General features: G+C 65.4%; 38 protein-coding genes and 2 pseudogenes (1 of these 40 cut by a window edge). 17 read left to right on the top strand and 23 right to left on the bottom strand.

Annotation, left to right across the window (positions count from 1 at the left end; genetic code table 11):
• Positions 1–496 precede the first annotated feature (496 nt).
• Positions 497–1,285 carry an FkbM family methyltransferase gene (locus GFY24_RS33760; protein ID WP_153809174.1) on the bottom strand — a complete coding sequence of 263 codons (789 nt, stop codon included), beginning with the start codon at positions 1,283–1,285 and terminating at the stop codon, positions 497–499.
• A 443-nt stretch (positions 1,286–1,728) separates the two neighbouring features.
• Between GFY24_RS33760 and GFY24_RS33755 the strand changes: the two genes are divergently transcribed.
• From GFY24_RS33755 to GFY24_RS33740, 4 genes are all read left to right on the top strand, one after another.
• A complete protein-coding gene (locus GFY24_RS33755) occupies positions 1,729–1,899 on the top strand; it encodes a hypothetical protein (protein WP_153809173.1) in 171 nt (56 codons plus the stop codon).
• A complete protein-coding gene (locus GFY24_RS33750; RefSeq protein ID WP_153809172.1) occupies positions 1,896–2,039 on the top strand; it encodes a hypothetical protein in 144 nt (47 codons plus the stop codon). Before GFY24_RS33755 ends, GFY24_RS33750 begins: the two co-directional genes overlap by 4 nt.
• Before the next feature lie 144 nt (positions 2,040–2,183).
• On the top strand, positions 2,184–4,742 hold the full coding sequence (locus GFY24_RS42470) for a M35 family metallopeptidase (protein WP_228566903.1): 2,559 nt from the start codon (positions 2,184–2,186) through the stop codon (positions 4,740–4,742).
• A complete protein-coding gene (locus tag GFY24_RS33740) occupies positions 4,726–5,490 on the top strand; it encodes a helix-turn-helix domain-containing protein (RefSeq protein ID WP_153809171.1) in 765 nt (254 codons plus the stop codon). The genes GFY24_RS42470 and GFY24_RS33740 overlap by 17 nt, the downstream gene beginning before the upstream one ends.
• Before the next feature lie 145 nt (positions 5,491–5,635).
• Here GFY24_RS33740 and GFY24_RS33735 read toward each other — a convergent pair whose 3' ends face one another.
• Together GFY24_RS33735 and GFY24_RS33730 are read right to left on the bottom strand one after the other, a co-directional pair.
• On the bottom strand, positions 5,636–6,631 hold the full coding sequence (locus tag GFY24_RS33735; protein WP_153809170.1) for a hypothetical protein: 996 nt from the start codon (positions 6,629–6,631) through the stop codon (positions 5,636–5,638).
• Between the two features lie 292 nt (positions 6,632–6,923).
• Positions 6,924–7,817, bottom strand: coding sequence for an NmrA/HSCARG family protein (locus GFY24_RS33730; protein WP_153809169.1), 894 nt, complete (start codon positions 7,815–7,817; stop codon positions 6,924–6,926).
• 112 nt (positions 7,818–7,929) lie between these two features.
• Between GFY24_RS33730 and GFY24_RS33725 the strand changes: the two genes are divergently transcribed.
• Positions 7,930–8,499, top strand: coding sequence for a TetR/AcrR family transcriptional regulator (locus GFY24_RS33725; protein ID WP_153809168.1), 570 nt, complete (start codon positions 7,930–7,932; stop codon positions 8,497–8,499).
• Positions 8,500–8,845: 346 nt separating this feature from the next.
• On the opposite strand, the gene GFY24_RS33715 is transcribed toward GFY24_RS33725, so the two are convergent.
• Entirely contained in the window at positions 8,846–10,174 is a 1,329-nt protein-coding gene (locus GFY24_RS33715; protein WP_375336136.1) for an IS701 family transposase, read from the bottom strand.
• Positions 10,175–11,531, bottom strand: a pseudogene (locus GFY24_RS33710) (IS701 family transposase). It abuts the gene before it with no gap.
• Between the two features lie 84 nt (positions 11,532–11,615).
• On the opposite strand from GFY24_RS33710, the gene GFY24_RS42465 reads away from it, so the two are divergent.
• The 4 genes from GFY24_RS42465 to GFY24_RS33695 all read left to right on the top strand — a co-directional run bounded on the left by GFY24_RS42465 (position 11,616) and on the right by GFY24_RS33695 (position 15,613).
• Positions 11,616–11,801, top strand: coding sequence for a hypothetical protein (locus GFY24_RS42465; protein ID WP_228566902.1), 186 nt, complete (start codon positions 11,616–11,618; stop codon positions 11,799–11,801).
• The gene (locus tag GFY24_RS33705) at positions 11,802–14,555 is read left to right on the top strand and encodes a Tn3 family transposase (protein WP_228566901.1); all 2,754 of its coding nucleotides are present in this window, start codon (positions 11,802–11,804) and stop codon (positions 14,553–14,555) included. It begins immediately after the preceding gene.
• 71 nt (positions 14,556–14,626) lie between these two features.
• A complete protein-coding gene (locus tag GFY24_RS33700) occupies positions 14,627–15,202 on the top strand; it encodes a MarR family winged helix-turn-helix transcriptional regulator (RefSeq protein ID WP_153809167.1) in 576 nt (191 codons plus the stop codon).
• A gap of 21 nt (positions 15,203–15,223) precedes the next feature.
• Positions 15,224–15,613, top strand: coding sequence for a hypothetical protein (locus GFY24_RS33695; RefSeq protein ID WP_153809166.1), 390 nt, complete (start codon positions 15,224–15,226; stop codon positions 15,611–15,613).
• Between the two features lie 62 nt (positions 15,614–15,675).
• Here the strand turns inward: GFY24_RS33695 and GFY24_RS42460 are convergent, their stop codons facing one another.
• The 4 genes and pseudogenes from GFY24_RS42460 to GFY24_RS33680 form a co-directional block, all read right to left on the bottom strand.
• Complete coding sequence (locus GFY24_RS42460) at positions 15,676–15,798, bottom strand: helix-turn-helix domain-containing protein (protein WP_255458798.1); 123 nt, start codon at positions 15,796–15,798, stop codon at positions 15,676–15,678.
• A 113-nt stretch (positions 15,799–15,911) separates the two neighbouring features.
• A pseudogene (locus tag GFY24_RS33690) lies at positions 15,912–16,304 on the bottom strand (recombinase family protein); the annotation flags it as partial.
• A gap of 352 nt (positions 16,305–16,656) precedes the next feature.
• Positions 16,657–17,502, bottom strand: a complete 846-nt coding sequence (locus tag GFY24_RS33685; protein WP_153809165.1) for an alpha/beta fold hydrolase — start codon at positions 17,500–17,502, stop codon at positions 16,657–16,659.
• Positions 17,503–17,903: 401 nt separating this feature from the next.
• Positions 17,904–18,770, bottom strand: a complete 867-nt coding sequence (locus GFY24_RS33680; RefSeq protein ID WP_153809164.1) for an acyl-CoA thioesterase domain-containing protein — start codon at positions 18,768–18,770, stop codon at positions 17,904–17,906.
• A 376-nt stretch (positions 18,771–19,146) separates the two neighbouring features.
• Here GFY24_RS33680 and GFY24_RS33675 point away from each other — a divergent pair, with 376 nt between their 5' ends.
• Complete coding sequence (locus tag GFY24_RS33675; RefSeq protein WP_309231651.1) at positions 19,147–20,124, top strand: thiolase family protein; 978 nt, start codon at positions 19,147–19,149, stop codon at positions 20,122–20,124.
• Between the two features lie 118 nt (positions 20,125–20,242).
• Here the strand turns inward: GFY24_RS33675 and GFY24_RS33670 are convergent, their stop codons facing one another.
• Positions 20,243–20,983 carry an SDR family oxidoreductase gene (locus tag GFY24_RS33670; protein WP_153809163.1) on the bottom strand — a complete coding sequence of 247 codons (741 nt, stop codon included), beginning with the start codon at positions 20,981–20,983 and terminating at the stop codon, positions 20,243–20,245.
• A gap of 60 nt (positions 20,984–21,043) precedes the next feature.
• Positions 21,044–22,063, bottom strand: a complete 1,020-nt coding sequence (locus GFY24_RS33665; RefSeq protein WP_153809162.1) for an alcohol dehydrogenase — start codon at positions 22,061–22,063, stop codon at positions 21,044–21,046.
• Positions 22,064–22,316: 253 nt separating this feature from the next.
• Between GFY24_RS33665 and GFY24_RS33660 the strand changes: the two genes are divergently transcribed.
• From GFY24_RS33660 to GFY24_RS33650, 3 genes are all read left to right on the top strand, one after another.
• The gene (locus GFY24_RS33660; protein ID WP_153809161.1) at positions 22,317–22,961 is read left to right on the top strand and encodes a VOC family protein; all 645 of its coding nucleotides are present in this window, start codon (positions 22,317–22,319) and stop codon (positions 22,959–22,961) included.
• 34 nt (positions 22,962–22,995) lie between these two features.
• Positions 22,996–23,448, top strand: coding sequence for a hypothetical protein (locus GFY24_RS33655; protein ID WP_153809160.1), 453 nt, complete (start codon positions 22,996–22,998; stop codon positions 23,446–23,448).
• Positions 23,449–23,652: 204 nt separating this feature from the next.
• Complete coding sequence (locus GFY24_RS33650; protein WP_153809159.1) at positions 23,653–23,880, top strand: transposase; 228 nt, start codon at positions 23,653–23,655, stop codon at positions 23,878–23,880.
• 54 nt (positions 23,881–23,934) lie between these two features.
• Here the strand turns inward: GFY24_RS33650 and GFY24_RS33645 are convergent, their stop codons facing one another.
• From GFY24_RS33645 to GFY24_RS33635, 3 genes are all read right to left on the bottom strand, one after another.
• A complete protein-coding gene (locus tag GFY24_RS33645; protein ID WP_153809158.1) occupies positions 23,935–24,306 on the bottom strand; it encodes a hypothetical protein in 372 nt (123 codons plus the stop codon).
• Positions 24,307–24,954: 648 nt separating this feature from the next.
• Positions 24,955–25,329 carry a hypothetical protein gene (locus GFY24_RS33640; RefSeq protein ID WP_153809157.1) on the bottom strand — a complete coding sequence of 125 codons (375 nt, stop codon included), beginning with the start codon at positions 25,327–25,329 and terminating at the stop codon, positions 24,955–24,957.
• A 54-nt stretch (positions 25,330–25,383) separates the two neighbouring features.
• Positions 25,384–26,094 (bottom strand): GIY-YIG nuclease family protein, encoded by a 711-nt coding sequence (locus GFY24_RS33635; RefSeq protein WP_153809156.1) that lies wholly within the window; start codon positions 26,092–26,094, stop codon positions 25,384–25,386.
• Positions 26,095–26,391: 297 nt separating this feature from the next.
• On the opposite strand from GFY24_RS33635, the gene GFY24_RS33630 reads away from it, so the two are divergent.
• A complete protein-coding gene (locus GFY24_RS33630; protein WP_153809155.1) occupies positions 26,392–26,529 on the top strand; it encodes a hypothetical protein in 138 nt (45 codons plus the stop codon).
• Positions 26,530–26,652: 123 nt separating this feature from the next.
• On the opposite strand, the gene GFY24_RS33625 is transcribed toward GFY24_RS33630, so the two are convergent.
• Both GFY24_RS33625 and GFY24_RS33620 read right to left on the bottom strand, forming a co-directional pair.
• Positions 26,653–27,537: a hypothetical protein gene (locus GFY24_RS33625; RefSeq protein ID WP_153809154.1), complete on the bottom strand. Its 885-nt coding sequence runs from the start codon at positions 27,535–27,537 to the stop codon at positions 26,653–26,655.
• Between the two features lie 152 nt (positions 27,538–27,689).
• Positions 27,690–27,926 carry a hypothetical protein gene (locus GFY24_RS33620; protein ID WP_153809153.1) on the bottom strand — a complete coding sequence of 79 codons (237 nt, stop codon included), beginning with the start codon at positions 27,924–27,926 and terminating at the stop codon, positions 27,690–27,692.
• Between the two features lie 30 nt (positions 27,927–27,956).
• Between GFY24_RS33620 and GFY24_RS33615 the strand changes: the two genes are divergently transcribed.
• Entirely contained in the window at positions 27,957–28,160 is a 204-nt protein-coding gene (locus tag GFY24_RS33615; RefSeq protein ID WP_153809152.1) for a hypothetical protein, read from the top strand.
• Between the two features lie 969 nt (positions 28,161–29,129).
• Here the strand turns inward: GFY24_RS33615 and GFY24_RS33610 are convergent.
• Positions 29,130–29,672, bottom strand: coding sequence for an ester cyclase (locus tag GFY24_RS33610; RefSeq protein WP_194853120.1), 543 nt, complete (start codon positions 29,670–29,672; stop codon positions 29,130–29,132).
• Between the two features lie 1,645 nt (positions 29,673–31,317).
• On the opposite strand from GFY24_RS33610, the gene GFY24_RS33605 reads away from it, so the two are divergent.
• A complete protein-coding gene (locus GFY24_RS33605; RefSeq protein WP_194853119.1) occupies positions 31,318–33,228 on the top strand; it encodes a BTAD domain-containing putative transcriptional regulator in 1,911 nt (636 codons plus the stop codon).
• A 34-nt stretch (positions 33,229–33,262) separates the two neighbouring features.
• Here the strand turns inward: GFY24_RS33605 and GFY24_RS33600 are convergent, their stop codons facing one another.
• On the bottom strand, positions 33,263–34,072 hold the full coding sequence (locus GFY24_RS33600; RefSeq protein ID WP_228566900.1) for a thioesterase II family protein: 810 nt from the start codon (positions 34,070–34,072) through the stop codon (positions 33,263–33,265).
• Between the two features lie 294 nt (positions 34,073–34,366).
• Here GFY24_RS33600 and GFY24_RS33595 point away from each other — a divergent pair, with 294 nt between their 5' ends.
• Positions 34,367–35,032 carry a class I SAM-dependent methyltransferase gene (locus GFY24_RS33595; RefSeq protein WP_309231650.1) on the top strand — a complete coding sequence of 222 codons (666 nt, stop codon included), beginning with the start codon at positions 34,367–34,369 and terminating at the stop codon, positions 35,030–35,032.
• Positions 35,033–35,195: 163 nt separating this feature from the next.
• Here GFY24_RS33595 and GFY24_RS33590 read toward each other — a convergent pair whose 3' ends face one another.
• The 5 genes in view from GFY24_RS33590 to GFY24_RS33570 are tightly spaced (at most 29 nt apart) and all read right to left on the bottom strand, a layout consistent with a single transcriptional unit that may run on beyond the window.
• Positions 35,196–36,320 carry an HAD family hydrolase gene (locus tag GFY24_RS33590; protein WP_153809148.1) on the bottom strand — a complete coding sequence of 375 codons (1,125 nt, stop codon included), beginning with the start codon at positions 36,318–36,320 and terminating at the stop codon, positions 35,196–35,198.
• A 14-nt stretch (positions 36,321–36,334) separates the two neighbouring features.
• Positions 36,335–37,444 carry an acyl-CoA dehydrogenase family protein gene (locus tag GFY24_RS33585; protein ID WP_309231649.1) on the bottom strand — a complete coding sequence of 370 codons (1,110 nt, stop codon included), beginning with the start codon at positions 37,442–37,444 and terminating at the stop codon, positions 36,335–36,337.
• On the bottom strand, positions 37,441–37,716 hold the full coding sequence (locus GFY24_RS33580; protein ID WP_309231648.1) for an acyl carrier protein: 276 nt from the start codon (positions 37,714–37,716) through the stop codon (positions 37,441–37,443). The genes GFY24_RS33585 and GFY24_RS33580 overlap by 4 nt, the downstream gene beginning before the upstream one ends.
• A 10-nt stretch (positions 37,717–37,726) precedes the next feature.
• Positions 37,727–38,599 carry a 3-hydroxyacyl-CoA dehydrogenase family protein gene (locus GFY24_RS33575; RefSeq protein WP_153809147.1) on the bottom strand — a complete coding sequence of 291 codons (873 nt, stop codon included), beginning with the start codon at positions 38,597–38,599 and terminating at the stop codon, positions 37,727–37,729.
• A 29-nt stretch (positions 38,600–38,628) separates the two neighbouring features.
• Positions 38,629–41,229, bottom strand: partial view of a type I polyketide synthase gene (locus GFY24_RS33570; RefSeq protein ID WP_153809146.1) — the final stretch only. 3,531 nt of this gene lie beyond the right edge of the window; 2,601 of the gene's 6,132 nt are visible here — the last part of the coding sequence; its start codon lies beyond the right edge, outside the window; the stop codon is at positions 38,629–38,631.

Below are 41,229 nucleotides of genomic sequence, written 5' to 3'. Positions count from 1 at the left end.
GGACAACACAATCGGCTACACGCCACCAATATCCGCCACCACCTGACCACCCCGGCCCACCAGCCCCGACCCGGAAACATACGTGGAAAAGCTGGGCAGACCAGCGGTTACCCCACACCCAAACCAGCTGGTTCGCGCGCCTACGGCGCGCGAACCAGCCCGAAAACCAGGTCGGTGGATTCAGGCTTAGCCACCAATGGTCGTCAAGTGGTCAGCAGGCTGCTGACCAGCATCGACCAGCGGTTGCGGCCCGTTTCTGATATTCCGGTCCCACCCCTACTCCACCCGGGACCGGAGTCAGACGCTACCGAGATGAGCCGGGGAAATACAGATCGCTCGAATACGAGCGGTTTCAGTAACTACCCGCGATGACTGCCCGGACCACCGACCAGTCGCGTGGCGGACCGGACGTGTATGCCGGTGTGCCAGGAACTACGTCCCCGGATGCCCAAGCGCGTACCTGAATGCCCCTGGCCCACCGCCCGATCAGATCGAGTCAATCGACCGATGGCCGGGCGGCGTAGACCTCGTGCAGTTCGGTCCCGACCAAGGAGGGGTCTTGCCTGTTGCGCGGGGACAGCCCGTGCCGGCTCAACAACTCGCAAAACTCGGCCAGGCGGCCGTCAGTGTCGTGTACCTCGGCTACCACGGCGTGAATACGGGGCCAGTCCGTTTCGGAAATGCCGCGCAATACGTCTAATTCCGCCCGCTCCACATCCACTTTGAGCAATCCGATCTCAGCGTCAGGGGCGTGTTCGGCCAGTAGCGCCGACACCGTGGTGACGTCTACGTCGATCTGCTCGCCGTCGTGCAGGCCAGCAGTGATGTGTCCGATTGATTCATCGTCCAGGCCGCTGTTGCGCAGAAAGATCTTGGTCGCTTCGTCGTCTCGTTCGCGGTCGGCGTACAGACCGGAATTGGCCGATGCCCGCGGGTACCAGGTGAACGGCACAGTCCCGGGCACGGTGCCGACCGCAACCCGCAGCGGCACCCCATAGGGCACATGAGCGGCCATGTTGCGCTGCAGACAGTGAAAAATCGTCGGTACGGGCTCGACGGCGATGACCCCAATTCCGGGGCACTTATCAGCGAACATCATCGCGGTGAGTCCGATGTTTGCGCCTATATCCAAGACGATCTTCTCGGGTCGCAGGCGGGCGACAGCGTGCTGGTAGAAACCGTCCGCCGCCATCGTCTCGCGCCACAGCATGCGCGCCTCAGCCGGACTCGTGCAGGTCACCATTCTGTTATCGTCGAGTCGTAACTGCTGGGGGGTGGTCAGCATACGTCAGTGAACCTTTCGCAATCGGGCCGACAACGGTCGACCTGCACGGCAACTTCGTCGACATTGAAGCAGCGCCCCCACGCCAACTACCAGGGGCGTGCTCCCCAGGCGACTTTCGATCTGAACAGTCGCAGCCCGTGAACATCACCGAGGGAATCCTTCCATCAGCTATTTTTCAGCAAGCCTCGATCAGCGTAGCCACACGCTCTCTCTCCGGCACGCATCCTGACGGTGTTTCAGCCTTGGGTATTTCAACGCCACCACGAGCGGCTTCACTTGCGACCGACACAACCAAGCCGGGCTCTATCGCCAGATAGCCTGTGCCAGCGCTCGGTGAGGTTGGTGGTCATCGCATGGGCGAGGGCGGACATCCTGGCGGCGTCCTCGCCGTCGTCGCTCCCTGTCGGGGCCGGTGCCTCGGGTGGTCGCGGAGATAGTGGAAAGTGCGACAACGGCTTTCGGTGGTATTGATTCTGGTGAACAATGCCGGCGGGCTCGGCGTGGACGGTTGGTCCGCGGCCGTCGCGGCCGACTGGCTCCGGCTGTTCGACGCTGATATGGCCATGCCGCGGCCGTTCAGGTCGATTGCCTTCTCGGCACGGTCGTACCAGTGACCGCAGAAGCTCTCGAGCCGCACGGCAGCGCTCACTATCTCGTGAAAGCAGTGACCGGTGCGATCGTCGAGAAAGCGCTGGCCCAGAAGGTTCTGGCCGTTACGGAATCTGGTCAAAGGCGTATCCAACTGCGGAAATAGAGTAGCTGGCTACCCTATCGGCCCGGGGAACCTCGCTGAAGGATTGTGCAGGTAGCAGATGGCAATCGAAGGGATTCGCACATGGCAACTCGCACGTTCCATGGAGTCGTCACCACTCCCGCCGGAACCCCGTTGGGAGGATGGGTGGATGTCGAAGTAAGCGACGTCGGCGACTACCACGTGCATTTCCACATGCACAGCAGCAGCGCCTTGGGCAATTTCGATTTCAATCTCCGTGCCTACCTGACCGCCCCCGGGTTCCCGACGATGGCGTTCATCCAGAGCGGACACGTCTCCGGCGTCGACAGCTGGGACCGTGAGGAGAGCGGCCACAGCCCGCTACTCGCCCTGTACTGGTCGAACCTGCAGGCGAACGCCACCTACGGCGTCGCCAAGGATTACAAATGGGGCGGTGTCGTCGGCACGATCACCGAACTTATCGACGACATCATCGACGTGACTGCCGGGGCAGTGGGCGCGGCGTTAGGCGTGGTGATCGGGGCAACCCGCGAGGCGATCAGCTGGTTGGGCACCACCCTGGGGCCGGGCGGCACACTCGGTGTGGTCGGGGGAGTCGTCGTATTCGCGGTCGCGACCGTGGCGGGAGCGGGCGTGGGGACTGCGTTGATCCTCGGCGTCGTCGCCGGCGTGGCGATCGGGGCCGTCACGAATGCACTGATCAAGGACCGGCCCCTCGACGCTGCCGAAATCGCGTTCGCCCGGCAGGTATTCGGCAACTCGGTGCCTTATCAGGATGTCATCATCACCAACCTCGCGGGCCTGGGGGGACGGGCCTTCACCGCACCCGGAGTGGATGGCAAGACTTACGTCAATCTTGGGAACGCTTACGACAATCCGCTGGGCACGGGCGGAAACGCGTATCCGAAGCCGGGGCAAACCCTTATCCACGAACTCACCCACGCCTGGCAGATCGCGCACACCGGGTTCCTTCCGGGTTTGATGTGCAGCGGCATGGTGAACCAGGCGAATTACACCTTGGGCGACAACGTGTATGAGTACGGCGCACCGGGCCCGAGCTGGTCGGAGTTCAACGCGGAGCAGCAGGGGGCGATCGTGGATCAATGGTTCGGCGGGACCGGCCACAGCTCCCAGTACAAGGAGATGGATCAGGAGAACCCGTATTACCGCTATGTCTGGAACGACGTTATCAATCATCTCCCGCCAGATGAGGCACGGGCGAATCTACGGGCCACCGCGTCATCGGCGCAGAATGTGGTTTCTCGCGATTCGCTTCGCCTGGAACTGTTTTGGGCGCGAAACAGCGGCGCGATCGGATCTCAGTGGTGGGCCGGCGCACCAGGTCAGAGCTGGGCTGACCACGGCCCGTCGGACGTCGTGGCAGCGGGCGCAACCGTCTCAGACGCGTCGGTCACCGCGGTGGCGCGCACTCCGGACAACCTCGACGTATTCTGGGTCGCGCCGAATGGATCCGTCATGACGCAATGGTGGGTTAACGCAGTGGACGGAGGGTGGTACGAGCACGGCGCGGCCTTCCCTATTGCGCCGGCAGGCTCAGCCCGATCAGGTGCACCGATCGCCGCGGTCGCACGGACCGCCAACAATCTCGACGTGTTCTGGGTCCGGCCCGACGGCGCAGTTGCCAGTCAGTGGTGGGCGGCTGCACCGGGTGCTTCCTGGGGTGATCATGGCCCGTTCAACATCGCACCATCCGGCTCGGCCGAGCAGGGCTCGGCGATCGCCGTCGTGGCCCGCACGCCCGATCACTTGGACGTGTTCTGGGTGCACAGGGATGGCGCGATCGGCTCCACTTTTTGGACCGCGGCCCCGGGAACCAATTGGGCCGACCACGGGGCCTTCCGAATCGCGCCTGCCGGATCCGCGCGGCCGGGATCAGCACTGGTCGCTGTGGCCCGAACACCGGATAACCTCGACGTGTACTGGGTGACCCCTGACGGCGCAGTCGCCTCGAACTGGTGGTTCGCTGCGCCCGGCGCCAGTTGGGGCGACCACGGATGGTTCACGATTACAGCGCCGAGTGCCGTCGCGCCCGCGGGTGGTGTCACCGCAACGGCCCGCACGCCCAATAACCTTGATGTCTTCTGGGTGGCTCCCGACGGATCAGTCGGCACCCAATGGTGGCATGCGGCAGCGGGACACAGCTGGGCCGACCACAGCCCATTCGCGATCGCTCCGCCAGGAACGGCAAGCCCGGGATCGGCGATCACGTCGGTCGGACGGCTGGCATCGCATCTGGACGTCTTCTGGGTTCGTCCCGATGGCGCGATCGGCACTCAGTGGTGGGATGCCGCTCCAGATCAGGGCTGGAACCATCAGCCGTTCGCGGTGACGCCCCTGGGCTACGCGCATGTTCCGCCTGCGGGCCCTCCCCCCGGCCCGGTGGTGGATCGACTGGACGCATTTGGCATCGATTTCAGCGTGCCTGAGGGCGATCTGAGCGAATGGCTGCAGAATCCTGAATTCACGCCATATCCGGCGATCGCTGAAGCACTGCAGAAATTGTTGAACGGCAAGCACCTTCGGAAACCTGTCTATCTCGACGTGATCGTCTCCAACTATGAGAACTCGCCGGGAATCCCGTCACCCCGACGTGCGCAGGATGTGAAGGCGCCCGTGTTGGAAGCCGCCGTGATGGAAGGCTACAACGTCCGTTACGACCAAGCTGTCACGAAATTCGCTGATCTGCTTGTGCCTGCGACGTGACTGGTGTTGGCAAGATGTCGAAATCCGCTCCCACGCCCAGAAACTCGGCATCGACCTCGACGAGGACGTCGGCGCCGCCTCCATCGCCGTGCAACGGCTGCTGCGCCACGACACCGCCGACCCCCACGAACACCGCTGCACCGGCGAATGGATCACCGGCCCCGCCAAGGCCGCCCTATTCCGGCCCGTGGACCGCGGCGGGCTCCAAATGCCCGGCACCCGCCTCACCGACCGCTCCATGGGCGCATCATCACCGCCCACGCCGACGCGGCCGGAGTCGGGCCCATTCGGGGAAGTTGCCGCCCAATACGGTGTGACGCGGCAATCGGTGACCACGTGGCGCAAGCGTTACGAACAGCTCGGCGTGGACGGACTCAAAGAGTTCTCCCGTCGACCGCACCGTAGTCCGCGCCGGCTGAACGCGGAGACCGAAGCGCTGATCTGCGAACTGCGGCGGACGCATCGGCGGTGGGGAGCTCGCCGGATCAGCTACGAACTCGGCCGCCGCGAAGTCGAGCCGGTGCCCTCGCACGCCACCGTGCGTCCGACGATGCCGAACATGCACGCTCAAGCGTCTCGGCCCGCACCGCACGCGCAGGGTTCAATACCAGTTCAAATTCCATACGCGGGGCCACCCGGCGCAGCCCATCGCGAGCAACGGAGGCCTCGTCATCGAACCTCGGTTCGCGTGGAGAACTCGGTGCTCCCACTGTCAGCAGATAAGCGATGCGGTCCACCCGAAGCGTGAGGGGATCTGGATGCGGGTGGACCGTCATTTGTTTGTGCCGTCGATGACAGTCGACAGGCCCGCGAGTAACGCTTGCAGGACGACCGTCCAGTCGCCACCGAGGCGGTGGGCTCAGCCGGGCACCTGACCGACGACGATTTCCGCCTCAGTCGTATTTCACGCTCACGACACTGTGCACGCCGCTGTGACCGGTGTTGCTCGATTTCCTATCCGGGAACCGTGACACATGCAGATATGTTGCAAGCGTGGGGAATTCGACTTGTAGCTCGACCATCCCGAGGTCGCTGAGTTGGACTTGCCATATCTGCGCGCAGACGGTGCGAGCCGGTGGTTGGTGGCTGAGCTGGCCGCGGTGAAAAAGCCGGGTACGGGCGCGCCAGGCTCCGTCGGGGCCGTTCCAGGTGAACAGTTGCGTGGGGTCGTGGGTCCATCCCAGTGCGGTAGCGAGCTGGGGATGCAGCGCGAGCCATTCGCGGTGAACGGCGTCGGAGTGGAGGTGGCGGCCACGGACGATGAGATAGCGGTCGGTGGCGGCGGCAGGGGCGCCCTGGTATGGGTAGGCGCGTGCGGCTTCGGGCCACGTTTCCCAAGCGGCTCCGATAAGTTCGTCGGCGAGTTCTTCAGGGTCGCCGGTGGTTTCGTGATCGCCGATGGTCGTGATCAGGGTGCGGTGTTCGGCGAGCACGCTCCAGTGCAGGCGATGCCATCGCGAGGTTTCGGCGAGTACGAAAGGCTGGGTGTCGGCGTAGGCACGGCGATAGATCTGTGCTGCAGCGGCCGTCTGCGCACACCATCGGTCGGTGTCGTGATGGTCGGCGTCGTCGGGCTGCCATGGCAGCGGCATCGAGTCTGGCAGTGGCATCGGCGCGATCGCGGGCAGCCGGGTATCGATCAGCCCCAGCTTCTCGGGCAGTTCGGCGGCCGCAGTCCCGAGCCGTCCTGCATCGCTCAACTCGGCCAGGACCGCTGCTGTCGCGCGGCGACCGGCCATGTAGGACCACACTCGATAGTCGTGGCGTTGATCGCGGCGCCGCAATGCCTCGACGAGGCCTCGCTGTCCGTCACGCAGCCAGCGATCATCGAGCCCGGCAGCGATCGCTGCGCCGTGGCGCACCACGGTGGCGACGTCGAGCCTGACCATTTCCGCCAGCCGGAATCCGGCTCGACAACGCTGGCGGCGGCTCGCTGCCACTGGCCCCGTGCTTGTGAAATCCGACGTCGATCATCGGCCGAAGGTGACGTCGTCCAGCATGGTCGAGATCCGGTGGCATCGGCGGAAGTTGACGTCACCGGCTGGCGTGGCCTGCCGCTTCAACGAGTCTGCTGACGCACTATTCTGCCGATGAGCGTGTATATCTCGGGCGGCACGTGCGGACCCGGTACTACGCAGTGTCGCCGATCGAGTTGCCCGCGCATGTCTTCGGCAATGTTCATCAGGGTCGGGCGGTGTAAGCGGAGTGCTGCCATGCACCTTCACGCTCCAGCCAGGTGGTGAAATCCAGCAGTTCCGGATGGCATCGCCGCAGCGCCACGATGTCGGCATTCCAGCCTCCGACCTGGTTGGCGAACCGGTAGCCGGCGAGGGCGTCGGGGTCCTTGTCCGACAACGCTTCTCGTGGGATCGCTCGGTATTCGATCGGTTGTCCGAGGGACCGGCTCATGGCCTCGGCGATCTCGGTCATTGTCAGCTCGTCGCCCGCAAGTTCCACTGCGGCTCCGATGTATTCGTCCGGGTGAGTGAAAGCCCTCGCGGCAAAGACACCGATGTCGGTACCCGCGATCAGCTGCACGGGTACGTCCGGATGGATGACATCGGTGAGTACTCCCTCGCGCAAGCCGAAGCGGGGGTCGAGCTGGTTCTCCATGAAGCGCACCGGGCGTAATGCGGTGGTCGGCAGGCCGAGCCGAGTCGAGTAGCTCTCCAACTCCGCCTTGCTCTGCCAGCGGCGAATGCCGTGATCGGCGTCTGCAGCGCCGACCGAGGCGTAAACGAAGTGAGCAACACCTGCTGCCGCGGCCGCATCCGCGACATTGCGGCCCAGCCTCAGTTCATCGTCGACGGTGAAGCCGGGAGGTGTGCCAGGGTATCCCGTGGTCGGTTGCACGCTGAACACCCCATGAACACCCGCTGCCGCCGTATCCAGCGTTGTTCGGTCGCCCATATCGCCACGCGCCAGTTCCGCACCCGCCCCTGCCAACACCCGAGCACCCGCCGTGTCCGGGTCACGCACCAGCGCACGCACCCGCCAACCCGCCGCCAGCAGTGCGCGAGCCGTTGCGCCGCCTTGGGTGCCCGTCGCTCCGGTAACCAACACGATGTCCGACATCGCATCCTCCTCGAATAGCGCTGTTCGCCTGTATCGGCAATAAATGGGGATTGTCCCCGTTTAGCCGTCGGCTACAATACGGGGACTATCCCCGTTTTGCAATCGGAGTGTAATGACACCAGCCCTGAGCAGACCGGCCCGTGCCGATGCGCTGCGCAATTACGAGCTGCTCATCACCGCCGCCACCAATGCCGTCGCCGAACACGGCCCGCAGGTGCCGCTGGACGACATCGCACGTGCCGCCGGGGTCGGCAATGCCACGCTCTACCGCCATTTCCCGACCAGACAGGCATTACTGGAAGCGGTCCACCACGACCACATAGAGGCACTGGTCCACCGAGCCGGCGACTTGGCCACGGCACACGCCCCCGCCGAGGCGCTCAGGTTGTGGCTCGACACCGTTGTCGGACAGGGCAGCGCCACCCGAGGCCTCGCGGCCTCGCTGCTCGCAGTCATAGGCACATCGACCGAATCTTGGTGCCGGAAAGAAATATCCGCCGCGGCAACCGGCCTTTTGCAGCGCGCTCAAGACGCGGGCGAGATCCGTTCCGGGCTGACCGCACCCCAGTTACTGAAGCTCGTCAACGCGATAGCCCTTGCCATTGAAGGAGATCCGGACCGAACCCAGCAAGCCCGCACACTGCTGGACTTCCTCTTCGACGGCCTTCGCGTCCAAGCGTGACACTGTGCACGCGACAGACCTGTGCGCAGCTCGAACGGACTGGCCGAACGTTCGCCGATGCCGCTGATCGCGCTGCTCGGACTCGCACATACGGCCCGGCCCGGGATAGAACGGTCCTGGGCCGGGCAGGGATTGATGTGCCGGTCAGTTCGCCACGTTGTCGAATGTGCCGGCCTGGTAGGAGCCGCCTGTGGTCCCGGTGATCACCAGCAGCCGGTTGCGGCGTTGATCATGGCGACCAGGTAGACCAGGGCGGCGATCTGGTCGTCGTCGTAGTACTTGCGCACCAGGAACACTCCCGCCGACTCGCAGCAAAGATCTCACCGTGACGAACATCGCCTTCGACTCAGCAATTAGTACTGCAACGACACTCGGTGAGGGGGTGTCCGCGGCGTCGGTAGTGGGATAGTCGGGCCTGGTATTGGCTGCGGCGTCGCCATCTCGACCAGGCCCAGGTGTGGCTGGGGTCATGGTGGTGGGTGAGCACGAAAGCGACGAGTAGCCTGCGGATCTCCGGTAGTGTCAGTGCGATCATGCCTGCATCGCTGTCAGCGAATCCCCCCTTTGTAGCAGCAGCTTTGGATGCAGCCAGCCAGGCTGGGGCGAGCATCGACAGGGTGATGTGTGCATACCAGGCCCGCCAGGAACGGACCTGGTAGTGGTCGAGGCCGGCCTCGCCTTTGGCCTGCTGGAACGCTTCCTCGATGTGCCATCTGGATCCGGCCGTGAAGGCCAGATCGACCAGTCGGGCGTTGTGTGGGCCGTAGGCGAGGTAGTAGGCGATCTCGTTCGGGTTACCGATGCTGCGCCGCGCCAGCAGCCAGTGCCCACGCCCGCGCGCCCAGGTGCCTTCGATCTGGCGGCGTGCCCAGTCGAATTCGCGCGGCCCGTGGGCGCCGGCACCGACCGAAAGCCGCTGCCACGCCGAAGCCACGAACTCTGCGACCAGTGCATCGGCTCGGGTGGTGCGGTCGGCGCGGGTGGTGATCTGATGGTCGCAGCGAGTGGCCATCACGTAGAACACATCCCGTTCCTCGAGCCAGTCACGCAGATAACCTGCCTGGCCGTAGGCTTCGTCGGCGGTGAACCACGCGAAGGGCACCTGCGCGGCCAACATGCGCTCGAGCATGGCGATCACCTGCCGTGGCTTGGTGGCGAACCCGACCTCGTCGGGGATGCCGCCGTCGCGGCAACGCTCCCGATCGGTGGTCCACGATTCGGGAAGATAGAACTCCCGGTCGATCAACGCATGTCCATGCTTGGACGCATACGCCAAAAACACCCCGATCTGGCAGTTCTCGGTACGCCCGGCCGTGCCCGAGTATTGCCGTTGCACCCCAGCCGATTTCACGCCCTTCTTCAGGAAACCGGTCTCGTCGGCAGCGATCACCGCCTCGCGGTCACCCAGGTGTTCCACGACGTAATCACGCACATCGTCGCGGACCCCGTCGATATCCCAGTCCGCCTTCCGCAACAACCGCTGCATCCCCTGCGGGCCCAACTCACCAGCATGTTCGGCAACGGTCCACCCGTTCTTACGCTCCAAGCCCGCAACCAGCCCCGACACGTAATCACGCGCCCGAGCCCTCGGCTCGGACCGCGCGAACCGCGAACCCACCCTGCTGATCAACGAATCCAACTCGGCCACAACACGATCCAACACAACACACCAGATCTACCAGCACAGACACCACAAGTGTCGTTGCAGTACTAATACTCCAGCATCACTTCGTGATGTAATGCCCGTCTTCGCTGGTAGTGGGCTTGTTTTGCCTGGTGTTGGTGTCTTCGTCGCCATGTCGACCAGCGAAGCAGCCGGGTGGGGTCCGGGAGTGGGGTGATCAGGTGTGCCAGGAGACGCTTGATTTCGCCGAGCGTGAGTGGAATGAGGCCGCTGCCAATGCTTTTGGGGAGATCGCTGCGGTGACGGCGAGGTAGGTGTGGGCGAGCATGGCCAGGGTGATGTGCCGGTACCAGGCGTCGTAGCGGCGGACCTGGTACTGGTCGAGCCCGACCTCGGTCTTGGCGGTCTGGAAGCAGTCCTCGACCGACCAGCGGGCTCCGGCGACCCGGATCAGGTCGGTATCGGGAGTGCCGATCGGGGCGCCGCAGAGGTAGTAGGCGGTTTCGAGTTCGCCCTTGGTGTTGGGGGTCAGCGAGCGCCGGGCCAGCAGCCAGCGCCGCCATCCGGGGCCAGCTTCGCTGAGGGTAGGCAGCGTGGCCACGGCCCAATCGAACAAGCGAGGGCCTTTCGCACCTTCACCGCAGCTGAGCCGCTTCCACGCGTCCGCTGGCGCGTCGGCGACGACCTGGTCGGCGCGCCAACTGCCCGCCAGTGACACGATCGGCGCGCTGCTGGGTACAGCCACCACATACCCGACCCTGCGCCGTTCGAGCCAGGTCCGGAACTTCGAATCACCCCCGTAAGCCTCGTCGGCGGTGACCCAGCGGGCGGGCACGCCAGCGTCCAGGGCACGGGCCAGCATCCGTTGCGCCAGAACCTGTTTCGTCGCGAACTCGACCTCATCGGGCACCCCGGCGTCGCGGCCGCGGTCCCGATCGGTGGTCCACGACTTGGGCAGATATAGCTCCCTGTCGATCAGCGTGCGGCCCTTCGCGGTGGAGTACGCGCAGAACACACCGAGCTGACAGTTCTCGATCCGACCCGCCGTTCCCGAGTATTGCCGTTGCACCCCAGCGGATTTCACTCCCTTCTTCAGGAACCCGGTCTCGTCGACAACAAGCACACCGTCCGCATCGCCCAGGTGCTCGACGGCATACGCGCGCGCGTCGTCGCGGACTCCGTCGACGTCCCACGCCGCTTTGTTCAGAAGCCGCTGCATCCCATTCGGCGTCTGATCACCCGCGGCTTCTGCCAAGGTCCAGCCGTTTTTCCCCGCCAGCGGCGCGAGCAGGCCCCGCACATACGCTCGCGCCCGCAACCGCGGCTCCGCCCGATGAAAACGCCCCGCCACCCGCGCGAACAACTCCTCGAGCCCAGCCGTCCACGCAACCAGATCCTCATCAACCAGCACGAAACGGCCCCGGAATCCTGAAGCTGGCCCCAGCCCCAAAGTAGCTTCGCGCTCAGCGCGATTGGTCTACTGTTGCCGGTCGTGCGTCAGGAGTGGTCGACCGAGGATTTGGTCGGGTCGTGGACGCTGGTCGGTGAGGACTGGCGGTTGCTGGGCAACAAGTCGGGGGCGACTCGCGTCGGTTTCGGTCTGTTGCTGAAATTCTTCGAGCTCGAGGGCCGGTTCCCTGCCGGGCCGCAGGAGCTACCGGCCGCTGCGGTGGCGTAGATGGCCGAGCAGGTGAAGGTCGATCCCGCGCTACTGGATGCGTACCGCTGGAGCGGCAGCACGATCGAGTACCACCGGGCACAGGTACGGAACGCGTTCGGCTTCCGGGAATCATCGCGCAGCGACGAGGACAAGCTCGCGTCGTGGCTGGCGGCAGAAGTGTGCCCGGTCGAGTTGCGCGAGGAGCAGTTGCGCCACGCGCTGCTGGTGCGGTGCCGGGCCGATCGGGTCGAACCGCCGGGCCGTATCGACCGGATCATCGGGTCGGCACGCACGACGTTCGAGAAACGGTTCTGCGAGCGCACCGTGGCACGGCTCAGCGCACTGTCGATCGACCGGTTGAGCAACCTGGTCGCGATCGGTGCGGCCCCACTCGCATCGGGCCGGAATCTGTTGGCGGAGTTGAAGTCCGATCCCGGCAAGGTCAGTTTGGAGACTCTGCTGCGGGAAGTGGACAAGCTGGCGGCGGTGCGGGCGCTCGAGCTGCCACCGGACTTGTTCACCGACGCGAGTGAGAAGCTGGTCGACTCCTGGCGGGCGCGTGCGGCACGCTCGTTCCCGTCGGATCTGCGAGATATGCCCAAGCCGATCATGCTGACGCTGCTGGCGACGTTGTGCTGGGTGCGGTCAGCGGAGATCACCGACGCACTGGTGGATCTGCTGATCGAACTGGTGCACAAGGTGAACACGCGGGCGGATCGGCGAGTGCAGAAGGAGCTGACCGAGGATCTGCGCCGGGTGCGGGGCAAAGAGAACATCCTGTTCCGGCTCGCACAAGCCGCAGTCGAGCACCCCGACGACATTGTGCGCGACGCCCTCTACCCGGTAGTCGGGGAGAAGACGCTGCGGGAGTTGGTGAAAGAGGCCAAGGCCAACGACCAGGTGTTCCAGGCGCGGGTGCGCACTGTGCTGCGCAGCTCGTATTCGAATCACTATCGGCGGATGTTGCCGGCGTTGTTGGCGGCGTTGGATTTTCGGTGCAACAACACCGCTTATCGGCCGGTCATGGTGGCGATGGAGTTGTTGGCGCGGTACGCGAGTATCGACGGCAAGGTCCGCTTCTACGACACCCACGCGCTCGCTCCGCTCGAGGGTGTGGTGCCGAGAGCGTGGCGGGAGGCGGTGGTCGATGAGAAGGGCCGCGTCGAGCGCATCCCGTATGAGTTGTGTGTGCTGGTCGCGATGCGGGACGCGATCCGACGACGTGAGATCTACATCGACGGCGGGAACAGGTGGCGCAACCCCGAAGACGACCTGCCCGGCGATTTCGACACCGCGCGCGAGGTGCACTACGCCGCGATCCGCCAGCCCCTGGACCCGACCGAGTTCATCAGCGGGTTGAAACAGCGGATGAGTCAGGCGCTGGCCCGCTTCGATACCGGTCTGGCCGAGAACACCACTGGTGGTGTCCGGTTGACGCGGCGGCGGGGTGAGCAGTGGATCAGTGTGCCGAAGCTGGAGAAGCTGCCCGAGCCGGAGCACCTGGAAACCATCAAGGCCGAGGTCGCAAGGCGTTGGGGCACACTCGATCTGCTCGATGTGCTCAAGGATGCCGATTTCCTGTCCGACTTCACCGCCGAGTTCACCTCGGTGGCCTCGCTCGAGGTGATCGACCGCGACACGCTGCGAAGACGGCTCCTGCTCGATCTGTTCGCGCTCGGGACGAACATGGGTATCCGCGCGATCGTGAACACCGGTGAACACGAGGAGTCCGAGGCCGCGTTGCGGCATGTACGTCGACACTTCATCACCCGCGACAACCTGCGCCGCGCGACCACGAGGCTGGTGAATGCCACTTTCGCCGTACGGGATCCGCAGTGGTGGGGCACCGGCACCTCGTGCGCCAGCGATTCGAAGAAGTTCGGGTCGTGGGAGTCGAACTTGATGACCCAATACCACCAGCGCTACGGCGGGTACGGGGTGATGATCTATTGGCACGTGGAGCGCCGCAACGTGTGCATCTACTCCCAGCTCAAATCGTGCTCCAGCTCGGAAGTGGCGGCGATGATCGAAGGATTGTTGCGGCACTGCACCGACGCGGAGATCGACACCAACTACGTCGATACCCATGGCGCGAGCGTGGTCGGGTTCGCCTTCACCGAACTGCTGGGATTCAAGCTGCTGCCCCGGATGAAGAACATCGGGTCCATTCGGTTGTACCGGCCCGACGACACCGCCGTGTACGGGGAGCTGGGACCGGTGCTGACCAGACCGATCCGGTGGGAACTAATCGCGCAGCAGTACGACCAAATGGTCAAATACGCGACCGCGCTCCGCCTGGGTACGGCCGAATCGGAATCGATTCTGCGCCGGTTCACCCGCGGCGGCCCGAAACACCCCACCTATCAGGGGTTGGAAGAGTTGGGACGGGCGGTGCGCACGATCTTCGCCTGCGATTTCTTGGCGTCGGAAGAACTGCGGCGGGAGATCAACAGCGGGTTGCAGGTGGTGGAGAACTGGAACTCCGCCAACACGGTGGTCTTCTACGGCAAGGACTCTCAGCTCACCGGGGCCGACCGCGAGCACGCGGAGGTGTCGATGCTGGCGCTGCACTTGCTGCAATCGGCGATGGTGCACATCAATACCCTGCTGCTACAAGCGGTTTTGGAGGATCCGGAGTTCCACGATCTGGTCGGCGACGACGAACGCCGGGCGATGTCGCCGTTGTTCTGGTCGAATATCAACCCCTACGGCCGATTCCGGCTCGACATGGACACCCGCCTGGACCTGGGTCGAGAACGCTTCGCAGGCTAGGGAATTGGACGACCAGCGTTGGTCCGAGGACTTGCCGGAACCCACCCAAGGAAATAGAGTACTCATTCATAATGAATGAGGTACATAAATCCCACCCGGATGCGGTGCGCGGCGCGGACGGCCTGCTCTACAACCCCGGTGTCCGAGGATCGATGGGAACGTTCGCGGCGGGCGAGGACACCCTGCCTCTCGAGGCCGCCGCCGCACTCCGCTCGGCCTGGCAGGCGGTCGATCGGCTGCGCTCACAAGGTGCCGGCGGTCGCGGACTGAGCACCGGGGCACTGGATGTGTTGGCCCGGCTCGCCGTTGCCGATCACGACCTGAACGTCGGAGAGTTGGCGCGCGCCTGCGGGGTGACCTCGCGCAATGTCACCGGATTGGTCGACACCCTCGAGCGCGACCGCCTGGCCGAACGCATTCGCGATCCACAGGATCGCCGCTCAGTGCGGGTCGTGATCACCGCGACCGGTCGTGAGTGGCTGGAGTCGTTCCGGCAACCGACTCAGCGGGCAATGTCGGCCATCTTCGCCGGATTCACCCCCGACGAACTCGCACAACTGCAGGACCTGTGCCTGCGGGTTGTGGACAACCAACACCGGATCGAGCAATACCTCGCCACCGGCGACACCGACCGCTCGACCTCATAACACCACGCCCCGGAGGATGACATGACAACGACCGATTCCACGACACGACGCACCGTCCGGGCGTACCACGACGCCCGCTACCGCGGTGACGTCCAGTCGGCCTCCGAACAACTCGGCGACGGCTTCACTTTCCGCAGCCCGTTCATCGAGTCCGCCAGCCCGACAGGACATCTCGCGGGCATGGAGGAATTCTTGAAGATCGTCACCCGCGTGGAGATGATCAGCGAGTTGTACGGCGACACCGACGCCGTGCTGATCTACAACGTCCACACCGACTCGCCGGTCGGTACCCAGCGCACCGCCGAGCACTTTCGCATGGACGCCGGCCGAATCACGGCGATCACGCTCATCTTCGACGCGACACCCTGGCAGGCCATCATGGCCACCCGACCTCAGGATGCCGGGCGCTGATAGATGTTTTGCGACTGATGCCGGATTTTCCTGGCTACCAGGGAAATCCGGCCCGCAGGGGTTTACGGCCCTGGATCTTCAGCCGCGATCGGCCCCGTCGTAGCGGCGAGGTACCGGTGCAAAGAGGTCTTTGGGATGCCGGTCTTACCCGCGATCTCGCCGAGGCTGGCACCTTGTTCACGCAGGAGGCGGGCGTAATCGATCTTATCGTCGGGGTGGGCGTTCGGCCTGCCGATGCGCGGCCCTTGGCCTCGGCGACGACGCGGGCGTGGGCCGCACGTTCGGCGGTGAAGGTGCGTTCCATCTCCGCGAACAGCGCCAGCAGCAGAAACGCGATGCGGCCCAGGCCTTCATCGCCAGTGTTGATCGGCAGCGGGTCGCCCAGCGAGCGCACTCCGATTCCCTTGTCCTGCAAGTCGTGTACGAGGTTGAGCACCTCCCGCAGGTTCCGGCCGAGCCGATCGAGGGTATAGACGACGATGGTGTCGCCGGCGCGGGTGTAGTCCAGCAGTTTCGTCAGGCCGGGCCGGTCCACGGTGGCGCCGGTCTTCTTGTCGACGAAGATCCGCTCGTCGGGGATGCCCGCCTCGCCGAGCGCGGCGAGTTGTCGTTCGAGGCTCTGTTTGGTCGTCGACACTCGGGCGTAGCCGAGGTCGAGTCCGGCGGCGGGGTGGCGTGTGTCGATGCCCATGCGGGGAATGTACCGAAAGTCGTTGCCGTACGGTCCTTTCGGAACAGTTCTCGTGGAACAACTTGTGGAACGAATTGCGTGCGGGTCCGCCCTGTTCGTGCGTTGACGACCGAGGTCGTTCACGCTCGCCCTGTGGTCGTTCCACTTCCATGGAAGCGGAACGATGGGCGGGCGGCGTTTCCCCCCATTACTCCGGGACTGTGAGTCTCGGTGAGAGGGTGAGAGGACATCGACGCTCGGCCGAATCCACGACCGGCAGGGCCGACGTTCCGAATCTGCTCTGGTCACATCATCGGCTTCGGCATCGACAACCTGGAAGCCCCGTCCACGACCTCGTTGCCAACACACGCAGCTATGCGAAGAACGCGGCCAATTCCCGGGCGACCAGAGCAGGATTTCCTCGATTGTCCGGCCCCATGTGGTCCAGGGCCGGGAACTCGATCCGGTGCGATCGGGGCACGATGGCCGCCAACTCGTCGAGGCTCTGCCTGAGATAGTCGGCGGATCTGACCCCGCCCAGGAGCAATACTTCAGCGGTTACCCCGGCGAAGTCCGTGATGGCGTCCCCGGGATCGGTGTGGGTCTCGAACTGCATGGTGGGAATGAGTTCCTTCAACGAGACGTCGTCACCAGCGACTTTCTTCGCCTCACCCGCCAAGACAAGTCTTACCGCCGGAGTCAGCAGGGATCGCGGCATCAGGGTGAAGAGCCTGGACGCGCGGGTGCCCTTCAGCACGGTGACGAATGCCGCAGCCGGGTTTGCGCGGGCGATCTCCCGGTTGTAGCGAGCCATCCACCGCGGCGGGTGTTCGATCAACAACGGCGGCTCATAGATCGCCACCTTCTGCACGGCGGACACCCGCAGTGCCACCCGCAGCGCGATGATCGCACCCGAACTCAACCCGAAGAGATACTGTGCCCCGGTCTTCGTCAGGATCGCCGCGACGTCCTCACAGTCCTTATCGATGCAATAGCCATCACCGGGCGGCCCACTCAGACCCCGACCGCGCCGGTCCGGGACATAGACGGTGAAATCACGGCTCAGTGCCGCCGCGAGATCACTGAAATTCTGCGAAGCCTGAAGTGCCCCATGCAGTAACACGCACCCGGGACCGCTACCGAACTGACGATAACCAACGAGAGTGCCGTCGGCGGAAACCACAGAATCGGTCGTATAGCTGTGCGCTGACGAGGTCATGACCTCACGCTAGAACCTCAACTTCGCTTGATGTCAACAGCAGTGAGAATCACTGAACGCGACTTCGAAAACCGACACCAAGGAAGCGGAACCGATCGGCCAACCGGCTACCACCCAAGGCAAACGAACCGGGATCGCTTCAGGCGGCCTCACTTTGGGGCTGGGGCCAGCTTCAGGATTCCGGGGCCCTGTTCGGCTGAACCGCCGGTCGGAATATACCTGCCTGGCATCCTCATAGCCCGTGACGACCCAGCACGGATTTCCGTAGGGCAGTTTGAGACGGGCAAGTCCATTGTTGTTGCGAACCTCGTCGAGTACCGGGTCCAAGCCCAAACTTCTCGGTGCGCGCGACGGAAAATCATGCATTGGCACTTCAGACATCGAAATCTTCTATCTCTGTATTATTTCGTGACATTGCTCAGGTCGTCGCGTCCCGTCCCGGGTTGCCGCGCTCCCCATTCCTCCTGGCTCGGGGCACCCGTCACGTCGAGACTGCCGGTCAAATAGGCAAGCGAGCTGACCGAACAGGAACCGAAGCGACCGAATTCGTCGTACAAGCTCGATGTACCGACCGCGAGCCCGGCACCGGATGTGTGATTGTCGGCCTCCAGGCCGATCGACAACCCAGCCGGCATCCGCGCCAGAACAATCGTCACATCATGGTTTATGTATCCGATACCCGTGTCGCCCCAGCTGGTCAACGTATTGGTGAGTTCACCCACCATTGCCGTGCGAACAAATGGCGACGATTCCTCGCCGTTGACCAGCCCGGTCTGATTGATCCACAACCGCTTGCGGCTGGCGTTCTGATGCTCGGACATCATCAGGCTCCAGCTCTCCCCGTGCGCATCGCTACCCCAGCAGATTCCCGGCGTGGACATCGCGGCACGAAGCCGACCCGGCGGGACATACGAACCAGTCGGAGGATTCCATCGCCGACCGCTCGGTTCCCGCGACGGACGCGCGAAGACGGCTGGCGCACGTGCAATCGGCTGATCACCCTGGGCTATCAATGCATCCGCGATCCGGACGTTCCGCCCGGTGCGAACTCGGGTGGTGGTAACGCTGGTCTCCTCGAACCGGCCCTGCCGGAAGATATCAATGGTGAACCGGGCCGGTGTCAGTTCGTCACCTTCCGAGTGCTCATGTTCAACGACGTGTGCGGCCAAACCAGCAACGGCCGCACCATTTATCCGATCGGCCGACCATTGACTTGCCGCAAGAGGAAGCTGATGAAAATTCCCGCCCCGGCGCTCGAAGAATGACATAACTCTCCCTAGTATTCAATCCCCATGCCGACCGCCATCATTCGATCTCGAATACTGTCCGGAAGAATTGCGATTCCTGCGAGTACGCGACGCCCCGGGGGCGATACGTTGTCGGACGAGTGCCACGCCGAACGGATCTACCTCGCCGGACACTCACTCGCCAGCTGCAGCAGACTCACCGGCTTCCCCGCCAGCACCATCAGAGATGCCCTGCACACCCGCGACACACCAATGCGGCCGGCCGGAGGCCGCCGACAGGCCGCACACACCCCGCTACATCGACGCCATGCGCACCAATCCCGGGCTCGCCCCCGCACGTGCGGGGAGCACCCGGACTCCACCGCGTTGACCCACCACTGGTAGGGCACCCCCGCGTGTGCAGGGAGCACGCGGCCCCGGTCACCAGCGCTCACCCGGCACAACGACTGTGGCTCATCTGGGCGTCGGGATCGCGTGTGGCGTCGAGTCGATGTCGCGGTCGGGTTGGGCGTACATGAAGGGCGACTCTCCGTTCGGCCCCCGCGGCCCGGTCATCCTGCTCGACACCATGTGGGCGGGTGCGGGCGGTCCGGCCAATCCGGCGCTGCTGGCTCGCAATGCTTACATCGGAATGATCGAGACAGCACAGAACGCTGCCGACCGCTACGGGCTGACCAGAGAGGAAATCGACGCGTTCGCGCTCCGGACACAGCGAAATGCCAAGGCGGCCAGGGATTCCGGGCGGCTGGCCAAGGAGATCATGCCGGTGGAGATCGCCGCGACGAGGAAGACCCCCGCCCGCCTGTTCGAGCACGACGAATTCATCCGCGACGACACCACCGCCGAAAGGCTCGCGGCGCTGCCCCCGCAGCCGGGGACGACGCAGATGACCGCAGGGAACTCGACGCCCCCGACAGACGGGGCCAGCGCACTGGTGCTGGCTTCGGGTGAACGAGCGGCCGAACTCGGAGTGGAACCGCTGGCACGGGTGGTGTCCTCGGCGGTGTACGGGATCGATCCGCTCTACATGGGTCTGGCTCCGGCCTGGGCGCTGCCACTGGCGATCCGACGCGCGGGCCTGACACCCGAGCAGATCGACGTATGGGAAGTACACGAGGCATTCAGCGCCCAAGCCCTGGGCGTGCTGCGTGAACTGCCCAACCAGCTGGACGGCTTCATCATCCCCGACGAGGAGCTGACACCCAACGGCGGCGCGGTGGCAATCGGTCATCCGTTCGGCGCCACCGGCGCCCGCTACTTCCTGACCTTGGCCACCGAACTGCGGGAACGCAATGCGCGCTACGGCGCGATCGGAGTCTGCATCGGATCCGGTCAAGGAGTCGCAATCGTCCTCGAAAACCCGTCCGCCGCCTGAGAAATCTCACCGAAGGAACAACCTACGGGGTTCCTCAGGCAGCAGGCTTGCGGTGTGGTGCTCGGCGCTCGTGGATCTCCAGCGGCAGGCGCCGAAGGCCCGCGCGCGGTACACCGGTTCACTGGCGGGTCAGCCACTCCGACAACCGCGTCTGGGCGAGGTTCGCACCCGGCCCGGGCAACAGCTCGCGGTCCGGCAGCGCCCCGAAGTACCGCGCATGTGGATCGGTGATCACAATGCGCGGATCGTGGCGTGCGGCCAGCACGGTGCCGATCCACCGGTCCAGGCCGAACACCTCCGGCCCCGCAACCTCGACAATGCTGTTCAACGGGTCGCCCGCCGCGGTCCCGCTTACGGCCGCGGCCACATCCTCGGCGGCCATCGGCTGCACGGCCGCGCCGGACAGCCGCACCGAGCCGTCGGCGGTGGCGGAATCGGCGATCTGCCCGGCGAATTCGAAGAACTGGGTGGCGCGCACGATCGAGTACGGCAGCGCGGAAGCTGTGATCAGTTCCTCCTGCGCCACCTTCGACCGGAGGTATCCGGACTCCGGCAGCCGGTCGGTGCCCACCACCGACAGCGCCACGTAGTGCCCGACACCGGCGGCGCCGGCGGCGTCGAGAAGGGTCCTGGTGGACGTTCGAAAGAATTCCATGACGTCGTCGTCCTGGAACGACGGCGAGTTGGAGACGTCGACTACCACGTTCGCATCGTGCAGTACCTCCTTCACTCCCTCGCCGGTGAGTGTGTTCACTCCCCTGCTGGGCGAAGCCGGAACCGCCTCCTGGCCACGTTCGCCGAGCCGAGCCACGACCTTCGAACCGATCAGCCCGCTGCCACCGATAACGACGATCTTCAATGCTCACTCCTTCCACTCGAGCCCTTGCCGGTCAGACTCCGGCCGGCGACCGGGCTGCGATCACAGTCCTGTTGTCAGGACCACGCGGAACCGGGCTTTACCACTGAGGGCGTGGCGATATGCGGCGGGCGCATCGTCGAGCGGCCGCTCTTCGATCATGGCCCGGATGCCGGTGATGGCGGCGAAGTCGAGGGTGCGTTCGATGTCGCGGGCGGTGCCGGCCGGGTGCCCGCGCACTGCCCGGGACTGGAAGATCAGCTGAAAGGGGCTGACCGGGATCGGCGTCGGAACCGCACCGATGACGATCAGTTCGCCGTCTGTGGACAGGCCGTCGATGGTGGCGGCCATCGCCTCGGAGCTCGCGGCGGTGGCTTGCACGACGCGGGCGCCGCCGAGACTGCGGAGTTCGGCGGCTACATCCTGGGCTGTGGAGTCGATGTAGTGCCGGGCCCCGAGTTTTCTAGAGAGCGGTTCCTTGTCCTCCCCCCGTGCGATCGCAACGGTGTCGAAGCCCATCTTCGCGGCGAACTGGACACCGAGGTGCCCGAGCCCTCCGATGCCGAGGATCGCGACCAGATCGCCGGGGCGGGCCTGGCTACGGCGCAGCGAGTTGTAGGTGGTCACTCCCGCGCAAGCCATCGGTCCGGCGTCGACCGCGGTGAACCCGTCGGGGATGCGGGCGATCGCGCTCGCCGGCACGACCACGGCTTCGGCGTAGCCCCCCGGATACTGCCAGCCCGGCACCTGGAGGTTCTCGCAATGCATGAAGTCCCCGTCACGACAGTGGTCGCAGTACAGGCACGCACCGCCGAACCAGCCGACAGCCACCCGATCGCCGGGACGCCAGCGGGCGACGCCGTCGCCGACCGCGTCGATGCGACCCGCGATCTCGTGACCGGGCGTCAGCGGGAACGTCACACCGGGCAACGCATTGGTGACGAACGCATTGTCGGAGTGGCAGATACCGCAGGCTTCGATGGTGACCCGCACCTGTCCGGGCCCTGGATCGGGTATGTCGCGAGTGGTCAAGAACAGTTCGCCGTCCGGGTGGTCCACCTGGACGGATCGGATGCTGGGCATCAGAAGAACTCCCTCCGGCCGTGAGCGGGCGTGCCATGCAGTTCGCGCAGAATCGCTGCAGAGATCGGTTGGCATCGAACAGAACCGGGGCACCTTCGAGGGTAATGCCCCCGCCCGTCCGGGTCGAGACAAAGCCTGGTTAGACGGCCGGGGACCGGGGACCGATCAGAGTTCGGGACTTTCGACGACACCGTCCGGATCGCACACTTGGATATGTAAGCAACCGGCTGGCAACACAACAAGGGTGCAGGCAATGAACACCACAGGGGTTCCCGCGCTGAAGCTCGAGGCGGTCGTCATCCCGGTCGCCGACGTCGACCGGTCGAAGAGGTTCTACGAAGGTTTGGGCTTGCGCCTCGACGCCGACTTCGAATTCGACAACGGCTTCCGGGTCGTGCAATTCACGCCGCCGGGTTCGCCGACGTCGATCCAGTTCGGCACCAACGTCACCACCGCGGAACCCGGCACGGCGCAAGGCCTGTACCTGGTGGTCTCCGACGTTCAGCAGGCGCGCGACACGCTCGCGGCCCAAGGCGCGGAGATCAGCGAGGTCTTCCACCCCGGCGCCCCCGGGGCACAGTTCCAGCCCACGTCGGGCGATGGACGCGTGGCGGGACCAGCGGACGAGCGGGCGAGCTACGGGTCCTTCGCGGCCTTCACCGACCCCGACGGCAACGCCTTCCTGCTCCAAGAAGTCACCACCCGTCTCCCGGGCCGTATCGAGACCACCGAGACGGCGTACGCCACCACCAGCGACCTGGTCGACGCACTGAAACGCGCCGCTGCCGCCCATGGCGAACACGAGGCCCGCAACGGCGGCCAGTACGACGCGGCCTGGCCCGAGTGGTACGCGGCCTACATGGTCGCCGAGCACCACGGCGATCAGCTACCCGAATAACCGACCCGCACGACATCGAACAAGAAGAAGAACGATGACCACCATCCATATGCACGCGAACACGCGTGTGACACCCGAGGAATACGTCGCGGCCCTCACCGACTTCGGTCCGGACCGTTCGAAACTGCTCGGCAACAGCAACAACGCCTACCTCCAGGTGCACACCCGGGACGACCACCACGCGGACGTCACCGAAGGAGCCAGCGGAGTCTGGGAGCGGCTCCAGTACGACTGGACCAACCCGCAGCACGTGGTGCTGACCACCACCGAGTCCAACGCGTGGGGCCACGCCTCCGGACACACCTACGACCTGACCCGGCGCGCCGACGGCACCACCGATATCGACTACGTCGTCGTGCGCGAGGGCAAGAACCTGCGCGGCTGGTTCCTCGGAGCGGTACTCGCCACCGTCGGCAAGAGCGTGCTGACCAAAGCGTTCCGCAACTCGGTGTCCGCGATCGAGGCCCGCGAGGAACCGCGGTCGTAATGGTCGTCGACAAACATCACCATCAGCCGACACCCACCGATCACATCGCACGGGGTCCCGCGCCGAACAGCTCAGTCGTGGGTGTGTGAGTGATCGTCGAGTAGATCGCTTTGATGCACATGACCATGCGAATGCACAGTCCCATCCTCGTGTGGACCACCCCGGTTTTGGGGGAGACCGTTGGATCTGGAGAGGATCGACGGTATGGCAGGGAACTCGAGATATCCGGCGGAGCTGCGTGAACGTGCGGTGGCGTTGGTCGCGCAGTACGAGCGTGAGCTGGGTGGAGGCCGGGGCGCGATAGCCCGGGTAGCGCGTGATCTGGGCGTTCACAAAGAAGCCCTGCGTCACTGGGTGAAGCAAGCCAAGACCGCCGGCGTTCGATATCACGCGGTGATGCTCGAACAGGAAGGTTGCCGCCAACGCGGGTAACGGTGAGGAGCGACCCTCCGCCTTCGCCGCTCCAGGCTGGAGCGGCGAAGATGATCACTTCGCTTGCTGGATTGCCCAGGGAAAGGACGTGGTGGATGGAACGACAGACGAGCCCGGGAAGGGGGCCTGCGCGGTCAGGTAGCAGTCGTCCGTGCTGTAGCTGCGGATCGTGAACGTATTCGGGAGGGTGGAGTTGGGGGCCTCTTCGATCGACCACCACGAACTCTTGTCGGATGCATCCTTGGTCACGATTACCCGAGATGCATTCCCGTCTGGCAGCGTGAGGAAGAGCTCGGAAGAGGGGAAGGCGATCGTGTAACCGGCTTCGGCTTCGTCGTCGGTCTTGATCGGTTGGATGTTGAGTGTTGTTGCCGGACCGGGCTGGAGAGCTACGGGCTCACCCTCTTGGCCGGTGTGGGTGCTCATGCATCGAGATTCGAAGGGGCCGGTACCAGGTTTGATGGAGTAGCGCCCAGAGAGTGTGGTCATGATGCTGATCTCCTTGTCGAATGCCTTGGGCCACGGTGTGATTCACCGCCACAAGGGCAGAGCGACGAGGGAGCTGTCCCCGAAAATGTTTGGGGGTGAGGGGCATTGACCGGCAGCCGACCTATCAGGTCGTGGATTGGTGGAGCACTCTCGACCACTGGCCGCACTGAACCAGTTTCGAGCGCAGTGATCGATGTGTCAAGGGGGGCAAATACTTTGGGCATGCTGCCGACTCTGGCCTCTCTCCCATGCCGTTCGGCATACGTTACTAAGGCGAAGTAGCCGTAGCATCGATTCTGGAACGGCTGGCCGCCCGCGCGAACGTCTCGATCACCGGCCAGCCCGACCCCGCGCGCCTGCCGACAGAAGGCCCCACACGCGTGGTCGATGCCCTGAACTCGGCGCTCTCGGGCCGCGACGCGAAGCTGAAAGGCGGTCAGGCCGGTGCCGCCGGCGAAGTACTCGCGGGCGACTGGCCTGGATATGCGGATGAATCTGGAGCATCTCGATGCGCGCCGCCATGATCATGTCGGAGCGGTGGACCTGGCACCTGCTCAGGTGTGGGCACCTGGTAGCGGGATTCACTCACTGCGCACCCCCGAGTTGCTTGCGCAGCTGCGCCTCGGCCTGGTCGAGCAGTGCCCGGACATGGCCGTAGGCGGCCAAGTAGTCGACGGTGGTGGGTTCGGCGCTCGCACCGGCGCGAGTCCGTGCCGTGTGCTCGGCCTGTTCGGAGATCTCGCGTTCGACCGCGCCTGCCAACACGCGAACAGCCTCCTCCGCGTGGGCGGCGGCAGCTTCGGCAGGATGGGTTCGCTCCCATTCGCGGGCCGCGCGGGCCGCGTCGCTCAGCAGCAGAGAGCGGCAGGCTGCAGCGATCCATGCCGACAAATCACCCCCGTCCGATTCCCGGATCCGGGCCAGCAGCGCGTCATCGATGGAAATCGTTGCGGTCGCCATGCGCGACAAGGATAGGCCGACCACCGCACGCACCAGCCCGGAACCGGACCCCGTTCATTCGGCGATCGTGAACTTCCTGGTTTGCCGGATCTCCTGGAAACTGTCGTAGTCGTTCTCGCGTCCCAGGGCCTTGAGCAGGGCCTTGAACTTCTCGGCGTTCAACCTCGGCTCCAGCGACTTTTCGAACAGCTCAGGCTCCCTGTCTTGAACCAGGTCCGGGTTGATACGACGGCTCTTGACACCCGTGTCCCAGGTCGCGACTCCCTCGATGCCGGTGGCGGTGCCGATGGCGAGTTTGAGTTCGGTCTCCACCCACGCCAGTTCCGCGGCGACCCGGTCGTATTCCTGCTTCACCCGCTGCTGCTGCTCATACAACGCGATCCACTGACCCCGCAGCTGGAGAGTCCGCGCGTCGCTGGGCAACACGGTGGGGTCCGGTTCGAGGGCTTCGAGTTCTTCGGTCCTGCGCTCCTTGGGTAACTCCTCGGTGAGCCACGCTCGGCACTCGGAGAACACCTGTGCGGCTTCGGTTTCGGTGAGGTGGTAGATCTCGCTTCCGCCTTCGGTGCTGCGCCGGTGGCCCCAGGTGTCCTTGATGCGTTTCTCGAGGGCCTTGTACTCGTCGGTTTCGATAGCATCGAACAACGACAACGGCTCGGGACACGAGGTTTGCAGCGAGGATTTTCGCTTCGCGGGAGTCATCGTGGTTTGGCCGATCTTGAACTTCGGGAGCAGACCGAGGTGAAATGCGTAGAGATATCCCATTTGTGGCGAATTCCTTTGCGTCGGTGAACTTTCGGGCAACGAGCACCCAATCGGGTTTCCGGATGCTCCCACGCCTCACCGACAGGTTCCGACCCGGCGCGTGGCGTATTTTCGCAGGTAGAACGGTCGGTTTCGTTCTGCCGCGGACTTGGACCGGTGAGGGGCGGTGGTACCACCGGCTCGATGCCCCGCTCACCATCGCGGGATCGAATCCTCATTCACCCGCTGCACGCCCCCACTCGGATCCGGTTGTGTACGTAACGAATCCGTCGAATCGACTTTCTGCACTATTAGAGAATGAAACTCACGGACTCCGGAGTGTCTGTCGAAGTGATCCGCCGCCGTCGCGGGCACGCCAAAACCGAAACCACCCAGATCTACGCCCAAGCACGGGATGAACTGGTAGACAACGAAATCCGTGCCGCCCGCCGGTAGTCGCTCGATCGCAGCGCTCACTTGCGGATCTGCCCCCTCGCTGCGGTGATACGGAAGGTCAGCGTGCCCATTGGTGTGGCCCCAGCACCCGGCCATGCACCCGCCCTGGAGTGCATTTTTGGCCTAGAGGGAGTACCCGAGGTCGCGTTCACGGCGTGGGCTCTTGCTCGGGCCATGTGGACCGTGGGTCGGTGTGGTGGCGTGTTGTGCCTGAGGGCGCCGCCGGACCGCAGCCGACGGAGGATGCGCGAAGCCTGCCTGCACGGCGGCCCTCATCGCCTTCTCGTCTGCCTCGCGCGCCTGACTCAGGGTCCGGCGCGCGGTGGCCCATGCCTGGTTGCGCAGATCCATCAATGCAGCGAACTCGATATCGACGCGGGCCCCGGTTTCGAGATGGTGATCGATGCGCTCGAGTCGATCGATGAGCTGACGGGCCTGCTGCACGTTCGGTGCAGGCGTGCTGGCCAGGATGTCGATGGCGGCGCGGTACTGCGGGGCCACGCAGCCCTCGGAGTTCGGACCGAGGGCGCTCCGGCCCTTCGTCGCGGTGAGCAGGTCGCGCACGGCCTGCTTCTCCTCGCGCTCACACAGGTTGGTGACGTAGGCGTAGAGCCGAGGCAGCGCCCACATCGGCAGTGAGTCCGGTTCGAACGCTTCACCGCACCGACCAATGTCATCCAGGGTGGTGGCCACCTGGGCGTAGTCGGCGAGGCATCGAGCCTCGCGCACCTGATCACACGCTGCCAGCAGACGGTTTTCGAGGTAGGCGTGGCGTTGCATCGACCGGCGCGCCTGATCGTCGACCGCGGCCTTGCCGCCCGCCCGCAGGTAGCTGTACAGCATCAGCGCGCGAAACTCGTCGCTGTGTCCTTCATCGAGAGCTTGCGCGATCGGCTCGAGCGCCACGAGCTCCGATCGGATCCGCTGGTAGTGCTCCAGCGCGCCGGACTCGCGCACCGCACGCAGCCGGTCCCACAACCCCAGCAGCTCGTACTCGAATTCGCTCATCCCCCAGCTCCTTTCGACTCACGCCGATGCTATCCGTGGCACCGGCCGCTGTCGTGGAAGCCGCCACACTCCACGGACGCCTGGCCTTGGAGTCGGTCCCGACTGCCGCCGGAATCGTGGACACGTATCGACGTGGACCCAGTCGTCCACCGCTATTGGTCGAGATCGTGCTGTTGCGCGGCCGAACGTGCCAGCGCATCAGCCTTGACCAAGCGCGCATTGTGCTGGGCAGCCGAATAGGTGCTGTACGCGCCGCCCACGGAAGTCGCTACACCCGACACTAGGAAGGCCCAGCCCAAAGTTGTTCCCTCGGAACGCTTTTCATCGAGCGTGCGTGTGGTTGAAGTGCTCGAGGTCTTACCGCTGACGCAGACCTGGTCCTCGTGCATGGTCTGTGACCATCAGGCAGGTGAGATCGGATGGAGCTGACACCAGGACAACGTACGCTTCTGCGCCTCGTGGTCGCGGCGCGCAATGTCGACGCGCACGACGTACCCGCCGCAGTCATATCCACGATGCGCCAGTCACCACCCTCGAGGGCGACCATCCTCGCCCTCGAGGACATCCTGGACGCCGTCGCCTTCGAGCAGGGCGAGCCCGCCAACGCCGACTCGGCCGCTTGACCCCGATCGAGTTTGAGACAATAAACCAGCCCGCACTCGCGGCCTGAACCACCACACCCGCGAGTCAACCAAACTCGGGGCAGTCCCCCCCAAACCGGCGAGGCGAAGCTACGGTGTCCAAAAACCTGGACACAGTGCGAACCTGGTCGTTCGTCTCGAAGTACCCCGTCCCTCCCTCACGAGGCAGGCAACGATCTGTGCTCGGCGGAAGAATCCCAGTTTCACTTCATCCGATGCAGTCCACGACGATGTACGCACCCTTCGCCGAGTTGTTCTGAACCACAACACCCTCCACAGTCAGCTTGCAATACAGCATGCCCTTGCCGTTCGTCTGTGCGTTCACCCCATACGAGGGATTGCAGTCCAGGATTCGGTCCCACTTTGCGTATCGAAAATCGGGAAAGCCCAGGACACAACGGGACTGACAGGGAACTCTCTATCGATCCCAAAACCACTGCGCCTGAGTCGATTACGCTTCTGACGGGCAACACCTTTCTACCGCAGGGGTAAAACCTGGCCCGCAACCCGGCGAATTGGACAGGCCATCCCTCCGAGCGGAGTTCCGGGGATGGGGCGGGCATCGCGGCAAGTGCCTTCCACGGCGACGCCGACGGTGCCCAATGTCACCTATGCCGGCGACCGAGGCGGCCTGGCACCTTGTCCCGCACGCCGCCGGCCGATCCGCTTCCTCTCGGGTTCCACGACCCGAAGCGGTCCCAGGCGACGAACACGCGCCAGTGCGAGCATTACCGCATTGACCGGCAGCGGGCTGAACTACGAACACCAATCCTTTTGCGACGCATACGGATCTGCATGCGACCGCAGGGAGCACGGGCTTCGGCCCACAACGCCTGGATCGTCGGCGGGCCGTCGCACCGGGCGTTGTGGGCCGAAGTTTTCTGACACGGTTACGTATCCGCTACGCAGAGCGCGAGGGCCGCTCTCTCACCGTGCCGGGATATGCGGGTATCACTGGACCGAGTTGAACAACTCTTCCGGCGCGTTCGGTGAAGTGAGGCGCGATGCCAGGGCGTCGGGCAGTGCATCAAGTGCTTGCAGGGCGCTCGTGAGGTCCGGGCGAGAGACGAGTGAGGTGATCTTGCCGTTCTGAACGGTGAAGAAATCGATGCTCGACATCGGCACGTGGTGGCCGGCGTCGCTGACCCCGGTGAAGTGATTGCTGGTTTCCGTCCAGCGGACCACGACCGTATCTCCCTCGGCCACCATGAGGTCGATCTGGATCTGTATGTTGGGGAAAGCCGCCAATGCCTGCTCGGTCATCGTGTGGATCGCCTGGGCCGACTGCGAGGGCATAGCGGCGGCTGCGGCTGCGCTCGGCTGGGCCACGGCCTCGAGCCCGGTACTGCCGGCGGCTTCGAGGGTGCCCTGGCTGTCGGGTGCGAAGAGATCTGCGATGGCGGTCACGTCATGTTTGTTGACTACCTGATCGAAAAAGCTCTGCACTACCGCTTTGTTGGCGTCGAGCGTGCCGGCTGTCGCGGGTGTGGACATAATGATTCTCCTCTTATCATCGATGAGCCTGTCCCGGTCCGACCCAGGCGGCCCATACATCTGCGCATCGAGTGCGGTCAAGGTGATCTGAAGCGGCTTTTTCCACCGACCGAGGCCGTGAGATCAGGTAGCCGCATACCAACTTTCCCCAGCAACCTCCATGATTTACAAACACGAAACCTATCGCTCAAGTGTGCACTTCCATTCGAAGTCCGGATGCCATTTTGTCCAATTTTTTCACCCAGTCCACTGGGCAGCAGAATGGAATCGAGATGGATCAGTCGATATGAAGCTTGCATGTCGACAAAAAGACCGAATACCCTGGTTGCTACGAAATCAGACTTCACCGAGAAAAGAAAACAACTGCGCGGTTCGGTGGCGTCGTCCGTGGCCGGCTTGATCGGATCCCGCGGTACACACCTTCGTGTCGGCCGTGAACGCCACCGTCAAGACCACCTCCACACCCACTTGGGTCACCGGCGCCACGATGTCCGACGAGGGCTCGAGCCGGGAGGCCTTCTGGCGGTCGGACGCGGAGATCGCCCCGGCGTCGGCGATACAGCGGCTGGCGAACGGTTGTGATCGAAACTCTTGAGCCGAGTTGTGTTGAGCCCCTTGATAATACGAGTCACCTCCGGGAATTCTGACCGGAAGGCAATATCGGACCGGCTCTGCGCGAGAATTCGCACTACGAGCCGGTCACGACAGGGGCACGAAACCCAGATAATTAGCCTAAAGGTAGCCGTGGATACGCCTGCGCTCGTTGCATCGCATGGATATTACCGGTTTGTCGAATACCGATCCGCCGCGGCTCGAATTCCACCAACGATGAGTAATTCAGGTTGATGAATCAAGTTCGGTATCGATGGCCGGCAACCAGGGCAATCTGGATCAACAATGGCCGTCGCGGATATCGCCGGTCCGCCTGCGCTACTCCGGCCGTTGAGAGAACATGACCGGAATGCGACGCATCGCGGCGGCGCCGACACACTCGGAATGCAACCTTCGATGTTCGACGCGGAGGACAGGCCACTGCGGTAGTGCGTACATCACAACCGAAGACCCCGTGCCCCAATCGATTTCAGAGCGTACCGCTATCACTGACATGCGGAGATGAGCACGGGGCGAGCACGCGGGCACAGACGTCCGGACCAGCGCGGAAAGCTCGCCATTCGTCAAATACTGACCAGTCGGTCGCCTATTCGAAACAAGCCTGACGCGACTCCGAAAGGCGCAGGAAAACAATCCGAGGAATACTCGATACCGTCGATAACTATGTATCGACGGTAGTGTACATCCTCTGGTAACGTCAGGCGAGTTCGCTATAACTTCGATCGCTGGTCCAGGAGGCGCCGCCCAGGGTCTTGCTCTGCAGAGTCGCAGCCTTCACTGTTGCCCCGAATTATCCGATGTATACATTGGAGAATTCCGTCGAAAAGAATTGAAGCGCCCATCGATGTGCGTGCCATCCATTTATGCCGTCACATCGAATTCAACTCGCGTTGAAACTGCACAGTCTCGGGAGTCGATGGGGGAAACGGTGATGAATCACCGGGCGACTGCTGGGCAGCAGTGGATGGACAGGCTTGTCCAAGCAGTTCAGGTACAGGGGGGTCTGTCCCGAACTGCTCCAGGAGGAGAGGTAGTGGAATTCCTGATTCTCGGCCCGTTGGTTGTCCGCTCGGGGGAAGGCGAGGTGGCTATCTCGGCACCACGGCAGCGCATCGTATTGACAACGCTGTTGCTCAATCCCAATAAGATCATTTCTGTTGACCGCATCGCGCAATTCGTCTGGGACGATCCACTACCACCGAGTGCGGCGGCCACTGTCCGCACCTATGTCATGCGGTTACGGCGAGCACTCGGCCCGTTCGGAGTAGAACGAATCCAGACCCGTGCACCTGGCTATCGAATCCAGATACAGGACAACGACACCGACCTCGGCAGGTTCCTGTCCCATCGGCGGGCAGCCAAGACGCTCGCCGAGTCGGGGCAACTCGCGGGCGCGGTGGAAGAACTCGACCGCGGGCTGAGCCTGTGGCGCAGCGACCCGTTCACGGATGTACCGTGCACCCGGTTGCACGAGTCCGAGAGCGGCCACCTGCGAGAGCTACGGCTGCAAACCCTGGGCTGGCGGGTGGATATGCAGCTCGAACTGCACCGACATGCCGAGATCCTGCCCGAACTACGCCGAGTCGTGCGCGAGCACCCGCTCAATGAAGCCTTTGTCGGCCGGCTCATGCTGGCGCTGTTTCGCGCCGGGCAGCAACCGGAAGCGCTCGAGCTCTTCCAACGAGTCCGAGACGACCTGATCGGGCAGTTCGGCATGGAACCCGGCTCGGAACTGCGCGAGATGCAAGCCCGCATCCTGCGCGGAGAAGACGGATCAGTGATCACCATCGCACCTCCCTCGCACAGTGATCCCCCGGCAGCAGGCGCGGAGATCCCGCTGCCCGCGCAGCTTCCTCCCCGGGTGCGGGATTTCATCGGCCGAGACAGTGAAATCCATGAACTGACCGAGCTGCTCATCACGCGATCGGACCCACGGCAAGCGGTCGCGGCGGGCATCGTCACCGGGGCCGCCGGCATCGGGAAGACAAGCTTGCTGCTGCGGGTCGCGCACGCCGTCGCCGACGAGTTCCCCGACGGGCAGCTCTACGCGAGTCTCACCGGACCGGACGGCTCATCGGTCGATCCCGGCGCGCTCGCCCTGCGATTCCTGATCAGCCTGGGTTTGCCTCGCGCGGCCATCCCGGACAGCGACACCAGCCGGCTTGCGCTCTACCGTTCCGTAGTCGCCCAGCGCCGGGTATTGATAGTGCTCGACGATGTCTGCGACGCCTCCCAGGCGCGTCCACTGCTGCCCGCTGGCGGCGACAGCCGCAGCTTGGTCGGCAGCCGCCGGCGTCTCGCCGACCTCGACGGGTCCGTCACCATCGCGCTGGCGCCACTGGACGAACAGATCGCGATGGACCTGCTGGCCGGGATTATCGGTAAGGAACGGGTCGACAATGAAATCGAGTCGGCACGATCTGTCGTACAGGCCTGTTCCGGCCTGCCCCTGGCATTGCGCATCATCGGCCTGCGCCTGCTCAACCGGCCGAATCGCAGGCTGGACGACACCGCGCGCAGGCTCGACGATCCCCAGCGAATCCTGAACGAACTACAGGTCGGGGATCTCTCGATCCGTGCGCCGCTGGACCGCTGGTACCGAGCACTGGGCCACCGTCCCAAGGACGGCGACGAGCTGCGCAAGGCTTTCCGCTGGCTCGGCATGATCTCCAGCCGCCACATCCGGCCGCACACCATCGCCGTACTGCTGGAGTGTTCCGAGAACCGGGCAGAGGATCTGCTGGAGGAATTGGCAGAGGTACACGTCCTGCGCGGGCCGAACCGCGGCCACTACACCATTGACCGCTTGAGCTGGGCCTTTGCTCGCGAACGCCTCTACCAGGAGGAGCTGTCGGGGTACTACATCGCCGCATTGCGGCGCCTGAGCCAGCACGGATACCCGACGGACGTGCCCTTCGTGCCCGCCGAACGACTCCTGTCCTGACCGGGTGCGCGGTACCGGGCGCGGACACCCGACGTCACGCCCGATACCGCGCACCCGGTCGATCCGACCGCGGGCCGATCGCCAGGCTCGACCCGGATGCCTCGAAATGATCCGAGAGCAGCGCCAGCACGCCGGTGGCGCTACTGCTCAGAAAGAAGTGGCCACCGGGAAAAACCCGCATGTCGAACGGGTCGCCCGAATGGTGAACCCACTCCCGTGCCTCCTCGACGGTGGTGTGCGGATCCTGGTCTCCGGTGAGCACCGTGATCGGGCACGGCGGCGGGCCGTCCGGGGCGAATCGGTACGTCTCGACCGCGCGATAGTCGCTGCGCAAGGCGGGCAGGATCATCGCCAGCACCTCCGGGTCCTCGAGCAGCAGGGACTCGGTGCCGCCGAGCGAACGCACCTCGGCGGCGATGCCCGCATCATCGCGCAGGTGCACCATGTCTCCGCGCTGCAGGTGCGGGGCGCGACGCCCGGAGGCGAACAGGTGCAGGGGCCGCCCCGGACTGTCCCGCCGCAGACGCCGAGCTACTTCGAACGCGATGACTGCGCCCATGCTGTGCCCGAACAGTGCCAGCGGCTCTGATGCCCACTTCCGCATGAGCTCGTGGATTCGGTCGGCAAGCTCACCGATGTCTCCGATGCCGGGCTCGTTGCGGCGGTCCTGACGACCGGGGTACTGCACGCCGACGACATCGACCTCCGGCGCCAGCGCCCGCGCCACCGGCAGGAAGTAACTCGCGGCGCCGCCCGCGTGCGGAAAGCAGACGAGCCGGTGCCCGGCCCGATCCGCAGGCGCCAGCCGCCTGAACCAGTTCTTCTCGTCGTCCATGTTGTCCATTTCACTGTTCCGATGCGATCACAATCCGCCGGTCCGGCAGGAAGCCCGTGCACCGTCACGGGCCGACCCGTCTCGCGGCGAACCGCACGGCGGAATTCGGATGACGGGCACTTCCCGCAGCGTATTGCCGGGCCGTGGCTCGCGGATTCCGCCGCGATATCGCACGGGCCCCGCACCGGACACCCGGGCGCTACCGAAACGCTATCGGCCCCTGCCAGCATCGACATCGCCCGCGGTGCACACACCGGGCGAGGGATGGGCACCCTCTTGACCGCTCCCTTACGAAGGATCATCGTGGCCGATCAGATAGCAGTCACAGCGCAACTCACCGACTACATCCGGCACGTCTCCCTCCGGGAGGACGAGATTCTGCGCGAATTGCGAGCGGAAACCGCGGACTTGCCAGGCGGGACGGCCATGCAGGTGCTCGCCGAGGAGGGACAACTGCTGGCATTGCTCGCCGGACTCGTGAACGCTCACGCGATTCTGGAGATCGGTACGTTCACCGGCTACAGCACGCTGTGCCTCGCGCGTGCGCTGCCCGCCACGGGCCGTCTGATCACCTGCGACATCACCGACCGGTGGCCCGCGATAGGCGTCCCGTACTGGGGTCGCGCGGGGGTGGGTGACCGCATCGAGTTGCGGGTCGGCGAGGCCTGCGCGACGCTCGAGCAGATGCTGGCCGACGAGGGCCCGGGCCTGTTCGATCTGGTGTTCATCGACGCGGACAAGGCCAATTACCCTCGGTACTACGAACTTTCACTCGAACTCGTCCGGCTCGGCGGCCTGATCGTGGTGGACAACACCCTCTTCTTCGGGCGGGTGGCCGATCCGGGCGCGCAGGACGCGGACACGCAGGGTGTGCGCGAGCTCAATGCCCTCCTGCGGTCCGACGACCGTGTGGAGATCAGCATGCTGACCATGGCCGACGGCATCACCCTGGCGCACCGGCTCACCTGAGCGCGGGCCGCGTTCAGTCTGCCGAGCTGCCCACCGGAACACCCTGCGCTGCAACGGATCCGAAGGTGACGACCGATGCGGCCCACGAATCCCCGGATATCGGCGCCGAAGTCCCGGCGAGACGCGGCGAGACGCGGCGACCGCTTCTCGCCGGGACTGCAGTTCACGATCGACGCGCGGCTTCGGGAGCGCTTGCCGGTGCGCCGATCGAGTCGGTCGTTTCCAGCCGCGTTGTGGCCGACCCGCTCCATTCGGCGGGAAGCAGGTGCAGTCGCTCGACGCTCGCGACCTCGGGTGCGGCAAGGGCATCGCGGCAGTGACACGGTTCATCGTCGAAGCCGGCGAACCGGTAGGCGATCTCCATCATGCGGTTGCGGTCGGTGGGGCGGAAGTCGGCCACGAAATGCACGCCCGCCCGGTGCGCCCGGTCCCCGAGCCAGGCGAGCAGGGTCGAGCCCGCACCGAACGAGACGACCCGGCACGAGGTCGCCAGCAGCCTGAGATGCCATACGCTGGAATGCTTTTCGATCAATATCACGCCGACCGCACCGTGCGGCCCGAAGCGATCGGACATGGCCGCAACCAGGATCTCGTGCTTCGGATCCCGCAGCAGTGCGCGCAGTGCAGCATCCGAGTAGTGCACACCGGTGGCGTTCATCTGGCTGGTGCGCAGCGTCAGCTCCTCGACCCGCGACAGCTGCTCCTCGGTGGCGGGCCCGATGTGCAGCACGAGCTCGAGCGAGCGCAGGAAATCCTCGTCCGCACCGTCGAATTCGGTGCGTTCGGCGTCGCGGCGAAACCCGGCCTGGTACATCTCCCGGCGGCGGCGCGAATCCACCGTGCTCACCGCCGGAGTGAATTCGGGCAGTCCGGCGAGCGTCGCGGCCGCCTCCGCCGGGTAGCAGCGCACCTCGGGCAGGTGATAGGTCACCTCGGCGCGTTCGGCGGGCTGATCGTCGATGAACGCGATGGTCGCCGGCGCGAAGTTCAGCTGCTCCGCAATGCGGCGCACCGCGTCGGACTTGCGCCCCCAGCCGATCTCGGGCAGCACGAAGTACTCGGCGAGCCCGAGTGCCCGCAGCCGCGCCCAGGCCGGATCGTGGTCGTTGCGGCTGCAGACCGACTGCAGAATGCCGCGGGAGTCCAGTTCGACGATGACGTCGCGGATGGTCTCGGCGAGCACCACCTCACCATCTTCGAGCAGTGTGCCCTGCCATAGGGTGTTGTCGAGGTCCCAGACCAGGCACTTGATCGTACTTACCTGCGCGGGAACAGCTTCCGTCGTCATGACCACCTCTCCGATCACGCATTGGCCAGCACGTGATCGGCCAGCAGCAGCTGGCACATCTCGTTGCTGCCCTCGATGATTTCCATGCACTTGGCATCGCGGTACGCGCGCGCCACCATGTGCCCGTCCCGCGTCCCCGCCGAGGCCAGGACCTGTACGGCGACCGCCGCGCCGCGCGCCGCCTGGGTGGCGCCGACATGCTTGGCGAGCACGGTGGCGAGCACCTGATCCGGCGACCCCTCATCCCAGCAGCGACTGGCGTACTCGCAGGCGCGGGCCGCGATCTGCTCGGCGACCAGCAGGTCGGCAAGGTGCCGGGCGATGAGCTGATGACCGCCCAGCGTCCGCCCGAACTGCTCACGCGATCTGGCGTGCGCCCCGGCCGCCGCCAGGCACGCGCGCAGGATGCCGACGCAGCCCCAGGCGACCGACATCCGGCCGTAGGCGAGAGCCGTCGTCACCACCAGCGGCAGGAACTGACCGCCGTCACCGAGCAGGTGCGCGGCGGGCACCCGCACCTGTGTCAAGCGCAGGTCGGCATGGCCGGCCGCACGACAACCCAGCGGATCCTCGATCCGGTCCACCCGCACGCCGGGCGCATCCGTCGGCACCACCACCGCCCCGGCGCCGCCGTCGTCCATAATGCCTACGACGACAACAAGATCGGCGTACGCCGCGGCCGTCGACCAGGTCTTGTGACCGTCGATGGCGACCTCGTCGCCGGCGCGGACGATGCGGGTCCCGATGGCCGAGAGGTCGCTGCCCGCGCCGGGTTCGCTGAAGGCGACCGCGGCCAGTTCTCCACCGGTCAGACGGGGCAGGAATTCGGCCTGCTGCTGTTCGGTGCCGAGCCGCGCGATGGTCCAGGCCGCCATCCCCTGCGAGGTCATGATGCTGCGCAGCGAGGAGCACAGACTGCCCACGTGCGCGGTGAACTCCCCGTCGAGGGCGCTGTCCCAGCCGAGGCCGCCGAGCCCGGCCGGGACCTGCGGGCACAGGTATCCGGCGGCGCCGAGCTTGGTCAGCAGGTCCCGGGGCAGCAGTCCGGTGCGGTCCCAGTGCCCGGCCTGGTCACCCACGAGGTCGGTGGCGGCCTCGCACGCCGCGAGCAGTCCGCCGCTCACAGTTCGCTCCGGAGCCGCTCCACCAGCGCCACCATATTCACTACGGTGCGAAAGTTGTCCAGCCGCAAGTCTTTTCCCCGGATGGCGATGCCGTAGGTCTTCTCCAGAAACACCACGAGCTGCATGGCGAACAGTGAGGAGAGGCCACCGGCGGCGAACAGATCGGCCTCCGGACCCCAGGATCGCTTGGTCTGGGTGTCGAGGAAAGTCAGCACATCCTGCTGGATGTCCATGCTCTCCGCCTGCTCGACCTGGGTATTCGTTGCGTCCACTGTCTTCTCCTCAGTTCGTGTACTCGTAGAATCCGCGGCCGGACTTGCGGCCGTGGTGGCCCAGCCGGACCTTCTCCAGCAGCAGGTCACAGGGGCGGCAGCCCTCGTCACCGGTGCGGGCGTAGAGGACCTGCAGCGAATCGACGAGGTTGTCGATGCCGATCAGGTCGGCGGTGCGCAGCGGCCCGGTGCGATGGCCCAGGCAGTTCTCCATCAGTGCGTCGACGTCCGTGGCGGTGGCGGTGCCCTGCTCGACGACCCGGGCCGCACCGTTGATCATCGGGTGCAGGACGCGGCTGGTGACGAAGCCCGGGGTGTCCCGGACGACGACGGGATCCTGTCCCAGCGCGGCCAGCGCACCCTCGAGCGCCGCCATGGTGTGCGCACCGGTGCGCGCCCCGCGGATGACCTCGACCGTCCGAATCAGGTACGGCGGGTTCATGAAATGGGTGCCGACGACGTCCTCGGGCCGCTGTGCGAAACCGGCGAGCTCGTCGATCGGGATCGACGAGGTGTTCGAGACCAGCGGGGTGCCGTGGGCCACCACCGCCGAGATCTCGGCGAACACCTTCGCCTTGACCGTGAGGTCCTCGGTGGTCGCCTCGATGACCACCGTGGCGGGCCCGAGGTCGGCGATCGCGGTGGTCGTCGTCAGCGCACCGGCCGCCTCGTCGTCCGCGAGCCGGCCCATCAGCTGGGCCATCCGCAGTTCCGCCGCGATTCTGGTGTGGGCCTCGCTCAGCCGGGTGTCGTCGACATCGACCAGGATGACCGGCAGCCCGCGAACCAGTGCCAGGGTGGCGATACCGACGCCCATGACGCCGGCGCCGACCACCGCGATCAGCTGCCCCTCCGGGGTGTCGGACTCAGGTTCCGTTTTCATCGATAGGCCTTCCTCTCAATGCATTTCAGTCAGGACAGGATCGATTCGAGCCAATCGGAGACGGCCCGGGCGGTGGTCGCCGAATGCTGCTCCAAGATCGAGAAGTGATCGCCGGGCACGTCGACCACCGTGTGCGCACCCGGCCAGCTGGAACGCCAGTCACCGACGGCGGGCGCCGATTCGCCGAGCGGACTCGAGGCCCGCACCAGCAGGGTGGGCGCCGCAACCACCGGCGCCCGGTAGTCGTCGAGGAGCCGGAAGTACTTGCCCATCGCGGTGAGCCGGGCGCCGTCCATCGGGACGGCCTGTTCCTCACGCTCGAACATGCCCTGCAGCAGCACGTTGTTGAACTGCGTCATCGCCTTGTCCGACGACAGATAGGTGTCGAGCAGCACGACGGCGGCCGGGCGCACACCCCGCTGCTCCAGCTGCGCGGCCACGCCGTGCGCGACGATGCCGCCCGAGGAGGAACCGAGCAGGACCAGCGGGCGCTCCCCGCCCACCCGTTCCAGGATCTCCTCGGCCTGATAGTCGAACAGTGCAGGCAAGCTGGACGGAAGACGCTGGGAGGTAAGGAAACCCGGCGCCGACAGGGCGCTCGCGCCGTAGGTACCGCGGAACTGCGCGACGAAGCGGGCGTACTGGTGGCCGCCGCCGAGCGCGACCAGGGAACCGAGACACACCAGCTCGGGTGCGTCGTCGTGGGTGGTGATCCGGATCAGCCGCGGCGGTTCGTCCGTGCCGCGCAGCTCGGCGGCCGTGTGGAATTCCGGTCGCAGCGCGGAGGCGTTCTTGAGCAGATCGATGGCCTCGTCGGCCTTGCCGCGCCGGCCCAGCTGCCGGAACAGGATGCCGACCGGATCCGGGTCTGGTGCGCTCGGCGGCGGTACGGCCGCAGTCACGCCCTGTGCCGCTGACGCCGCCGACTTCCATTCCGCGGCAACCAGTTCGGCGAGTTTCGCCGGGGTGCCACTGCTGAACACGACCGTCGGGAGCAGGCCGACTCCGAGGGACGCGGCGAGGCGGTTGCGTAGCTCCAGCGCGGTCAGAGAGTCGAATCCGACCGACAGGAACTGGTCGTCGGCGCCGACCGCGGTGGCATCGTCGTGCCCGAGTACCTGGGCGGCGTACTGCCGCACCGTCTCCAGGAGGATGCCCGGTTGTTCCTCGGCGCTCGCGGCGTCGAGCCGGTCGCGCAGCCGGTCGTCGGTCGCCGGCCGCGGCCGGCGCGGGGATCGCACCAGCGCGCGCAGCAGCGGCGGTATCGGGCCGTTGCGCAGGGCGGCGAGGTCGAGGTCGGCGGGGATCAACAGCGGGTCGGGCACGGCGTGCGCCGCATCGAACAGCGCCGCACCGGTTTCGGCGGAGAGTCCGCGAATTCCACTGCGGGACATACGATTCAGATCGACGTCGGAGAGCGCGGCGGTCAGCTCGCTGCGCTGCTCCCACAGGCCCCACGCCAGCGATTTGGCCGGGAGACCCGCGCGGTGACGGATGGCCATCAGCGCGTCCATGGCGACATTGGCCGCCGCGTACGCCGACTGGCCGGGTCCGCCGAGGACACCGGCGATCGACGAGTACACCACGAACGCGCGCACCGGCAGGCCGAGCGTGGCCTCATGCAGATTCCACGCGCCGTCGATCTTGGGCCGCAGTACCGCGCTCAGCCGCTCGGGGGTGACATCGCCCAGTACGGTGTCGTCGATGACGCCGGCCGTGTGCACGACCGCGGTCAGCGGATGCGCTTGCGGGATGCGCGCGAGCACGGCATCGACGGCCGCACGATCGGTGACATCGCAGGATTCGGCGGTCACCTGCGCACCCAGTGCCGTGAGCTCGGCGACCAGCTCGGCCGACCCCGCCGGGTCGCGGCGTCCGAGCAGCAGAAGGCGGCGCACGCCGTGCGCCGTCACCAGGTGGCGAGCGAGGAGGCCGGCGAGCGTGCCCGCACCTCCGGTCAGCAGGACGGTGCCCGCGCCATCGAAGAGTTCACCCGGGTCGGTCGCGGCGCGCACGCGCGTCAAGCGGGGGACGTGGATAGCGCCCGCCCGGAGCGCGGCCTGCGGTTCACCACTGGCCAGCACCGCGGCGAGCAGCTCGGGCGTAATCCCGGCAGCGTCGGTATCGAGGAGTACGAACCGGTCCGGATTCTCTTGCTGGGCGGAACGGACCAGGCCCCAGACGGCAGCGCCCGCGAGATCGAGGGACGGCTCACCGAGATCCACGGCACCGCGGGTCACGATGACCAGCGGCGGGCACCCCCCGGCGGGCCGGGCCAGCCAGGCCTGGAGGTGGGCCAGCACCTTCGCGGCGATAGCATGCACCGCCTCGGGAATACCGGAATCCGTTGCAGGACAGGGAAGCAGCACCGCATCGAGACCCGCCGGTTCGTCACCTTCGCCGAGGACGGTCATGGATGGCGGCCGCTCGCCTCCGCTGTCGATGACGGCACAGCGAGCCGCCGGCGGCGGAGTCCCGGCGGTGGGGCCGAGCAGGGGCCATTCGAGACGGAACAGCGAATCGGTCGGGGCGCGCAGGGAATCGAAGGATGCGGTGCGCATGGCCAGCGTGCCGACGGTGACGACCGGCCGCCCGTCCCCGTCGGTGACTTCCAGGGATACCGCGTCCGG

Origin of the sequence: Nocardia sp. SYP-A9097 (genome assembly GCF_009649815.1) — a bacterium.
In the GTDB taxonomy this organism is placed as follows: domain Bacteria; phylum Actinomycetota; class Actinomycetes; order Mycobacteriales; family Mycobacteriaceae; genus Nocardia.
The sequence above is the reverse complement of the archived record's forward strand: the minus strand, read 5'-3'. Positions and strand labels throughout refer to the sequence as shown.

Bases quoted from the DNA above. Each gene is read 5' to 3' on its own strand.
- GFY24_RS33760 (WP_153809174.1), bottom strand. From the start codon at position 1,285: ATGCTGACCACCCCCCAGCAGTTACGACTCGACGATAACAGAATGGTG.
- GFY24_RS33730 (WP_153809169.1), bottom strand. From the start codon at position 7,817: ATGTCGGACATCGTGTTGGTTACCGGAGCGACGGGCACCCAAGGCGGC.
- GFY24_RS33645 (WP_153809158.1), bottom strand. From the start codon at position 24,306: ATGAGCACCCACACCGGCCAAGAGGGTGAGCCCGTAGCTCTCCAGCCC.
- GFY24_RS33695 (WP_153809166.1), top strand. From the start codon at position 15,224: ATGACAACGACCGATTCCACGACACGACGCACCGTCCGGGCGTACCAC.
- GFY24_RS33600 (WP_228566900.1), bottom strand. From the start codon at position 34,072: ATGGACAACATGGACGACGAGAAGAACTGGTTCAGGCGGCTGGCGCCT.
- GFY24_RS33635 (WP_153809156.1), bottom strand. From the start codon at position 26,094: ATGGGATATCTCTACGCATTTCACCTCGGTCTGCTCCCGAAGTTCAAG.
- GFY24_RS33620 (WP_153809153.1), bottom strand. From the start codon at position 27,926: ATGCACGAGGACCAGGTCTGCGTCAGCGGTAAGACCTCGAGCACTTCA.
- GFY24_RS33650 (WP_153809159.1), top strand. From the start codon at position 23,653: ATGGCAGGGAACTCGAGATATCCGGCGGAGCTGCGTGAACGTGCGGTG.
- GFY24_RS33725 (WP_153809168.1), top strand. From the start codon at position 7,930: ATGACACCAGCCCTGAGCAGACCGGCCCGTGCCGATGCGCTGCGCAAT.
- GFY24_RS33610 (WP_194853120.1), bottom strand. From the start codon at position 29,672: ATGTCCACACCCGCGACAGCCGGCACGCTCGACGCCAACAAAGCGGTA.
- GFY24_RS33665 (WP_153809162.1), bottom strand. From the start codon at position 22,063: ATGCCCAGCATCCGATCCGTCCAGGTGGACCACCCGGACGGCGAACTG.
- GFY24_RS33590 (WP_153809148.1), bottom strand. From the start codon at position 36,320: ATGACGACGGAAGCTGTTCCCGCGCAGGTAAGTACGATCAAGTGCCTG.
- GFY24_RS33630 (WP_153809155.1), top strand. From the start codon at position 26,392: ATGAAACTCACGGACTCCGGAGTGTCTGTCGAAGTGATCCGCCGCCGT.
- GFY24_RS33575 (WP_153809147.1), bottom strand. From the start codon at position 38,599: ATGAAAACGGAACCTGAGTCCGACACCCCGGAGGGGCAGCTGATCGCG.
- GFY24_RS33700 (WP_153809167.1), top strand. From the start codon at position 14,627: ATGAATGAGGTACATAAATCCCACCCGGATGCGGTGCGCGGCGCGGAC.
- GFY24_RS33685 (WP_153809165.1), bottom strand. From the start codon at position 17,502: ATGACCTCGTCAGCGCACAGCTATACGACCGATTCTGTGGTTTCCGCC.
- GFY24_RS33680 (WP_153809164.1), bottom strand. From the start codon at position 18,770: ATGTCATTCTTCGAGCGCCGGGGCGGGAATTTTCATCAGCTTCCTCTT.
- GFY24_RS33705 (WP_228566901.1), top strand. From the start codon at position 11,802: ATGGCCGAGCAGGTGAAGGTCGATCCCGCGCTACTGGATGCGTACCGC.
- GFY24_RS33655 (WP_153809160.1), top strand. From the start codon at position 22,996: ATGACCACCATCCATATGCACGCGAACACGCGTGTGACACCCGAGGAA.
- GFY24_RS33640 (WP_153809157.1), bottom strand. From the start codon at position 25,329: ATGGCGACCGCAACGATTTCCATCGATGACGCGCTGCTGGCCCGGATC.
- GFY24_RS33660 (WP_153809161.1), top strand. From the start codon at position 22,317: ATGAACACCACAGGGGTTCCCGCGCTGAAGCTCGAGGCGGTCGTCATC.
- GFY24_RS33735 (WP_153809170.1), bottom strand. From the start codon at position 6,631: ATGGTCAGGCTCGACGTCGCCACCGTGGTGCGCCACGGCGCAGCGATC.
- GFY24_RS33615 (WP_153809152.1), top strand. From the start codon at position 27,957: ATGGAGCTGACACCAGGACAACGTACGCTTCTGCGCCTCGTGGTCGCG.
- GFY24_RS33625 (WP_153809154.1), bottom strand. From the start codon at position 27,537: ATGAGCGAATTCGAGTACGAGCTGCTGGGGTTGTGGGACCGGCTGCGT.